This window comes from Bacillus sp. TE8-1 (assembly GCF_008368855.1).
GTDB lineage: Bacteria > Bacillota > Bacilli > Bacillales > Bacillaceae_G > Bacillus_A > Bacillus_A cereus.
This window is the reverse complement of sequence record NZ_QPET01000014.1, coordinates 566,579-624,249: the sequence shown is the minus strand read 5'-3', so window position 1 is coordinate 624,249 and position 57,671 is coordinate 566,579. Positions and strand designations below refer to the sequence as shown.

Genomic DNA, 57,671 nt, shown 5'->3' with positions numbered 1-57,671 from the left:
CGGAATCGCTTTCGTCGCTTCCATATCTTCCGGTATGTAAAATGGTTGCTCATTTATCCTCTCTGGATATAGCGCAGTTTCAATATCTCGCTTCATCGCATTGGCAGATTGATATCGGTGAAACGGATCTTTTGCAGTTGCCTTTAATATAATATTTTCAACACTTTGCGGAATATTTTCATTCCATCTTTTTGGTGATGGGATTTCACTTTGTAAATGTTTTAAAGCTATAGCAACAGCAGATTCGCCAGAAAACGGTTGTCTTCCTGTTAACAATTCAAACATAACTATTCCAAGAGAATAGATATCTGATTGTTTATTTGCTATCCCGCCACGTGCCTGTTCTGGTGATAAATAATGGACTGAACCGAGCACTGAATTTGTATGTGTAATTGTTGTTGCACTTGTAGCTGTCGCAATTCCAAAATCTGTTACTTTTATTATTCCATCAGCTCGAATTAAAATATTGTGCGGCTTTATATCACGATGCACAATTTCAAAATGATGGGCATGTGCCATAGCGGATGTTAACTGCTCCATAATATCAAGAGCTTCTCCTATAGGTAACATCCCTCGCTCAATTATGTATTGCTTCAATGTTTGCCCTGGTACATATTCCATGACAAGATAGTATATACCATATTCTTCTCCGACATCATACATATTCACAATATTTGGATGCGACAACGTTGTAACAGACTGCGCTTCTCGATGGAAACGTTTAATAAACTCTTCGTTATTTGAGTAGTCGAGTCTTAATATTTTTACCGCTACATCTCGGCCAAGTATATCATCATGAGCTAAATATACATTGGCCATTCCGCCACCACCAATCATTTTCAGCAGCTTATAACGGTCATTTAAGCGTTTTCCAATCAGCACGTTGCACTTCACCTACTTTCGTTTGTCGAACCCGCATAATCAATAAGAACAAGTGTGATATTATCTTCTCCACCGCGATCATTTGCCAATTGAATGAGACACTGCCCTTTACCTTCAAGCTGTTCATTTAACTGTAAAATTTGTCGCATATCATCAATAGAAACTTTGTTTGATAACCCATCAGAGCAAAGAAGTAATTGATCATCTTCCTCAATCACCAACGTTTTAACATCTAACCCAACTTTTTCTTCTGTTCCTAATGCTCTTAATAACACATTCTTTTTCGGATGATACTCTGCGTCTTCCTTTGAAATTTCACCATGTTTCACAAGCTCATTTACAAGTGAATGATCTTCCGTTACTAGCGTCATTTCTCCTTCTGATACCATATAGCAACGACTATCTCCTATATGCCCTATTGTCACAAAGCTTGGTGTACAAACAGCTATTATAAGCGTTGTTCCCATACCATTACATTCTACATTTTGCTGAGCGTATTCATATATACGCTCATTAATAATCCCAACACTAGTATGTAACCATTGTTCTACTTTTTTCGGCTCATTCATATTATGTGTTTGCTTCCAATAATCATGGAATAATTGAATGGCCATCGAGCTAGCTACATCACCAGCTCGATGACCTCCCATTCCATCTGCTACTACCGCTAATACATTTCCATCTAAATTGTGAAAAACTCCTGCACTATCTTCATTATGTTGACGAACTTTTCCTTTATCCGATAGAAATACGGCTTTCATCTCGTCACCTCGTCTCTTCTTTGCGCTCCTTCGCACGCAACTGACCGCAGGCTGCATCAATATCATGACCTTGTTCACGGCGAATCGTTACATTCACTCCACGATCTTTTAACGTTTTCTCGAACAAGAAAATTTGTTCACGTGGCGTACGTACATAATCACGTTCAGGTACGTAGTTTACCGGAATCAAGTTCACATGACATTTTACACCTTTTAAGAGCGCAGCAAGCTCTTCAGCATGCTCTACTTGGTCATTTTCTCCTCCAAATAATCCATATTCAAAAGTAATACGACGCCCTGTTCTATTTACATAGTATTTAATAGCTTCCATTAAATCTGGTAATTTATAAGCACGGTTAATCGGCATTAATTTTGAACGTAATTCTGAGTTTGGAGCATGCAATGAAATCGCAAAATTAATTTGTAGATCTTCTTCAGCAAACTTATAAATTTTCGGGATAATTCCACTCGTCGAAACAGTCATATGTCTCGCACCAATATGAAGTCCTTTTTCATGGTTAATGATGCGTAAGAATCCCATTAAATTATCATAGTTATCAAATGGCTCTCCAATCCCCATAACAACAAGAGAACTTACACGTTCTTCTGTTTCATCAAGCGCACGCTGAACTTCTACTACTTGCGCTACGATTTCTCCAGCTTCTAGGTTTCGCTTTAATCCACCAAGTGTCGAAGCACAGAACGTACACCCAATACGACAACCAACTTGCGTTGTTACACAAATGGAATTTCCATATTCGTGTCGCATTAATACCGTTTCAATAGAATATCCGTCATATAATTGGAATAAGAATTTAATTGTTCCATCCGAAGACGTTTGTTTTACTAACGTGTTTAAAGTAGTAATATCAAAGGAATTCGACAATTTATCACGCAATCCTTTAGAAAGGTTTGACATATCCTCATAATTTTTTACACGTTTTTTATATAACCAATCAAAAATTTGTCCAGCACGAAACTTCGGTTCTCCTTGTTCCTTTAACCAATCTTGCATTTCATGAAGTTGTAAAGAGTAAATTGATGGTTTCTTCGTTTCTAAATTTTTCTTTTGTTTTCTTACAGTCGTTTCCATGATGCTACACCTTCTTCCTTAAACAAGCAATATAAAAGCCATCCGTCGCAAAATAATGCGGTAAAATTTGCACTTGACCTTCATCAATATACGGAGTTAATTTTTCTGGCATACGCTCTTTAAGCGTAGTATCCCATTCAAATTCAGGATGTTCTTGTAAAAATTTCTCTATTACTTGTTCATTTTCTATTTTCTCAATTGTGCACGTACTATAAACAAGACGACCGCCTTGTTTTAATAATGGTGCTATTTTTTCTAGTATTGCAATTTGAATCGTCGATAATCTTTCACTATCGCCTTTATCTTTTCCTAACTTAATATCAGGTTTACGTCTAATTACACCAAATCCAGAACACGGTGCATCTACCAATATTTTATCAAACGTTTCATTTGCAAAGTGCTCTTGCACTTTTCTAGCATCTAGCGCTTTAGTTTCGACATTTTCTAGACCAAGTCGCTCTGCTTGCTGTTTAATTAAACGTACTTTGTGTGCATGTAAATCAAGGGACATGACCTTACCAGTTCCCTTTAATCGTTCCGCGATATGCGTTGTTTTTCCGCCTGGAGCAGCACAACTATCAAGAACTGCATCTCCCGCATTCGGTTCTAAAGCGCGTGCTACAAGCATAGAACTTTCATCTTGAATAGAAAGAAATCCTTTTTTAAACGCTTCTGTATGCGCTACATTTCCTCTTTCAATCTGAATAGCATCATCTGATAAGTCACCACGTTTTGCTTCTATACCTTCACTTGCCAACAACTCAATCGCTTCTTCTGCCGTTACCTTATCAACATTCACACGCGCTGTTGGTACAGGGGGTAACATGTTTACTTCGCACATTTTTTCTGCAGTTTCTAAACCGTATTCTGAAGTCCACTCTTGGACAAGCCAAACTGGATGACTTGTTGTAATTGCAAGACGTTCTACTGGATCCTTGATTTCATCTACAGAAGGTACACCTTCTCTCTGAATCGAACGTAATACACCGTTCACCATACCAGCAATTCCTTTATGCCCGCGACGCTTTGCAATCTCAACCGCTTCATGAATAGCCGCTCTTTCTGGCACTCGGTCTAAATAAATCATTTGATATAAAGATAAGCGAAGCAATACTCTTACCCACGCCTCAACCTTCTTTTTTAAAAAAGGCTGTAAATAATAATCTAATGTGTCACGACGTTGAATCGTTCCATATACAATTTCAGTTAATAAACCAATATCTTTTCTATCAATTGCACTTTTTTCAATTAGATTATTTAAAAGTAAGTTGCTATATGCACCACTTTTTTCCACTTGAATTAAACCATCAAGAGCTAATTCACGAACATTTTGTCTCATGCATTTTCTCCTAACTTCGTTCCAATTTCAGGTTTTGTTCCACGTAAAAATTGTGAACAACTCATACGCTTTTTACCAGATGGTTGCAATTCAGTAATTTTAACACCTGTTTCATTACTCGTTGCTACAACAAAACCATCTTCTTCGATTGCAACAATCGTACCTGCTTCAGCCGGTTCAGTTATAGGCACTTTTTCTCCCCACCATACTTTAACAACTTGTCCTGCTAAAGTTGTATAAGCAACTGGCCATGGATTCAATCCGCGAATGTGATTGTATACTTCTTCACCTGTTTTTGTCCAATCAATTTTCTCTTGCTCACGTTTTATATTGTACGCAAACGTTACTTCTTCTTCGTTTTGTTTAATCGGTTCTAACTTACCTTGGATTAATAAAGGTACTGTTTTAGATAGAAGGTGTGCTCCTGCTTCACTTAATTTATCAAATAATGAGCCTGTCGTTTCACGCTCTTCAATTTCAACTTCCACTTGCGTTAAGATATCACCAGCATCCAATTTTTCTACCATATACATAATTGTAATACCTGTTTTTTCTTTACCTTCCATAATTGCATAATGAATTGGTGCACCACCACGAAGTTCAGGAAGTAAAGAAGCGTGAACATTAATACATCCATACTTCGGTGCTTCTAAAATTTCATTTGGTACAATCTGCCCAAATGCAGCTGTTACAATTAAATCTGGCTCTAATGCCAATACTTTTTCATATTCATCTTTTTTACGAATTTTTAACGGCTGTAACACAGGGATACCATGTTTTTCCGCTTCAACTTTAACAGGTGTAGGTGTTAATACTTTTTTTCTACCTACTGGACGATCAGGTTGCGTCACAACACCTACTACCTCATAGCCATCTTCAATAAGACGACGAAGCACCGGCACTGAAAAGTCCGGTGTTCCCATAAACACTACTTTTATCATTTAAAAACCGCTCCTTTTAACACCTATTCTAGTTCGTTTTCTTCATAATATCTTGTCACTTTCGATGTAAATAAAACACCGTGTAAATGATCAATTTCATGTTGAATTGCACGCGCTAAAAATCCTTCCGCTTCTAATAAGAATACTTTCCCACGGCGATTTTGCGCTCTTACTTTAATATAATCGGCACGTTCTACTTCACCATAAAGTCCCGGGAAGCTTAAACAGCCTTCGGGACCTACTTGTTCACCACGTTTTTCTAATATTGATGGATTGATTAACTCGATTTTCCCAGTATCATCATCGACATCAACAACCGCTACTTGCAAGCTTACACCTACTTGAGGCGCAGCTAAACCGACTCCGTCCGCAATTAACATTGTTTCATGCATATCTTTCAACAATTTCACTAACTTTTTATCAAAGTTAATTACTCTTTCGCATGGTGTTTCTAACACTTCATTTGGATGCTTTATTATTTCTAAAACTGCCATATTTCCCTCCGCTACATTAACATTGTTGGATTAAAATCAATTGAGATTTGTAGCTCTTTTTGCATTTCTGCTTGATAATGTTCATTTACCATTTTGAGCACGTTCTTTAAGTTTGGTTCCCGTTTGTATTTTATCATGCATTGATAACGATATCTATCTTTTATCCTTGGAATCGCTGAAGCAACTGGTCCTAGCACCATTGTTTGCTGTGAGCAATGCGTTCGTAAATACGAGGCAATTTTTTCCGTCACTTGTACCGCTTTTAATAATTCTGGATGAGATACAGTTACGAGTACAACATAGTAATATGGGGGATATTGTCTTGTTCGTCTCATTTGCATTTCTTGGTCAAAAAACACATCATATTGTTGGTTCTTCGCTAACTCTATGCTGTAATGTTCTGGCGTATACGTTTGAATCACAACTTCCCCTGGCAATTCATGTCTACCCGCTCGTCCACTTACTTGCGTCAATAACTGATATGTCTTTTCACTTGCCCGAAAATCAGGTAAGTGAAGCATCGTATCTGCAGTTAAAACCCCAACGAGCGTTACTTTCGGAAAATCTAATCCTTTAGCAATCATTTGTGTTCCAAGTAATATATCTGCTTTTTCTTCCCCAAACGCCTTTAATAATTTTTCATGCATTCCTTTTCGACTTGTCGTATCTACATCCATTCGAATGACTCGCGCCTCTGGAAATAGTTTTGTAATTTCTTCTTCTACCTTTTGTGTACCTGTACCAAAGAAACGAATGTATGTACTTTGACAAGCTGGACACTCAGTTGGCATATTCTCTTCGTAACTACAATAATGACATTTTAAACGATGATTCATTTTATGATATGTCAATGAAATATCACAATGCGGACATTGTACAACATACCCACAATCACGGCACATAATAAATGTAGAATGACCTCTTCTATTTAAAAAGAGTACCATTTGTTCTTTCTTTTCTAATCGATCTGCTATTTTTTCATGCAGCGCCTTAGAAAACATTGATCGATTCCCGTCACGAAGTTCTTCTCGCATGTCAACAATCTCTACCGTTGGTAAAGCTTGTTCATTCATACGTTTTTCCATTGTTAGTAGTTTATAAACACCTTTTTTCGCCCTTGCAAACGATTCAAGTGTTGGCGTCGCACTACCAAGAACGATAGGACATTTATGATATTGTCCTCTCCAGACAGCTACATCTCTTGCATGATACCTCGGATTATCTTCTTGTTTGTAACTTGATTCATGCTCTTCATCAATAATAATAATCCCTAAATTCTCAAAAGGCGCAAAAACAGCTGAACGCGCACCAACTACAACTTTCACTTCTTTTCTTAAAATCTTACGCCACTCGTCATACTTTTCTCCAACAGACAACGCACTATGAAGAACTGCAACTTGCGAGCCAAACCTACCTTTAAAACGATCCACCATTTGGGGCGTTAGTGCAATTTCAGGGACAAGAACGATAGCTTCTTTTCCTTTCTTGAGCACTGCTGCTATAGATTGTAAATATACTTCTGTCTTTCCACTTCCTGTAACACCATATAGTAAAAATGGATTATAAGTTTCATTTGTAATTGATGATAAAATCGGTGTAATAACTTGTTTTTGTTCCTCCGTAAGTGGAAATGGTTTTGTTTGTTCAAAATCATCATCGTCATACGGATTTCGGTATACTTCCACATACTTTTCTGAAATGAATCCCTTTTTAACAAGTGCTTTTATTGGAGCATCTGTTATTTGTAACTCTTCTGTAATTACTTTCAACGGTGCACTTTTATAATTTTCCACAAAATAATAAAGTACATCTTGTTGTTTTTTACTTTTCAGTTCAAATGCCGCTAATTCCAATTTATCTTCTGGCAACTCCGGCTGAACCACTCTTTGCTTCTTCTTTTGTACTTTATCTTTCACTTGATAAACGACTTCAACCGTACCATTTTTAATTTCTTGTTGAATAGTTCGGTATAAATGTGGCTGTTGCTCGATTACTTCAAAATCAATTGCTTCTTTATCCTGAAATAAATATAGTATTTCTGGTGCTATTTCTTCCTGTTTACAAAGTTGTAGACGTTTTTTATACGTTGCTTTTATCGCAGTTGGAAGCATCACTTGAAAAGCTGAAATCATGTAGCATAACGTTTCACTTGTAAGCCAATATCCAAGCTTTAATAATTCATCATTTAAAACTGGTGTTACATCTAATATTTCATGGATTGTCTTTAACTTCTTACTTTCTACATCCACCGAATCTTTAATCCCAATAATAAAACCTTGCAATTTTCTTGGCCCAAACGGAACTACTACACGCATTCCTGTCTGTACAATATCTTCCCATTTTTTAGGGATAATGTAATCAAATGGTCGATCTGTCTGACGGGCAGGTACATCAACAATTACACTTGCAAATTTCATAAACGATCATCTTCTAACATCATTTCAATTTGCTTCAATATTTCACGAGCTACCTCTTTTTTCATTAAAAGTGGCAACTCAATAACTTTTCCATCTTTTCTATACATTGTTACAATATTCGTATCCGTGCCAAATCCAGCTCCTTGTGCTTTTACATCATTCGCGACAATCATATCTGCATTTTTCTCACGTAGTTTTTTCGTTGCATATTCCTCTACATTTGTCGTTTCAGCAGCAAAACCGATAAGTAACTGTTTATCCTTTTTCTGACCTAACGTTTTTAAAATATCCACCGTTCTTTCAAGTTCAATGACAGCATCACCATTTTGCTTTTTCATTTTATTCTCATGCACATATTTCGGACGATAATCTGCAACTGCTGCTGTTTTAATGACAACGTCTACGTTTTGATAATGTTGAAGAACTGCTTCTAACATATCTTGTGCAGATTCCACTTGTACTGTCGTTACATGTAACGGTGGATTTAATGCTGTCGGTCCTGAAACGAGTATAACATCAGCGCCTAAATTTGCTGCCACTTCCGCAATCGCATACCCCATTTTTCCAGAAGAAAAATTCGTCATAAAACGAACTGGATCAACCTTTTCACGTGTTGGGCCAGCAGTTATTAATATTCTTTTTCCCTGCAATGGTTTGTGTTCTGAGAAAGCTTCCTCTAACCGTGCAATAATTGCTTCTGGTTCTTCTAGTCGTCCCTTCGCTACATATCCACATGCTAAAAAGCCTTCCCCAGGCTCAATAAATGTATATCCTAGCGTTTTCAATGTCATCATATTTTTTTGAACTATTTTATTTTCATACATATGCACATTCATAGCAGGCGCAATCCATACCGGAGCTGTAGTAGCTAACAAAGTAGTTGTAATCATATCATCTGCAATACCACCAGCTAACTTTCCAATACAATTGGCAGTAGCAGGTGCGACAAGTACAACATCCGCCCAATCTGCTAAATCAATATGAGCAATAACAGCTGAGTCTTTCTCATCAAATGTATCCGTATATACATCATGGCGAGAAAGCGCTTGGAATGTAAGAGGCGTAACAAACTTCATTGCCGACTCACTCATCATTACTTTTACAATCGCGCCAGATTGTGTCAATTTACTCGTTAACGCAGCTGCTTTAAAAACCGCAATGCCTCCTGTTACACATAGAAGTATCTTTTTCCCTTTTAGCATATGACTCGTCCTCTTTCTTTTTCAAACTTATAATACTGAAATAGAATTCTCAGCTCGTCAGTACCGATATTTCATTCCTTTCGTAAAAAAATAACAACCTACTTGTAAATAGGTTGTTACCGTTACATAGAAAATTATAAAGTCTATGTTTTATTTTGTCGAAGGCAAAGGCTTATTCAGCTACTTTATCTTCACTTGGTACGTAGCTTAATGCTTCTGCATCGATTTCTTCTAATGCTTTACCTACACATTTATGAGAAACAGGTTTTTCTACAACACAGTTATTAGCAAGTTGCATTTCACGTGCGCGTTTTGCAGCCACTGTTACTAAAGTGTACTTAGAATCGATTTTTTGTAGTAATGAGTCAATTGATGGATTTAACATAATTATAGACCCTCCGTCATTTCTTTATAATATTTTGCTACCCTTTCGCGGCGGCAATGTTCGCCAACCACAATTGCTTTAATTCTATCACAAGCTAATTCAACTTGATCGTTTTCTACTACATAGTCGTAAGCGTCCATCATCTCGATTTCTTCTTTCGCTACAGTTAAACGATTTTCAATAACATCTTCAGTCTCTGTACCACGTCCGACAATACGGCTCTTTAGTTCAGATAAACTTGGAGGTGCTAAGAAAATAAATACACCTTCTGGGAAAGCTTTCTTAACTTGAATTGCTCCTTGCACTTCAATTTCTAAGAATACATCTTTTCCTTCTTGTAATGTTTTTTCAACATAGTCAATCGGTGTTCCGTAATAATTACCTACGAACTCAGCCCACTCAAGTAATTTTTCATTACGAATCATTTCCTCGAATTCTTCTCTTTCTTTAAAGAAATAATCCACACCATCTACTTCACCTTCACGCGGCTTACGTGTCGTTACTGAAATAGAGTATTGAAAACGTGTATCCTCATGGCTAAACAGCTCTTTACGAACCGTCCCTTTTCCAACCCCAGAAGGCCCTGAAAGAACGATGAGCAATCCTCTTCTACTTCTCATAAATATGTAAAACCTACCCTTCCTCACTTAAATCTTCTTTATTATTCAAACGATGTGCAATCGTCTCTGGTTGAATTGGACTTAATACAACATGCCCATCATCCATAACAATAACCGCCCTTGTTTTTCTCCCATAAGTAGCATCAAGCAAAGCATTATGTTCGCGTGCTTCCTGTACTGTTCGTTTAATAGGAGCTGACTCCGGACTTACAATAGCAATAATTCGATGAGCAGATACAATATTTCCGTATCCAATATTTAAAAACCGCATGGCCATAGTTTGCGCCTCCTAGTAAGTCTATCCGATTTCTCCACCACGTATAACTTTATATATTTTTTGAAAGCTACTCAATATTTTGTACTTGTTCACGAATTTTTTCAAGGTTATTTTTCATTTCTACAACATATTTTGAAATTGTTAAGTCATTTGCCTTAGAACCAATCGTATTAATTTCTCTATGCATCTCTTGCACAATGAAATCCATTTTCCTTCCAACAGGCTCTTCAATCTGCAATGTTTCACGAAATTGCTCTAAATGACTTTGCAAACGAACTAACTCTTCATGAATATCACAACGCTCTGCAAAGATTGCGACTTCTGTTAGCAATCTTTGTTCATCTAGATCTTGATTATGTAATTCTTTTAAGCGATTTTCTAATCGTTCACGATATTTTTGTGTAACAATCGGTGCATGTGGAATAATTGCATTTACACAATTGCTAATTTCTTGTAAACGATACGCTATATCTTTATGTAATCGTTCTCCTTCGCCATCTCTCATCGTTTTCAACATATGAGCAGCTTGACGAACAGCCTCATATAAACTGTTCTCAAAATGTTCATTTACATTTTCTATTTCTTCAATTGCTGTTACTTCTGGCATTGCCATTAATTGTTCGAGTGTAATAGAATCTTGTAATTGAAATTTCCCTTTTATATCTTCCATCATCGATTGGTACTGCTCAAGAAGTGACCAATTCACACTTAATTTTCTTTCAACAAGTCCTTCACCTGCTATACTAATAGACACTTCGATGCGTCCACGTCGAACTTGCTGTGCAATTATTTTACGAATTTTGTCCTCAAATACCATCATTTGCTTAGGAAGTCGAATACTCATCTCTAAAAAACGGTGGTTCACCGATTTCATTTCTACTGTAATTTGAAAAGTATCACTTTCTACTTTCGATCTTCCAAACCCTGTCATACTAGAAATCATTTTTATCACATCCAAGCCATAAAATAACTCAATGAAAAAGGTAATAGAGACAAGGCTCTACTACCTTCTGTAAATTATATCACATTTTCATAACATTGACTATTTCAAGTTTAATCCCTTCTTATATAACATCGGCTTTTTCTTCTTAGCCTTTTTCCCTGTTAATAAAGAACCTACTAGTAAGAAAGTCGGAATTGATGACAAACCTCCAATTAATAACCAATCTCTTGCTTGTATCGGCATTGTGCTAAAGATCGGTTGTAACGGTGGATAATATATAACCACTAGCATAAGTAGTAACGAAATAATAACCGCCCCTACTAAATACACGTTCCCAAATGGATTACGGTGAAAGACAGAATGCTCACTACGACAATCAAATACATGAATAAGCTGTGCAAGTACCAACGTCGCGAACGCTACAGTTTGTGCATATTTCAGTTCATTTGGATGTTGGTTATACGCAATAATAAACGCCACTAACGTCACTGCTCCAATTAAAAACCCTCGACTTATTATTTTCCACGCAAGCCCTCTAGCGAATACCCCTTCTTTCGGGTGACGCGGTGTTCTCTTCATCACATCTCCTTCAGCCTTATCCAAACCTAATGCCATCGCTGGTAAACCATCAGTAACTAAGTTCACCCATAAAATTTGAATAGGAACCATCGGCAGTGGTAATGCAAGTAACATCGCAAATAACATAACTAAAATTTCTCCAACATTTGACGCCAATAAGTAGCGAATGAACTTACGTATGTTCTCGTATATATTTCTTCCTTCTTTAATCGCTGACTTAATTGTAGCAAAATTATCATCTAGTAAAACAAGTGAAGAGGCTTCTTTTGCAACATCTGTCCCTGTAATCCCCATCGCTATCCCAATATCCGCTGTTTTTATAGCTGGAGCATCGTTCACTCCATCACCTGTCATCGCTACTATATGTCCTTGATTTTGCAATGCTTTAACAATTTTCAATTTATGCTCAGGTGATACACGAGCGAATACATACGTATCTTCTACAACATTTTCTAATTCCTCCACATCCATATTCGCGAGTTCTACTCCTTCAACAACGCGTCCATCTGGTGGTAAAACTCCTAATTGTTCAGCAATCGCCATTGCTGTCACTTTATGATCACCTGTAATCATTACTGTTCGAATACCAGCTTCTTTACACTCTTTTACCGCCTGCGCGACTTCTGGCCTTGGCGGGTCAATCATACCTTGTATCCCAACCAACATAAAATCTTTTTCAACGTCTCTTTCATGTTCAATAGAATCCGTGACTTTTAAAGGTTTAAACGCAACTGCAATTGTTCGAAGCGCTTGACTACCTAAGCTATGAATAGCCGCCTGTACTTCTTTTCTATATAGCTCACTTAACGGCTGCTGCTTATCCCCCCATAAGATTGTTTGGCTCATTTGCAAAAGAACATCCGGTGCTCCTTTCGTAACAATAAACTTTTTCCCCTCTCGATCTCGTACAATAACACTCATCATTTTTCGAGTTGAATCAAATGGAAATTCACGAATAATTTCAAATTTCCCTTTCAATGCCTCACGTGTTATCCCAGCTTTCATTGCTGCAGCTACAAGCGCTCCCTCTGTTGGATCTCCATCTAATACGTACGCCTTTTTCTTTTGCATAATATTTGCATTGTTACATAGTGAACCAAATGTAAGTAGCTGATAAAGTGATTTTGTCTTAGCTGGATTCACTTCTTTTTCACCTTTCATAAAAGAGCCATTAGGTTCATATCCTTGCCCTGTCACTTTCCACAATTCTCCGCCTGACCACATATGTGTTACCATCATTTTGTTTTGCGTCATTGTTCCCGTTTTATCAGAGCATATAACAGAAGCGCAGCCTAACGTTTCTACGGCCGGTAACTTCCTTACAATTGCTCTCTTTTTTATCATACGCTGTACACCAAGTGATAAAGCTACTGTAACAATTGCTGGCAATCCTTCTGGAATAGCCGCAACAGCTAGCGATACCCCAGCTAAAAACATATGATATACTTCATTCCCTTGATACACACCAGCCAATACAACGAGCGCTGTCAAAATAAGAGCTACAATAATTAATATTTTTCCGAGCTGTTCTAACCTTCTTTGCAGTGGCGTTTCCATTTGCTCTGCATTTTGCAACATATTTGCAATTTGCCCCATCGCTGTATTCATACCAGTTGCTACAACGACTCCTGTACCAGATCCTCGCGTAATCATTGTCCCCATAAAAGCCATATTTTTTTGATCACCAATTGCAACATCTTGCCCTTGCAATGCTTCTACCTTCTTTTGTACAGGTACGGACTCCCCTGTCAAAGCAGACTCTTCAATATATAAACTTGATGCCTCAACAAGACGCACATCAGCCCCAATACGATCACCACTGGAAAACTTAATAATATCACCTAAAACAAGTGCTTTAGATGGTGCTTTTACCCACTTTCCATTCCGCATTACAGTAACTTGCGGGGCGGCTAGTTCCTTTAAAGCTTCCAATGATTTTTCAGCTTTTCTTTCTTGAAAAAAGCCGAGAATACCATTGATAATAACAATGGCAACAATAGCAATAGAATCAATGTATTCACCTAAAAACGCAGAAACAATTGTTGCTCCAAACAAAACGAGTACCATGAAATCTTTAAACTGTGCTAAAAATACCATTAGTGCAGAAGGCCTTTTTGCTTCTTCTAATTCATTAGTACCAAATTTCTTTACTCGCCCTTCTGCTTCTTTCTCTGTAAGTCCAACCTTTACATTCGTATTCGTTCTTTCTTCCACTTCATGTGCTCGCATTCCATACCAGTTCATCCTGCTATCGACCTCCTGATTCCAGACATACTCTATTGAAAGCTTATTCAGCCTCGTCCAAAAAAATGCTATAATTAACATTTAGTTAGAAAGGAGTGTTCATTTATGGCATTCGATGGATTATTTACAAGAGCGATTACACATGAAATTGAAAATTCTCTTTACACAGGAAGAATTTCCAAAATATATCAACCTTCAAAATACGAGATTTTATTACATATTCGAGCGAATGGAAAGAACCAAAAACTAATTCTTTCATCTCATCCTACATATGCGCGTATGCACTTAACGAATCAAAACTACGATTCGCCAGCAATACCGCCGATGTTCTGTATGCTTCTTCGCAAACATTTAGAAGGTGGATTTATTGAAAAAATTGAACAAATCGACTTAGAACGCATTATTCAAATTACAGTTCGCAGTCGTAATGAGATCGGAGACGAATCATTAAAAACATTAGTAATTGAAATAATGGGACGACATAGTAACATTATCTTATTAGATACGAAAACAAACGTGATTTTAGATAGCTTAAAACACGTTTCATTAGCCGTAAACCGTCACCGAACTGTATATGCTGGTGCTGAGTACGTCGCGCCACCAGCCCAACATAAAATCAATCCTCTGCAAATTGAAACCGCAGATGATTTTATTAGACCGCTAGACTTTCTATCTGGAAATATGGATAAACAACTCGTCGGTGCTTTCATGGGAATATCCCCATTATTTGCAAAAGAAGTAGTAAAGAAAGCCGGTATGGTAAACGAGAAAGCATTATCAGAAGCATTTTTCTCTGTACAAACACCATTACTATCTCATGCATATACACCTACAATGATTACTGCAAATGGAAAAGAATTCTTTTATCTTTTCCCTCTTACACACTTGCAAGGAGAAGAAAAAACATTCTCATCAGTGAGCGAATTGTTAGATCGTTTCTTCTTTGGCAAAGCAGAACGTGATCGTGTAAAACAACAAGCTCATGATTTAGAACGCTTTATGCAAAACGAAAAAAATAAAAACGAGAAAAAACTCATTAAACTCGAAAAAACACTGCAAGATGCTGGAAAAGCAGATAAATATCAACTATTTGGAGAGCTACTTACAGCCAATATGTACGCTTTAAAAAAGGGCGATAAAGATATTGAGGTCGTTAATTATTACGATGAGAATGGTGGAACTGTAAAAATCACATTAGATCCTTTAAAAACACCATCTGAAAATGCACAACGCTATTTCCAAAAGTATCAAAAAGCAAAAAATTCAGTTGTTGTTGTAGAAGAACAAATTGAAAAAACAAATGACGAAATTCTTTATTTTGATAGCTTACTTCAACAAATGGAAGCTGCTTCTTCAAAAGACATTGAAGAAATTCGTGAGGAATTAGCTGAAGAAGGTTATGTGCGCAATCGCAAAACGAAAAACGCAAAGAAAAAGCCTACTAAACCAGTATTAGATAAATATGTAGCAAGTGATGGCACAGAGATTTTCGTTGGTAAAAACAATAAACAAAATGATTATTTAACAACGAAGTTTGCCCGCCGTGATGAAATTTGGTTACATACGAAAGATATACCTGGCTCTCACGTTGTCATTCGTTCTTTAGAGCCTGCTGAAGAAACTTTACTAGAAGCTGCCAAAATTGCTGCCTATTACAGTAAAGCGAAAGAGTCTAGCTCTGTACCTGTTGATTTCACCAAAATACGCCATGTCAAAAAACCGAGTGGTGCAAAACTTGGTTTTGTTACGTACGACAATCAGCAAACCGTATATGTAACACCAGATGCTGATATTGTAATGAAATTAAAAGCATAAATAAAAAAATGCGTTGCTTGTATGCAGCGCATTTTTTATATGTTTTCAATTTCGTTGCTATATCCATTCAATATTGTCAAAAAAATTGACAGTATCATTTCACATTTGTATAAATTTTTTTACAGCATGTAAATAAAGTACAAGTGTAACTCCAATCATTTTTCCCCATCCCCCTGCTATTCATTGAAGCAATCTAGATTTTATGAACAAACCGTCTCCCACAAATTACGGGCTATTTTTTTATCTCCCCTAAAATATATGTTGTCCCTACTATCCTTTCTTCAAATATACATTTTGGCACGCTATTTGCTTTATTCAATACTATGAATAGGAGGAATTAACATGACTTTAAAAATTAATAAAATCCAAAATCAACTACAAAACTATGAAATTGACGGGTTACTTATTACAAAAAAAGAAAATCGCCAATATGCAACAGGCTTTACAGGTAGCGCTGGCGTCGTCTTAATCTCTGCCGATCAAGCTGTTTTTATCACTGATTTCCGCTATGTAGATCAAGCAAAATCACAAATAAAAGATGCTGAAATTATTATGCATAAAGGAAATTTAGAAAAAGAAATTGCACATCAAGTATCGAAATTAAACATTCAAAAACTTGGAATTGAAGAAAACAACATGACATTGCAACAATATAAAAACTTGCAAAAATACGTACAGGCGGAAATGATTCAAGTGTGCGAAATTATCGAAAATATTCGTATCATTAAAGACACGCCTGAAATAGAAACAATGAAAATTGCAGCTAATATCGCGGACGAAGCATTTCACCACATTCTTACGTTTCTAAAACCAGGAATAAGTGAAAATGCTGTACGAGATGAATTAGAATTTTTCATGCGAAAAAAAGGTGCTGCATCTTCATCATTTCAAATTATTGTAGCTTCTGGTGTTCGTTCTTCTCTTCCACATGGAGTTGCATCAAATAAAATAATTGAACGAGGCGACATCGTTACATTAGATTTCGGTGCACTTTATGACGGATATTGTTCTGATATAACACGTACTGTAGCAATAGGGGAACCATCGGAAGAATTCAAAAAAATATACAATGTTGTACGAGAAGCGTTAAAACGTGGGACTGAAGCGATTAAGCCTGGAGAAACCGCGAAAAGTATCGATGATGTAACAAGAAACTACATTACAGATTGTGGATATGGTCAATATTTTGGTCATTCTACTGGTCATGGTCTTGGCTTAGAAATACATGAACCTCTTCGCTTATCCCAAGAAAGTAAAGCTACATTAAAAGAAGGTATGGTTGTTACAGTTGAACCAGGTATTTACATACCAAACTGGGGCGGTTGTAGAATTGAAGACGATATCGTCATTATAAAAGACGGATATGAAGTTATTACAAAATCAAATAGAGAACTAATTGTAATCCCTTGTTAAAATCATGGCCTTTTTAAAAGGAGTTTTTCTCTACACATAGAATTCCTTCTCTGGAGTATTCGTTTAAAGAGGGGGAATTTAAATTGAATTTTGTAATTGATAAAATAGAGGGTTTACAAGTAGAATTTTCAAATCTTGTTTCCATGATGAATTACGCTCGCTATACAACAATGCAAGCAGTGGAAGGTTTAACAATTGAAGAACTTGATCATTTATATGATAAGGACGCAAATTCAATTGGTATGTTATTGTACCATATGGCTGCTATTGAATTTTACTACCAAATTCATACCTTTGAAGACCGTGAACCGACGGAAGCTGAATTAGAACATTGGTTACCTGCTATTGAGTTAGGGAACCTTGGACGCGAGAAAATAAAAGGAAAATCTATAAAATTTTACATCAATACATTACAAGAAGTACGTTCCAAAACGATTGCAACATTTCAATCATTACCTGATGAATGGCTGTTTAAAACAACAGACTTTTGGTATGACAAACCAGCTAACAACTACTTTAAATGGTTTCACGTTTTTGAAGATGAAATCAATCATCGCGGACAAATTCGTTTAATTAAAAAAATGCAAAAAGCCCATTCAGTAAAATGAGAAAATGCCACCGAATAAGGTGGCATTTTCTTTTATTCATTAACGAATAACTTTTCGTTTAATTTTTTAGTGACTATCGCTACCAACATTAAAATGCAAATTAAATATAGTAATTTCGCAATAAACAACCATCCTTGAAACATTACAATTCCATCTATTATTTCATTTCCTTTTAATAACAAAAATGGGATCATACTAATTATAATGATAAACTCGATACTGAAAAGCATTTTCTTTTTTCGACTATATGCTTTCCATTCATTCCAGCGATACATAGGAGCAAAAATCAATACGCCAATACATAATATAACTGGTACCCATCCACTGTTAAGAAATTGCCCTGAAATAACTGATAATAGTAAACAAACGAGCACACCATAATATCCTATTCTCTCTCTTATTCGTACTCCCCCATTCTACTTCTCCTCAAATTCCATTTTTAGGATCAATTGTATTGTAACATCCATTTATCGTCCTTACCATTACAGTACATGAAATTTTACTTTTTTCTTTTTCCTATACTCACATACTTTCACTGCTTTCATACAATAAACTACACGAATGCCTAAAGGATGTGAATGTTATGGGAGTTGAATTAACGCTATTACACGCTCTCTACATTATTTGTTTACTCACTATTATTACCTTTTTTATTCTCCGGAAAGATACGACGATTATTTGTATCGTTTTTATCTTTTTATTAGCATTAACTGCAACAAGTTCTATCCCTCTTGCCATTAGCGGGATTTTTCAAAGTTTCATTTACGCCATTACTGAGCTATTACCAACTATATTAATCATCTCCATTATCGTATCAATGAGCAATTTACTCGTTCATACTGGCATAAATGATACGATGATTTCACCATTTACAAAAATGATTCGTACACCTACACTCGCCTACTGGATTATCGGCCTTTTAATGATGACCATTTCTTTCTTCTTTTGGCCTTCTCCAGCTGTCGCCTTAATGGGAGCTATTTTATTGCCGGTTGCTGTACGTGTCGGTCTTCCTCCAATTGGGGTTGCAATTGCTATGAACTTATTCGGACACGGCATCGCCTTATCTGGCGACTTCGTTATTCAAGGTGCACCGAAATTAACTGCAGACGCGGCTGGTCTCCCTGTTTCCAGCGTCGTATCTGCAAGTGTTCCACTTGTTATCGTTATGGGCATTGTGACAACTTCCGTCGCTTTTTTCTTCTTACGAAAAGAGTTTCATACAGGCTTATCTATACAAGAATCTATTCCATTAACTGCGTCTTCTAAAACGCTCACTTCATTATCTCCTCGCACAAAGAAATGGCTCGCTATATGTATCCCTACCGTATATATCATTGATATCCTTTGCATGATTCAATTTAAACTACAAGGAAGCGACGCAACTGCACTTATCGGCGGAACGACTGTTATTATGATTATCATCATTTCACTCATCGCCTACAAAGGTAATGGACTAAATAAAACAACCGATTATTTTATAGAAGGGCTCCAATTTGGATTTAAAATCTTTGGTCCAGTTATTCCAATTGCTGCACTCTTTTATTTAGGAGATAGCGGCTTTGTGAAAATTATCGGAGACTATTTACCGAAAGGTTCACATGGAATCATTAACGACTTAGGTATTGCCTTATCTCAAACGGTCCCTTTAAACCAATACGTATCGGCGGGAACATTAACTATCGTTGGTGTCATAACAGGCTTAGATGGATCTGGTTTTTCCGGTATATCGCTTGCTGGTTCCATTGCAAACCTTTTCGGAACAGCTTTAGGTCATGGAACAGCTACATTAACAGCACTCGGACAAATTGCGGCTATATGGACCGGGGGCGGGACGTTAATTCCTTGGGCGCTTATTCCTGCTGCTGCAATTTGCAAGGTAGATCCATTTGAACTGGCACGCCGAAACTTTTTACCGGTTGTTATCGGTTTAATTGTCACCACTATCTTTGCGATGTTTATTTTATAACGTAAGCAAGTGTTCTCTTGCTTACGTTTTTTCTTGTAAAATTCATCATGAATTACTGGTTTTCAACAGGGATTCGTTATCCCTTAGCGAAATTATATTAGGAGAGTAATTTTTTCAAAACGTTTACGAGAAACAGATTACTGCAATTAGAAAAGGGGACATAACTATGAATGAATTGATTTTCGTCTTATTAATTTGTCCGTTACTTATCTTTATCGTTTCTGTTATTGGAACGCGCAAGTCGAAAACGTATTACGTAATGCCGATTGTAACGTTTGCTAGTTTTTTAATAATAGGTGTTATCGCCTTTACTCCAAAATTTTTCTTTTGGGTCGGCATGTATAGCATTTTCTCATTTATTGTTTCTTATGTGACTCTATTGTTTGTAAGAGGATATAAGCTTGCAGAAAGCACTAAGTAGTTAAGGAGATTGTAATATGATTTTCTTTGATATTGATGGAACTTTACTTGAATTTTTAACAATGATATAAAAAAACGACCGCGTTCCCCCGCAGTCGTTTTTTTCGTGTTACGCTGTGATCCAAGCTTCGTTAGCTGGATTTTTACGCCACTCTTGTAATTTTTTCGTTTCAGCTTGTCCAATCATACCTTTTTCTGCTGCTACTTCAGTTAATGCACTGTAATCGCTTAAAGAGTATGATACTACGTTAGCTGCTTCTAGTTTTTCTTTTCCTGCTTCAAGCTCGTATGTGAAGATTGATACGATTCCTAATACTTCACATCCAGCTTCGCGAAGTGCTTCTACACATGTAATTGCACTACCGCCAGTTGAAATTAAGTCTTCTACTACTACGACTTTTTGACCTTTTTCAGCTTTTCCTTCGATTTGGTTCCCTTTACCGTGACCTTTTGCTTTACTACGTACGTAGCACATTGGTAAATCCATACGATCGCTTACCCATGCAGCGTGCGCAATACCAGCAGTTGCTGTTCCTGCAATAATTTCTACAGTTGGGAAGTGCTCTTTAATTAACTCTTCTAATCCAGCTGCAATCGCTTGACGTACTTTTGGATAAGATAAAGTTAAACGGTTATCACAATAAATTGGTGATTTCATACCTGAAGACCAAGTGAATGGATCATTCGGTTGTAAAAATACTGCTCCAATTTCTAATAAATGCGATGCGATTTCTTTTTTCATACTGTTACACCTTCCCACTGTTGTTTTACTGTTTTATACGCTTCAAGCGGATTTTCTGCTTTTGTAATACTACGTCCAACTACGATGTAGCTTGAGCCAAGTTCCCTCGCACGTTTCGGTGTTGCTACGCGCACTTGGTCATTTACATCATCGCTTGCAAGACGAATCCCCGGTGTTACTGTTACAAATTCATTTCCGCATACTTCACGTAATTTTGGAACTTCAAGTGTTGAACAAACAACGCCATCAAGTCCACTTTCTTTCGTTAATTTTGCATAATGAGCAACCGCTTCTTCTAACGTTTTCTCAATGCCGATCTCTTTTTTCATCATAGCTTCCGAAGTGCTTGTTAGTTGTGTAACTGCAATACAAATCGGTCTCTCTTTTCCTTCTTGCTTACCTTCCTCTAATCCCTCAATCGCAGCTTTCATCATGCTGCTTCCCCCAGCAGCATGAACATTTACCATATCAACATCTAGACTAGCTAGGCTACGCATAGCGCTTTTTACTGTATTCGGAATATCATGAAGTTTTAAATCTAAGAAGATCTTATGTCCCTTTTCTTTTAAGTACGTAATAATCGCAGGGCCTTCTTTGTAAAATAACTCCATACCTACTTTGACAAATAACTCTTCCCCTTCAAAGTGGCGTAAGAATTGTTCTACTTCTTGTTTCCCTGGAAAATCTAGTGCAACGATTAACGACTGTGACATGTTTGCTTCCAGCTCCTTCCTTGACATTCCGAAATGTGATCAAATCCTAATTCATCTAATAATGCTGGTAACTCTTCAATAATTGTCGGGCATACGAACGGATCGATAAAGTTCGCTGTACCTACTGCAACTGCGCTTGCGCCAGCATAGAAGAATTCAATTACATCTTCAGCTGTTTCAATACCACCCATTCCGATAATTGGAATGTTAACCGCTTGGCTTACTTCATGTACCATGCGAATTGCTACTGGCTTAATCGCAGGACCTGATAATCCGCCTGTACGGTTTGCTAAAATTGGTTTAGCTGTTTTTAAATCTAGACGCATACCAAGCAATGTATTAATCATCGTTAAACCATCTGCACCTGCATTTTCAATCGCTTTTGCAATTTCTACTATGTTTGCCACGTTCGGTGACAATTTCACGTATACAGGTACTTCAGAAACCTCTTTTACTCGCTTCGTTAAATCAGCAGCAATTTCAGGATTTGTACCAAAGGCGATACCACCTGTTTTTACGTTCGGACAAGAAATGTTTAATTCTAGTGCATGGACATTAGGCGCTTTAGAAATTTCCTTCGCAACCGCTACGTAATCCTCAGCTTGTGAGCCTGCAACGTTTGCAATAATTGGAAGGTCAAATTGTTCTAACCATGGTAATTCCGAATTCATTACTTTGTCTAATCCCGGGTTTTGAAGTCCGATTGCATTTAGCATGCCGCCTGGTGTTTCAGCAACACGAGGCGTTGGATTTCCATAACGTGGTTGTTCTGTCGTCGCTTTAATCATGATTGATCCTAGTACACTTAAATCGTAAAACTGTGCATATTCACGACCAAACCCAAAGCATCCAGATGCCGGTATAATTGGATTTTTTAATGATAATCCTGGTAATTCAACTTGCAATCTGTTCATAGTACAACCTCCCCGATTGGAAATACTGGTCCGTCGCTACACACCTTCTTGTAAGAATGTCCACTTGGATCTTCTTGTAAGTGGCATACACATGCGAAACAAGCTCCAATACCACAGCCCATACGTTCTTCTAATGAAATATAGGCTTTTTTCTCTTTGTAACGTCCTTCTAATGCACGAAGCATCGCTAGCGGACCACATGAATAAAGAATATCAAAGTCAATTCCGTAATTATCAATTACATCTGTGACAAATCCTTTTGTACCGTGTGTACCGTCTACTGTCGCAACGTACGTATCACCAAGTTCTGCAAATTTTTCTTCATAGAAAACTACATCTTTCGTTTGAAAGCCTAAGATGTGAATAACACGTACACCTTTTGCAACGAGGCGCTGTGATAATTCATAAAGTGGTGGTACACCAATTCCCCCACCTACTAGTAAAGCTGTTTGACCAGCTTCTGCTTCTTCTACAGGAAAACCGTGTCCTAATGGTCCTAGTACATCTACCATTTCACCTTGTTTTCTAGTTGCTAATGTTTTTGTCCCTTGTCCTTCGGCACGATATAGCATTGTAAATTCGTTCTTCTCTTGATCTACATTACAAATACTAATTGGGCGGCGCAGAAGGGGCGCAATGCCCTCTGCTACCTTAATGTGTACAAACTGCCCTGGTTCGTTCATTTGCTGTACTAACGTTCCTTGAAGCACTAATTCGTAAATATTTTTTGCGATTTCTTTTTGGTTAACGACGATCATATTTTGGTTTTGCATCATGCATGTACCACCTCGTGACGCTTTGTTTGCGTAATTTCTTTCATTGAATGAGCTGAGAATGTCATAGATTCTAATACTCGTAAGATTGCTCTTGTTGTATCAAGTGATGTTAAGCAAGCCACACCATTTTCTACTGATTCACGGCGAATGCGGAAACCATCACGCGCTGGTTGTTTACCTTTTGTTAATGTGTTAATTACAAACTGTGCTTTTCCTTGACGGATAATATCTAGTAAGTTGTAGTCTTCAGAATCAATTTTGTTTACAACTTGTACTGGGATATTTTGCTCTTCTAATGATTGTGCTGTTCCAGCTGTTGCTAATAAGTTATAGCCGATTTCGTGGAAACGTTTTGCAATTTCCATCGCCTCTTCTTTATCTTTATCCGCTACAGTAATGATTACTGAGCCGTGCGTTGGGATGTTAATTCCAGAAGCAACTAATCCTTTATACAATGCTTTTTCAAGCGTTAAGTCTTTACCCATTACTTCCCCTGTTGATTTCATTTCAGGTCCTAATGTTGTATCAACTGAGCGTAGTTTTGCGAATGAGAATACCGGAGCTTTTACATATACTTCTTTCTCTTCTGGGTGATAGCCAGTTCCGTATCCTTGCTCTACTAGGTCTTGCCCTAAAATAACTTTCGTTGCAACATTCGCCATCGGTACGCCTGTAATTTTACTTAAGAACGGTACTGTACGGCTTGCACGTGGATTTACTTCAATTACGTACACTTGATCTTTGAATACTACAAACTGGATATTTAGTAATCCAACAATGTTTAATCCTTTTCCAAGTGCAATTGTATGTTCAATGATTTGTTCTTTTAGTTTTTCAGATAAACTTTGTGGTGGATATACTCCAATTGAGTCACCAGAGTGAACTCCAGCGCGTTCAATATGTTCCATAATACCTGGAATGAATACATTCTCACCATCGGAAATTGCATCTACTTCAATTTCTTTACCAACCATGTAACGGTCGATTAATACTGGGTGATCTGCATGAACTTTAACTGCATTTTTCATGTAGTGCAGTAGTTCTTCTTGACGATATACGATTTCCATCGCACGTCCACCTAGTACGTAAGATGGTCTTACTAATACTGGGTAACCAATTTCTTCTGCGATTGCTACCGCTTGTTCTACAGTCGTTGCTGTTTTACCAACTGGTTGTGGGATGCCAAGTTTTGTTAAAGCAGCTTCGAATTTATCACGATCTTCTGCACGATCTAAGTCTTCAAGTGATGTTCCTAAAATTTTCACACCGTGTTCTTCTAGTTTCGCTGCTAAGTTAATTGCCGTTTGTCCACCGAACTGAACGATAACACCTTCTGGTTTTTCTAAATCGATAATATGCATTACATCTTCAATCGTTAATGGTTCAAAGTATAATTTGTCAGAAATACTGAAGTCTGTTGAAACTGTTTCTGGGTTGTTGTTAATGATAATTGCTTCATATCCAGCTTCTTTAATTGCCCATACTGAGTGAACTGTTGCGTAATCAAACTCAACACCTTGACCAATACGGATCGGACCAGATCCTAGAACTACTACACTCTTACGATCTGTTACAATCGATTCATTTTCGTCCGCATATGTGCTGTAGTAATATGGCGTTGCAGATTCAAACTCTGCCGCACAAGTATCTACCATTTTGAATACTGGCATCATATTATTTTCTTTACGCATATCGTAAATTTCGCGCTCCGTTTTGTTCCAAGCTGCTGCAATGTAGTGATCGCTGAAGCCCATTTCTTTTGCAGTTTGTAGTACTTCCATATTTCCTACATTCGCTTTTACTTCACGTTCCATATTTACGATGTTTTCAACTTTTTGTAAGAAGAAGAAGTCCATTTCACACCATTCATTGATTTCTTCTTTCGTTACACCTTGGCGAATTGCTTCTGCTACAATAAACAGTCGTTCATCATCCGCTTTAATGATACGTTTTTTCATCGTTTCTTTATCAAGTTCTTTTAAGTGGTCTAATTCTAAGTGATAAATGCCAAGCTCTAAAGAACGAACTGCTTTTAGTAATGATTCTTCTAAGTTACGTCCGATTGACATAACTTCACCAGTTGCTTTCATTTGTGTTCCAAGCGTTCTGTTCGCTGATTCAAACTTATCAAACGGCCAACGTGGAATTTTTGAAACAACATAGTCTAACGCTGGCTCGAAGCAAGCGTAAGTTTTTTGTGTTACTGGGTTTACGATTTCATCTAACGTTAAGCCGACTGCAATTTTTGCTGCTAATTTCGCAATTGGATATCCAGTTGCTTTAGATGCTAGTGCAGATGAACGACTTACACGTGGATTTACTTCGATTACATAGTATTGGAAGCTATATGGATCTAGTGCAAGCTGAACGTTACATCCACCTTCAATTCCTAGTGCACGAATAATTCGTAATGACGTGTTACGTAACATTTGGTATTCACGGTCGCTTAGCGTTTGGCTCGGTGCTACAACGATTGAATCACCTGTATGAACACCAACTGGATCGATGTTTTCCATGTTACACACTACAATCGCGTTATCATTTGAATCACGCATTACTTCGTATTCAATTTCTTTACAGCCAGCAATACTTTTCTCTAATAAACATTGTGTTACTGGGCTATGTTTTAAACCACTTGTTACGATTTCAATTAGCTCTTCTTCGTTATGACAAATTCCGCCGCCCGTTCCTCCTAATGTGAACGCTGGTCGAACGATTACTGGGTAACCAATTTCGTTTACAAATCCATATGCTTCATCAAGGTTATGAATAATTTCACTTGGTGGTGTTGGTTCATTTAAATCTTGCATTAATGTACGGAATAAATCACGATCTTCCGCTTGCTCGATTGCTGATAATTTTGTTCCTAAAATTTCAACTCCGCACTCGTCAAGTACGCCTGATTTTGCAAGTTCAACAGCCATGTTTAAACCTGTTTGACCACCTAATGTTGGTAGGATTGCATCAGGACGTTCTTTACGAATAATACGGCTTACGAATTCTAATGTTAATGGCTCGATGTATACTTTATCTGCTGTTGCAGTATCCGTCATAATTGTTGCTGGGTTAGAGTTAACAAGGATTACTTTGTAACCTTCCTCTTTAAGAGATTGACAAGCTTGTGTACCAGAGTAGTCAAACTCCGCTGCTTGCCCAATTACAATTGGTCCTGATCCGATTACTAAAATTGTGTTAATGTCTAGGCGTTTTGGCATAACTCTTCCCCTTCTTTCTTGAAGTTTTCAATCATTGTTAAGAAATCTTCGAATAAATCATTTGCATCTTCTGGTCCCGCTGAAGCTTCTGGATGGTATTGTACTGTAAATGCCGGGAACTTCTTATGACGAAGACCTTCTACCGTTCCATCGTTTAAAGCAACATGTGTAATTTCAAGATCTGTATTTTCAACTGATTCTTCTTCTACTGCGTATCCGTGGTTTTGAGATGTAATTGCTACTTTTCCAGTTGCAAGATTTTTTACTGGATGGTTTAAACCACGGTGACCAAATTTCAACTTACTTGTATTTGCACCTGATGCTAGAGCGAACAATTGATGTCCTAGGCAAATTCCGAATAAAGGAACTTTACCGATAATGTCTTTTAACATTTCAATTGCTTCTGGTACATCTTTCGGATCTCCAGGTCCATTACTTAACATAATTCCATCTGGGCTAAGGCGTAAAATTTCTTCCGCTGTTGTGTTGTAAGGAACTACAATTACATCACAGTCACGCTTATTTAATTCTCGTAAAATACCATGTTTCATACCGAAGTCTACTAGTACAACTCGGTGACCACGACCTGGGCTTGGGTATGGATCTTTCGTTGATACGCGTTTTACATGATCTGTAAATACTGTCGCTTTTAATTGGCTTACAATGTACTCTACATCTGCATCCATGTTACAAAGGCGTCCACGTAATGTACCGTATTGACGAATTTTTCTCGTTAATTTTCTCGTATCAATCCCTGCTAATCCTGGGATATTTCTTTCTTTCAAGTAATCATTTAACGAAATTTCATTACGGAAGTTTGATGGGTGATCACAAATTTCGTTTACGATTAAACCATTTACAGATGGGTGAATGGATTCAAAATCGTCACGGTTAATGCCGTAGTTTCCGATTAATGGGTACGTGAATGTTACGATTTGACCGCAATATGATGGATCAGATAATGTTTCTTGATATCCAGTCATTCCTGTTGTAAATACAACCTCACCTGACTTTTCGATTTCGCCTCCGAAACCTGTTCCAATTAATACTGTTCCATCTTCTAAGATAAGTTGTCTTTTCATACTAATGCACTCTCCTTTTGCCATGCGATCTTACCACCAACGATTGTCATTACCGGCCATCCTTGGCATTTCCAACCTGCGAATGGTGTATTTTTTCCTTTTGATAAGAATGTTGTTGGGTCAATCTCTTCTTCTTGTTCTAAATCAATGATTGTAATATCAGCTGCTCTACCTTCTTTTAGGCGACCTGCTTCTAAGCCGAATGTATCAGCTGGCTTTTCTGTTAAGAATTGAATTAACTGTTCTAGCGTAATAACTCCCTTTTTCACAAGGTTTGTGTATAGAAGCGGGAATGCTGTTTCAAAACCAGTAATTCCAAACGGTGCTCTTTCAATTCCTTGTGCTTTCTCTTCCGCTGTATGCGGTGCATGGTCAGTTGCGATCATATCGATCGTTCCATCTAATAAACCTTCAATTAATGCTGCATGGTCTTCTTTTCCACGAAGCGGTGGGTTCATTTTAAAGTTAGGATCAGCTGATGGGATATCATCTTCACATAACACTAGGTGATGCGGTGTTACTTCTGCTGTTACTTTAATTCCAGCGCGTTTCGCATCACGGATTACACGTACAGAACCTTTCGTACTTACATGACATACGTGATAGTGGCAATCTGCTGCTTCAGCAAGCAGTATATCCCTTGCAATATGTACAGATTCACATACTGATGGGATACCGTTTAATCCGTGTTTCTCAGAAAACTTCCCTTCATGTACACAACCTTTATTAATAAGCGTATTCTCTTCACAGTGCGCAACTACTGCCATATCTAATTTTGCTGCACGTTTCATAGCCGCTAACATCATGCTCGCATCTTGTACGCCTACGCCGTCATCTGTGAAAGCAAATGCTCCAAGTTCTTTTAATGTTTCGAAATCTGTCATTTCAGAACCAGCTTGACGTACTGTAATTGCTCCGTATGGTAGTACGTTAACATGAGCTTTTTCTTCAATACGTTTTTGCAAGTCTTCCATATGTTCTCTGCAATCTGGTACAGGGCGTGTATTTGGCATTGCGCAAATTGTAGTGAATCCACCTTTTGCCGCTGCTAGTGTACCTGTTTCAATTGTTTCTTTATGTTCACCACCTGGTTCACGAAGATGTACGTGTACATCTACTAATCCAGGTGCGATTAACTTTCCGTTCACATCGATTACTTCAGCATTATCTGCCGTAATATTTTCTGCTACCTTAGCGATTTTACCGTCTTGTACGAGAAGATCCGTTGCTACGATTTTTCCTTCTTCATTCATATAACGACCATTTTTAAACAAATAATTCATGTTTCATTCCTCCTAATACATTTGGTAAGGCGCGTTTTAGTACAGCCATTCTTACGTAAACTCCATTTTCCATTTGTTTAAATATACGTGAACGCTCACACTCAACAAGTTCACTTGCAATTTCAACATCACGGTTTACAGGAGCTGGATGCATAATAATGCTTCCTTCTTTCATACGCTTTTCTCTTTCTACTGTTAATCCGTGTTTCTCATGATATTCTTTCATAATGTCTGTTTCATAATGATCATGACGCTCATGTTGTACACGGAGTAACATCATTACATCAACTTCTGGAACAAGTTCATCTAATGGTTTGTATGTTCCAAATGTGTTGTCTTCATCTTTCCACTCTTCTGGACTTGCAAAGTAAATTGTTGCACCAAGCTTCGTTAATGCTTCTGCATTAGAACGTGCTACTCGGCTATGACGAACATCTCCTACTATTGCAATCTTCAAACCTTCAAATCTTCCAAACTCTTGTTTAATTGTAAGAAGGTCCAGTAGGCACTGTGTTGGGTGGTTTCCGCATCCATCTCCAGCATTTAAGATTGGAATATTCACCTGATCTTTTAGTTCATCGAAGTAGCGATCTTGCTCGTGGCGGATGACCACTGCTTTTGTTCCGATTGATTCTAGTGTTCTTATCGTATCGTATAGAGTTTCTCCTTTTTGTACGCTAGATGCATCAGCTGAAAAGTTTAAAACATCAAGTCCTAATCTCTTCTCAGCAACTTCAAAGCTAAATCTCGTTCTCGTACTATTCTCAAAGAACAAGTTCGCAACAAAAGTTTGCTCTGTCGTTTTGCTCTCTTTTCCATTCGCAAAATCTTCTGCATCTTTTAGGATTTCTGAAATTTCTACTTCCGATAATTCACTCATCGTTAACAAATGGCTCATCGTCATCCCTCATCTTTCTGATTTTTATGTTACCACTTCTGAATTTTTATAACAACCTTTGCATAAAAATACCCTAATCGTGTGAGACTAGGGTGCAAGAAAGAAGCCACCCTTTCCGGTCTCACAGGACTGAATTAAAAGGTTATCATTATGAAGCAATCTGCTTAGATTGTTTTATTTGTTTCGTTTCCGGTAGTAGTAGATTTAACAGTACACCTACAATTGCTGCTAGTGCCATTCCTTCTACTTGGAATGATTCTCCTACATGAAGTACCGCTCCACCAATACCGATTACTAATATTACTGATGCAATCATTAAGTTTCGTTTGTCACTTAAATCTGTTTTATCATCTACCATCATGCGTAATCCGCTTGATGCGATTACACCGAACAGTAAGATTGATACACCACCCATAACTGGTGTTGGGATCGAATGAATCAGTGCAGAAATCTTACCGATAAATCCGAACATGATTGCAAATACTGCTGAACCGATGAATAAGTATACACTGTATGCTCTCGTAATTGCTAGCACACCGATGTTTTCACCATACGTTGTATTCGGTGGCCCACCGATTAGTGACGCGATTAATGTTGCTACTCCGTCACCGAAGATTGAACGGTGTAAACCTGGTTTTTCAATTAAATCTCTTTTAATAACATTTCCAAGAACAATTTGATGTCCGATATGTTCTGATATTGTTACTAGTGCAACTGGTACCATCAAGAGTACAATCTTCCATGAAAACTCTGGTGTGTATGTTACAAATGGTACTGTGAAATCTGGTACAACAAACCATTTTGCCTCAGCTACCGGCTTTAAGTCTACTAGCCCTTGGAAGTAAGCGAAGATATATCCGCCGATAATGCCAAGTAACACTGGTATGATACTGAAAAATCCTCTTCCAAATATCGAGCATATAATTGTAATTGCTAATGTTACTAACGCTACTGAAAAGTGTGTAAAGCTATATTTGCCATCCGCACCGTTCATCGCCATGTTAACTGCTGTATGTGCTAAAGCTAGACCGATTACCATTACTACTGGACCAACTACGATTGGTGGTAGTAATTTCATAATCCACTCTGATCCTGATTTCTTAATTCCGAGTGAGATTAAGATGTACACAAGTCCTGCTAGCAAACCACCAAGCATTGCCGCTCCCGGTCCACCTGCCGTTTTCGCTGTTATAATCGGTGCGATAAAGGCGAATGATGATCCTAGATAAGCAGGTACTTGACCTTTCGTTATAAGAAGAAACGCTAACGTTCCTAATCCACTTGATATTAATGCTACTGATGGATTCAATCCTGTTAAAAACGGAACAAGCACTGTTGATCCAAACATCGCGAACAAATGTTGTATACTTAAAAATAACCATTTTCCCGGTTTCGGTACTTCATTAACGTCTAACACTGGCTTTTGTTCCATTGTTACATCCTCCTTCAGTTTAAATCTTTGCAATAAAAAAACTCTTTGTGCCTGTGCACAAAGAGTCCTACACTTTCGTATGCCAAATTTGACATATGAAAGCCAAGACCCTTTGGCAGCCTCACAGGACTACATTTAAAAGGGCTTTACTTATCGTATATGCTTACTCGATCTTGTTGATCTGTCTCTTGCAAATCAACTTCGATACGCTCTTCACTTGATGTTGGAATATTCTTCCCTACATAATCAGCGCGAATTGGTAATTCGCGATGACCTCTATCAACAAGAACCGCCAATTGGATTTGAGATGGTCTACCTAAATCCATAAGAGCATCCATTGCTGCTCGAACTGTTCTTCCTGTATATAATACGTCATCCACAAGGATAACTTTTTTCTTCGTAATATCTACAGGGATATCAGAACCTTTTACAAGTGGTTCTTTATTTTTCGATTGTAGTGTTAAATCATCACGATATAACGTAATGTCTAACTCTCCAACTTCCATTTCTTTTCCTTCAATTTGACCAATTCGTTCTGCCAAACGTTGTGCAATAAAAATTCCACGAGTTTTAATTCCGACAAGAACACAATTATCGACACCTTTATTTCGTTCCACGATTTCATGACTAATTCGTGTTAAAGCGCGGCGAATCATTTGGTCATCTAAAACGACAGCTTTCTCTTGCATGCTCTACACCTCCAAGCTTTTTTCTTGCGTGAGAGTAATGGTATAAAAAAAGTCCTCTCAGCGTGTGCGAGAGGACTTTTGAAAAAAGGGTACAACATACCCTAAGTATTTCAAACCGTTACCTTCTCAACCTCACGGGGCTGTGTTAAAGGATCATTATTTAACTGTTGTCAGTATCTCAGTTTTCTTATGATTTGTCAATACTATTTTCGTAAAATATTTAATGCGTCTTCAAACACTTCTGGAATCGGTGCCTCAAACTGAATATATTCACCAGTACGAGGATGATCAAAGCCTAAAATACCCGCATGAAGTGCTTGTCCATTCATATCTAACGTTTTCTTCGGACCATACTTCGGATCTCCTGCAAGTGGATAGCCAATATATTTCATATGAACACGAATTTGGTGCGTACGTCCCGTTTCTAAGCGACATTCTACAAGTGTAAAGTCTTTAAAGCGTTCTAACACTTGGAAATGCGTAACAGCGTTCTTACCATTTTCATCAACTGTCATACTTTGACGCTCTTTCTTATCACGAGCAATCGGAGCATCAATCGTTCCCTTATCATGCGGAATCACACCGTGTACAATCGCTTTGTAACGTCTCGTTACTGTTTTTGCTACAAGCTGATTTACAAGCGATTCATGTGCCATATCATTTTTAGCAACCATTAATAGTCCAGATGTATCTTTATCGATACGATGCACGATACCTGGACGCATTACACCGTTAATGCCTGATAAGTCTGTACAATGGTGCATAAGGCCATTTACAAGTGTACCACTTGTATGCCCTGGTGCTGGATGTACAACCATCCCACGTGGCTTATTTACAACAAGCACATCTGCATCTTCATAATAAATTTCTAAATTTAAATCCTCTGGTTGAATATCTAACTCTTCTGGTTCAGGAATTGTTACTGTAATTTCATCTTCTTCTTTTACTTTATAATTCCCTTTTACCGCTTTCCCGTTTACTGTCACAACTTCATCTTTAATCCATTGCTGCACTTGCGTACGTGACCATTCGTTATTTATCCCTGTAACGAATTTATCAATTCGCTCGTTTTTTTGCTCTGCTGCAACTGTTACTTGTACTACTTCACTCATTCAATTACTCCTTCGCTTTCTTGCCTTCTAATAATGTTTGAATAATAATTAATACAACACCAATACATAATGCTGAATCAGCTATATTGAATACTGGATAGTTGTACGAGAAAATATACACGTGAATGAAATCCACTACTTCTTGTCTAAATACACGATCAATAAAGTTACCAATTGCCCCGCCCAAAATTAGGCCTAACGAAATACCTAGAAGCTTGTCTGTTTTCGCATACTTTTTCATATAAAATACAATAAACACTACAAAAACAACTGTAATAATGTAGAAGAACCACATTTTATTTTCTAAAATACCCCAAGCAGCGCCTCTATTTCGATGTGATGTTATGTATAATACATTGTCGATAATCGGAATACTCGTACCCAATTCCATGTTCTTTACAATTAACCACTTCGATATTTGATCGATAGCAATGACGAATAACGCTATTACATAATATATCATTTTCATTTCCCCCACAAAGACAGTGTACCTCAAAATTTTAGCATAGCTGCTACCTTTTCACAATGAACCTTTATAGAAGAATAAAATAAATTAAAAAAAGGTAATATAATATCGTTGTGCGTATTCATACATTTACCTTTTCATAAAAGAATTCATGAATCGTACGGGCAGTCGGCATTGTCTTCATTTGCTTTGTCGAAATTAATCTCCCCGTATCTTCACAAATACCATACATGTCTATTTCCATTTTAAATAATGCGCGTTCTACATCCTTTAAATCCTCTTTTATATCATGTAATAGCAATTTTTTCTTTATCTCTTCCTTAATTTCATATCCAAGCTCTTGGCTGAACTCGACATCATATTTGTGCATTACTTCTTTAGCTAGTCTCTCTTGCAACTCTTTTCTCATCAATTGCAATTCTTCTTTTATTTCCATGTAAATTTCATTCACGTGTACATTCCTCCTAGCTGTAATGTACAGTTAGTGTGTCCGAAATTTATTTGCTTACCTCACACACATTTTTCCTTCACAGGAAAGAGTCTGAAAGTGATTTTGATATGCCATCAACAAAAAAACTGACTGCATCAATAGCAGTCAGCTTTTTTTATTATTTTACATAGTTTTCTTTAACAACTGTTGCACAACGCTCACATAATGTTTCATGTTCAGCATCTTTACCAATTGTTTCTGAAACTACCCAACAACGTTCACATGTTTCACCAGTTGCTTGAGCAACAACAACCGCTGTATGTTCATACTTCGGTGCATCTGCTGGCGCTTCATCCATCATACCACCAAGTTTATACTCAGAAACGATGAATAATTGCTTTAAGTCTTCGCTAATAGACTCTAACATAGCTTTCATTTCTGCAGTTGGATATAGCGTAATGCTTGCATTTAATGACTTACCGATTACTTTTTCATTACGAGCTACTTCTAGTGCTTTTAACACGTCATCACGTAATGTCATAAATGCATCCCATTTTGTTTTTAACGCTTCCGCGTCATCTAATTGTACAGCTTCTGGCATATCAGTTAATTGTACACTTTCTTCTGTTACGCCTGGAATGTATGGCCATACTTCATCAGCTGTATGCGGTAAGATTGGTGTTACAAGTTTCGTTAACGCAACAAGAACATCATATAATACAGTTTGAATCGCACGACGATCTTCGTGGTTTGCACCTTCAATATATAAAATGTCTTTTGCAAAGTCTAAATAGAATGAACTTAAATCAATTGTACAGAAGTTATGAATTGCATGATACACAGCAGCGAAGTCGTATGTCTCATATGCTTCTTTAACTTTTGTAATTAAGTCATTTAATTTCACTAACATGTAACGATCTACTTCACGAAGTTCAGCTACAGCTACTGCATTTTCACTTGGCTTAAAGTCGTCTAAGTTTCCTAATAAGAAACGGAATGTGTTACGGATTTTACGATACACTTCTGCTACTTGTTTTAAAATATCATCTGAAATACGTACGTCAGATTGATAGTCAACAGAAGATACCCATAAGCGTAAAATGTCTCCGCCTAATTGATCCATAATTTTCTTCGGTACGACGATGTTTCCAATCGACTTACTCATCTTACGTCCTTCACCATCTAGTACGAAACCGTGACTTAGTACGCCTTTATATGGAGCTTTACCTGTTACAGCAACTGCTGTTGATAATGAAGAGTTAAACCAACCACGATACTGGTCAGATCCTTCTAAATATAAATCAGCTGGACGCTGTAAATCTTCGCGCTCTTCTAATACCGCTTGGTGAGAAGAACCTGAATCGAACCATACATCCATGATGTCTGTTTCTTTACGGAATTCGCCATTTGGGCTACCTGGATGTGTAAATCCTTCTGGTAATAGATCTTTCGCTTCACGCTCGAACCATACGTTAGAACCGTGTTCACGGAATAAATCTGCTACATGGTTAATTGTTTCATCCGTAATAATTGGATCACCATTCTCAGCATAGAATACCGGAATTGGCACACCCCATGCACGCTGACGAGAAATACACCAGTCACCACGGTCACGAACCATATTATGAAGACGAGTTTCTCCCCATGCTGGTACCCATTTTGTTTCTGCTACAGCTTCTATTAATTCTTTACGGAATGCTTCAATAGATGCAAACCACTGTGCTGTCGCACGGAAAATAATTGGTTTTTTCGTTCTCCAATCATGTGGGTATGAATGTGTAATGAATGTTAGTTTCAGTAACGCGCCTACTTCTTCTAATTTTTCTGTAATTGGTTTGTTAGCTTTATCATAGAATAAGCCTTCAAATCCAGGTGCCTCATTTGTTAATACACCTTTATCATCGACTGGGCAAAGTACTTCTAATCCATACTTTTTACCAACAACGAAGTCATCTTCCCCGTGTCCTGGTGCTGTATGAACACAACCTGTACCTGCATCTGTTGTTACGTGGTCTCCTAGCATAACTAATGAATCACGATCGTAGAATGGATGTTTTGCAACTGTGTACTCAAGTTCGCTACCTTTTACTGTTTTCACAACTTCAGCATTTTCCCACTCTAACGTTTTTGCAACTGTCTCAAACAGCTCAGAAGCAATGATATATTTCTCATCGTTTACTTTTACAATGCTATATTCAAGCTCTGGGTGAACAGAAATACCTAAGTTTGCAGGTAATGTCCAAGGTGTCGTTGTCCAAATGATGTACTTTTCATCACCTTCTAATACGTTCTTTCCATCTTTTACAGGGAATGCTACGTAAATAGATGCTGATTTTTTATCTTGATATTCAATTTCAGCTTCCGCTAAAGCAGATTCACTCGTTGGAGACCAGTAAACTGGTTTTTGACCTTTATAGATATAACCTTTTTTCGCCATGTCACCAAACACTTTAATTTGTTGTGCTTCATAAGCTGGCTCTAAAGTAATATATGGATTATCCCAATCTGCACGTACACCTAGACGCTTAAATTGTTCACGTTGACGTTCTACTTGTTCATATGCATACTCTGCACATAACTTACGGAACTCAGCAACTGTCATTTCTTTACGTTTTACACCTTTATTTGTTAAAGCTTGTTCAATTGGTAAACCGTGCGTATCCCATCCTGGAACATATGGCGCACTAAAACCAGTCATTGATTTATAACGAACAATAAAGTCTTTTAATACTTTATTTAATGCATGTCCCATATGAATGTCACCATTCGCATATGGAGGTCCATCATGCAATACAAATAAAGGACGTCCTTTTGTATGTTCTTGTACTTTTTCGTAAATATTCATTTCAGCCCATTTTTCTTGCATTGCAGGCTCACGTTTTGGTAAATTCCCACGCATTGGGAACTCTGTTTTTGGCATCAGTAATGTATTTTTGTACTCCATGCTCAATTCCTCCTTACATGTATAAAAGAAACACTTAAAAAACGGAATAAAAAAGAGACCTTCTCATCCCAAAAAGGGACGAGAAAGTCTCCCGCGGTACCACCCTAGTAGATCATATACATATGTATAGAATCCTCTTTATATTCTTAACGCGAATACACGCCTACGCTTACTCTATTTGTTCAGCGCGGAACTCCAGGGTGATATTCCCACTATCTCCTTATCCTGAGCTTACACCATCCTCAGTTCGCTATATAAGGTTTGAAAAGGTACTTATCCCTATCTTCGTTTTTCTTAATAAATATGTTGTTTAAAATTATATGTAATAATGAGAAAAACGTCAAGCTTACACTGTTTCTTCTTTTTTCAACAGTTCATCTACTTCGTCTTCTAATTCAATTAGTTTATCCCAATCATCGTTGTTTAACATCTCAAGCTGTGTTTCTAATAACATACGGAAACGAGTTCGGAATACTTTCGCTTGTTTCTTTAGCTCTTCAATATCAAAAGCAACTTTTCTTGATTTTACTAATGCTTCGTTAATAATACGATCAGCATTCTTTTCAGCTTCACGCACAATTAATTTCGCTTCTTTTTGCGCATTACGTTTTACTTCTTCCGCTGCTTCTTGTGCAACGACGATAGATTTGTTTAACGTATCTTCAATATTAGAGAAATGATCTAACTTCCCTTCTAACTGCGCAACTTTTTCTTCTAAAGCTTTTTTCTCACGAATGACCAATTCATAATCTTTGATAATTTGATCAAGAAACTCATTTACTTGATCTTCATCATAGCCACGGAATCCGCGACCAAATTCTTTGTTATGAATATCTAATGGTGTTAACGGCACAACGCCACCTCCAAGTAGTTATCTAAATTTCCTCTTTCAATTATATCTTTTCTTCGACAAAATAGGAGGATTTCCTTCTAAAAAACCAATCATTTTAGTATACCATACAAAATTCTCCATTTGTCGCGTTTTGTTCTACCTTCTACAGAAAATAATTTACTTCGGCCATATCCTCTAACAGAAAAAACATCTCCTGGATAGCATTCATAAGAAGTTTGCTCCACTGTTTTCCAATTGACTTTTACTAAACCATTTTTTATGAAAGGTTGTACTTTCTGTCTAGATAAATGTAACATTTCAGCTAACATAACATCTAAACGAAGTGAAGAAACCGTTCCAGATTTCTCTCCCCACGTTTCATCTATCTGTAGAATTTGTTCTCCTTGCACTGACGCTAAAGAGACTTTTACTTTCCCTATTGATTGTAAGTTCATCTCAATATACGATACAATTTCTTTCGCAACTACAATTTGGGCACGATTTTCTTGCAGCAAAATATCACCACATTTTTCTCTTGTTAAACCAAGAGACATAAATGTACCTAATATTTGCCTATGTTCTAGCGTATAAAACTTGGAAGGATAGTCAATTTCTAATACTTCTACTTGAAATTCTTCTTCATTTAATTCTAGATAGTCTGGATAAATAAGTGCTCTTTTACGCTCTGCATTAGGCGTTGCACCACCAAATTGCACAGCAACATCACCTTGTCCTATTACTATAGAAACAATTTGTTGTTGCCTAGGATCAAGAAAATCCGTTAACTTCACTTGATGGTACTCCGCCGCTCGCTTCCACTCTAGCACTTTATCCACAAAGACCTCCTCATCAGGCCTAAAATGTTCGTAGATGCTCATGTATTTACCTTCTTACTATAAGAAATAGCTTAATAAACTGAACAAACCAGTTTTAGCAAGTTTCAACGCAAAGATCGCAACGATTGGAGAAATATCAATCATTCCAAGCGGCGGAATAAAGCGGCGGAATGGTTCTAAATACGGTTCACAAATACGTGCCAGGAACTCTCCAAAAGATGATTCCTTTGCACCAGGAAACCATGATAGGAGAATGTAAATAATAAGTGCCCACGAGTAAATCTCGATAGCATAACTTAACACTATAAAAACTGTTGTCATGGCGTATTACCACCTCTTTATATTTGTTTCTTCTTCTTCACCGAATAACTCTGAAATCGCACCAACAATATCTACATTTTCAGGTGTACACATAAATGTTTTCGGCCCTATTTTTTGAATGTCCCCGCCTATAGCGTATACAGTACCACTTAAAAAGTCAACGATACGTACCGCTTGATCAGTAGACATTCTCTGCAAATTAATTACAACAGCTCGTCTACCTTTTAAGTGGTCCGCAATCCCTTGTGCTTCCGAATATGTGCGTGGTTCTAATAAAACAACTTTTGAAGATTGTTTTGCTGTTTCAATACTCACAACATTTTGCTTCGGTTGCGCTTTCGGAAACGTAACGTCTTGTTGTTCTGGTGGATCTTGCTGTTTTTTCATGTCTGTTTGCTCCTTTTCATAACCATATTGAGCTGCTTCTTTTTCTTCCGGTGTATCAAAAAAGAAGTATTTTACTTTTGACCAACTCATAATAAGATTCTCCTTCCTTTTACGCTTTTCCTACTAAAATCGTTCCCAAACGAATATATGTAGCCCCTTCTTCAATTGCAATTGTGTAATCGTTGGACATTCCCATTGATAATTCTTTACATGGCGCATGTAATAACTCTAGCTCCTGCACCTTTGTTTGCAGCATACGTAATTCCTTAAAACAGCGTCTGATTTCTTCCTCTTCTTCTGTAAACGGAGCCATCGTCATTAGTCCAACCACTTCAATTTTATCGAATTCTTGCAAACTTTGAATAAAAGAAACAACCTCTTCTATTGCCAATCCTTGCTTCGATTCTTCAGATGAGGTTTTCACTTGAATAAAGCATTTCACTTTCTTATCAGCACGTTTCTGAATTTCTTTCGCCAGCGAAAGACGATCTAACGAATGTAAATAATCAATTTCATTAATGATTTCTTTTACTTTTCTCGTTTGTAATGAGCCAATAAAGTGCCAATTAACTTTTGAACCGAAATGCTCGTATTTCTGTAAGAAACCTTCATTTCTATTTTCACCTAAATCGATAATTCCAGCTTCAATTACTTCGTTTGTTTTTTCAATCCCTACAGTTTTTGTAACTGCAACAAGTTTAATATCTTGCAACGAACGTCCAGCTCGAGCGCAAGATTCTTTAATAGCTTCGTTTACAATTACTAAATTTTCTTGTACTGTCACTTGCTTCCTTCCTCCTTAAAACCTATGAAACTCAACATTCTTCCTGTCTTACCTTGATCACGACGATGAGAGAAAAATAGTTGCTCTTCACAGCTTGTACAAAGAGATGACATTACAATATGCTCTTCTTTTATGCCTGCTTGTACACATAATATACGATTAATTTCTTTTAAATTAATTGCGTACTGCCCGTCAGAAATTTTTTGATGAGGAACAGCACCGCTAACTACTTCCTGTGCTGCTGTTAATACACGATCATCCACAACATAACAACAAGATCCGATCGACGGCCCAATTGCAACATGAATTTCATCACTTGAAATACCTTCTGCATTCCACTTTTGAATCATTTCCTTTGCAATCTCTTGTACAGTGCCTTTCCATCCAGCATGCGCAAGTCCTATCATACCATGTGATGGTGCATAAAAATAGAGCGGAACACAATCCGCGTAACAAGACGTTAACAGAACATCTTCATTACTCGTATAAATGCCATCTGTTTTTGAAATGCCGTCCTCATATGAATAGACACCACTTCCCTTTTCCTGTTGCCCTACTTTTTCAACATGATGAGCATGAACTTGTTCAGAGCAAATCCAGTTTTCTAATGGTTTTTGTAACTTATTTGCTAAAATGCGTCTGTTTTCATGAACGTTCTCCACGATATCATTCACATGTAATCCTAAATTCATCGCATGAAAGGAGCCCGTACTTATCCCACCATCTTTTGTCGTAAATCCAGCAGTAATGTTTCCAAGTTCTTTCCACGCTTGTAAATACAGTATACCGTCCACATATTTAAATGGTTCTCTCATAATAAAGCGGCTCCTTTTAATTAAAATAACAGAAAAAAGCATGGTACTTCCTGTCTATTTTACCATACTTTTATTTTTTCATAATCCTAACAGAAAAAAAAGAGGAATTTGTAATATTCTTTATGAAATTGTCGGTGTTTGTATTGATTCTGTTACAGAATTAACAGGATTTACTCTTACAAGTATGACATCCTCCCCAATTTTCACAATTTCCTTCCAAGGAATTACAATCTCAACATCTTTTCCAAAAATACCTAGCATACGTGTCTGTTTGGAAATAATAACAGAACAAACTTGCCCTGTGTTCATATCAATTTCAATATCTCCAATATTCCCAATCCTTTTTCCATCTGAAATATTTATAACATCCTTCATCTGTAACTCTGAAATTCGTATCACCATTTTTATCCTCTCCCTTATATGACAAATTGGAAACTGTTTCTCATATTTACAGGAAGCCATCTATACGAAACACCATGCTAGTTTCATTATATGAACACTAATCCCCTACTATGAGCACAAACCATATTACATATAAAAAGGTCTCACCATAATTGGTGAGACCTTATCCTTGAATCGTTTTATTCATTTGTTTAATAGCTGACTTCTCTAAACGTGATACTTGCGCTTGGGAAATCCCAATTTCTTCTGCAACTTCCATCTGTGTCTTTCCTTGGAAGAAACGTTTTCTAATAATCATTTTCTCTCTATCATTTAAACGCTTCATTCCTTCTTTCAATGCTAATTCTTCAACCCACTGCTCGTCCTTTTGTTTTTCATCACTTAACTGATCCATAACAAAGATAGGATCTCCCCCATCATTATAAATCGGTTCAAATAATGAAACTGGATCTTGAATCGCATCTAAAGCAAATACTATCTCTTCATGAGTTACTTCTAGCACTTTTGCAATATCCATTGCTGTTGGTTCTTTTGAATTTTCTGCAATCAATTTTTCTCTTACTTGCAAAGCTTTATACGCAATATCTCGCAATGAGCGCGATACGCGAATCGGATTATTATCACGCAAATATCTGCGTATTTCCCCAATAATCATCGGCACAGCATACGTTGAAAATTTTACATTTTGGCCTAAATCAAAATTATCAATTGATTTCATAAGTCCGATGCAACCAACTTGAAATAAATCGTCAACATATTCTCCTCTGTTATTAAATCTTTGGATGACGCTCAGTACAAGACGTAAGTTTCCATTCACTAATTTTTCTCTTGCGCTTATCTCTCCACTTTGCATTTCACGAAATAATTTACGCATTTCATCATTTTTTAATACTGGAAGTTTAGCTGTATCAACACCGCAAATTTCTACTTTGTTTCTCGTCAAAGTGTTCCCTCCTATCGGGAGTTGCTGTACAGTGTAAAGTATTTCCTTTGAAGGGGATTTTATGCATGTGGTTTTTTCACGATTTTTTATTTAAATTATCTTTCCTAATACAACTAAATAGAATAAGACCAGCCTACATAACGGCTGGTCTTATTCTTCACACCATTTTATTAAATTCTTTTCGTAATCTTTTTATAATTCTTTTTTCTAAACGCGAAATGTATGACTGTGAAATCCCAAGCATATCCGCCACATCTTTTTGCGTCTTTTCCTCTCCTCCAGCAAGCCCAAACCGAAGTTCCATAATTTGTTTTTCACGATCATTTAATTGGTGTAATGCTTTCATTAAAAGGTGACGATCTACAGTAGCTTCTAAATCTTTTGTAATAATATCATCATCTGTACCTAACACGTCAGACAATAACAGTTCATTCCCATCCCAATCAATGTTTAGCGGTTCATCAAAAGAAACTTCCGAACGATTTTTGTTATTTCGACGTAAATGCATTAAAATTTCATTTTCTATACAACGCGATGCATATGTTGCTAATTTTATTTTCTTTTCTGGATTAAATGTATTTACCGCTTTAATAAGGCCGATTGTTCCTATACTAATCAAATCTTCAATATTTATCCCTGTATTTTCAAACTTTCTTGCTATATATACAACGAGCCTTAAGTTACGTTCAATAAGTAATGACCTTGCTGCCTGATCTCCTTTTGGCAATTTATTCAAAAGAACTTCCTCTTCTTCTTTTGTTAACGGTGGTGGCAACGCTTCACTTCCACCAATATAATAAATTTCATCGGTCTTAATTCCTAATTTCAGCAATACTTTATACCAAAGGTATACTAAATAAAATTTTAATTTCATCATATTATCCCGCCTCTCATTTATTAAGCGATCACCATTTTTTGCGAAATCAACATTTTTGGATGCACAATACATTGATACTCCCCATTAGTAGACAGCTGTTGTGTATTTAATCCAATTAATACTTTGTTTACAACAATAGAACTACCTTCATGGTCAACTTGCACACTGTCAGGCTTAATTGCCCACAAAAATTGACTCTCTACTCCTACTGCACGGAAAGGAATTAAGCGTAATTTGGTCGCCCAACCAGAATCATTTTCTGGTATTTGAGGAATTTCTGTTTTGGAATAAATTTGTTCTGTTAACCAAGATGGTAAGCAATGTTCTAATGATGAAACATGCATAATCATAACAGGTGTTTTTGTTAATGGGTCATAAAGTTGGTTCCCACTGTCAATAAGACCTGCGAGTTCTAGTTCTTCTTCGGCTAATTGAATTTTTACTTTCACAATTTGATCATAGTGTATTTTCGTGACCTCTACGCTTTCAATACGCTTTTTAGAAAAATAATAAATTACTGGAAAACCAAAAATAACAAATAACCAACTAATTGGGTCACCGTAAGAAATTGACTGAGATTGAACCAATCCATTTACCATTTCATTCGTTTGCAAAAAGAAATGAGTTCCAATTAATCCTCCGCCAACCATAAAGGTTACAAAGTAAAAAGTAAAAACAGTTTGTGCATAATTTCTAAATGTTGTAAACCCAAATGCTGTATACACAATAAGTAACGAGTACAGTAGTTTCATAATTGGATGTGTCATCATAGAAGCAAAAGGAGTAAAGGCAAAAATAACAATAGTTGAACCTATAAATGCCCCTAACACAAGCCTCCATCTTTTGATTTTCTTTTTTAACACGGTAGCTGTTAATAAAAGCAAAAGAAAATCAATGCAGGCGTTTAACAACCAAACAACGTCGGCGTAAACAACCAAACAATTCACCTCTTTTTTCAAGTTGAGACTAGTATAATGCATATCCAATAGGAAAGTGTGTCAATTTGCGGAGGTGTTTTTTTGTTATTTTGTGATTTCTAGACATAATCTGTCGGTAAAAAATAAAAGTACAAATTCATAGAATGATATACTCTTATTTTCACAAACAAAATATATTGAAATATACGAAATAAAAAAAGACCTGCTTAGCAGGTCTTTTCCATAAAAAACAAAAAGGAGCATGAAAGCTCCTTTTTTTATCGTCTACGACGGTTACGTAAAAATGCTGGAATATCGATATCATCTGAATCTGAATGACGCTCATGTACAACTGGCTCTTCACGCTTCATTTCACGTTTTACTTCACGCTGTTTTGAAGGTTGAGCTACTGGTTGTTGCTGTTGTTGCGTGTGGTTCGCATTCGGACGAATAATTGGTTTTGGTGGTTGAGTTGCAATGCTATCATCAAAACCAGTTGCAATTACAGTTACAACGATATCATCTTTTAATCCTTCGTTAATAACAGAACCGAAGATCATATTTACTTCTGGATCTGAAGCTGAAGCTACGATGTCTGCCGCTTCTTGTACTTCATATAAGCTTAAGTTAGCGCCACCCGTAATGTTCATGATAACACCTTGAGCTCCATCAATAGATGTTTCTAGTAATGGGCTAGAAATCGCTTTTTTCGCAGCTTCTGCAGCACGATTTTCCCCATTACCAGAACCAATACCCATTAAAGCAGAACCTCTATTAGACATAATTGTCTTTACGTCTGCAAAGTCTAAGTTAATTAAACCTGGCGTTGCAATTAAATCCGAAATACCTTGAACACCTTGACGTAATACGTTATCAGCTTCACGGAATGCTTCTAACATTGGCGTATTTTTATCAACAATCTCTAATAAGCGATCGTTTGGAATTACAATAAGAGTATCTACATTTTCTTTAAATGCTGCAATACCAGATGCTGCTTGCGTCGCACGCTTACGTCCTTCAAAAGTAAATGGACGTGTTACAACACCTACTGTTAAAGCACCTAATTCTTTTGCAACTTGAGCAACAACTGGAGCTGCACCAGTTCCAGTTCCACCGCCCATACCGGCAGTTACGAAGACCATATCCGCACCACGAAGTGCTTCTTGAATCTGTTCTTTACTTTCTTCTGCAGCTTTTTTCCCTACTTCAGGGTTTGCGCCTGCACCAAGTCCACGCGTTAATTTTCCACCAATTTGCATTTTTGTTTCAGCTTTTGATAGATTTAATGCTTGTGCATCAGTGTTCACAGCGATAAAGTCTACACCTTGTACACCGTGTTCAATCATACGGTTTACAGCATTGTTTCCGCCACCGCCGACACCGATAACTTTTATATTCGCTAATTGATCTTGAGTAGTATCAAACTCTAACATGTCGAAATCCCCCTAGAACCTCATTTTTCGTGTCCAATTTTAATCCCATAAATAACGGAATACACGTTTTACTTTTGACATCATGCGGTCATCATTTTGATTATTATTGTTTTGATTACGAGTTTTTTGTTTCGTGGGTTGCTGTTGTACCGGCGTTGGTGCTGGTGCTGGTACTGGTTCAAAATGCTCTTGCTTTTCCTGCACATTTTTCCCACGTAATTTAGCTTTTTGATAAGAATGTTTAATTAATCCAACTCCACTTGTATATTGGGGCTCACGCACACCAATATAATCAGGAGTTGCTACACGAACATTTTCATGTAAAATATCATATGCAAGATCAAGAACACCTGGCATAGAAGCAATTCCGCCAGTTAGTACATAACCAGAAGCCACTTGCTTTACTCCTAACTTACGCACTTCGTCTTGAACAAACATTAAAATTTCCTCTACACGAGCCTCTATTATATCCGATAATTCCAACTGAGAATATTGTTCTGTTTGATCACTTCCCATAATAGGAACCGTAAACATCTCTTCTTCAGATGCTGTATCATAAAAAGCATGTCCATATTTCAACTTAATTTGATCTGCATTTTCTGTTGAAGTTTTCAACCCAATCGCAATATCTTTCGTTATATGGTCTCCACCTAATGGTAATACGCTCGTCGCTTGTAACTCTCCATCTTTAAAAATAGATAAAGTTGTAGATCCTCCCCCCATATCAACAAGGGCTACTCCTCTATTTTTTTCATCTGAAGATATTGCAACTGTTGCAGCCGCTAAAGGTTGAAGACAAATATCAACAATTTCAAGACCTGCTTTTTCTACACAACGAAGTAGGTTATGTAGTAAAGTTCTCGAGCCTGTAATAAGTGTACCTTCCATTTCTAATCTTACACCGATCATCCCGCGTGGATCGTTAATCTCGTCAAGACCGTCTACGATGAACTGTCGAGGTACCACATCAATAAACTCACGTTCTGGAGCAATTGACACAACTTGTGCTGCATCTAGAACGCGTAAGACATCTTCATTCCCGATTTCACGATCTTCATTTGAAACAGCGACTACTCCGTGACAAGGAAGTAGCTGTACCTGGTTTGCATTGACACCTACTACAACTTGCTCAATGTGGATTCCCACCATGCGCTCAGCTTGTTCAATTGCTTTTTTAATTGATCGAACAGTCTCGTCTATATCAACTATCGATCCCTTCTTTAAACCATTTGATTTTACATTTCCAACACCAATAATGTTTAAGCTGTCATTAACCATTTCACCAATGATGACTTTAACATTGGATGTACCGATGTCAAGACTAACATATATTTCATTGCTGTTCATTCTTTGGCACCTCCTTCTTTATTTATACCATACAACTCAATATATGGAACAACAATCGCAACTTTACTATTTATAAGAAAAATATTCAACGTCTTTATACGTTTCCCTTTTTTAACCCTATATTTTTCTTATTTTTATTTAGCATTCAATTAAGAATATCGCAGTAAACTATGAATAACTGCTTATCTTGAAATAATTCTATTTCGAGTGTAAAGTTTACCGCCAAGTATAAGTCTACACTAAGATGTACTCATAGAAAAGTGAAACTTGTACCAATACTAGTATGAATCTAAGAATTTTTACATATTTTTCATCAAATGAACCATTCTTCTAAATTCGTATACACATAATAGAACATTCGTTTCGTTTTTTCTGCTATAAGTAACGAAAACTACCATTCTACTCTTTTTTTTCTTCCGCACCTAATTCTTTCGTATATGCACCTACTTCTAAGTCAATTAATACCTTCTTACCTGGCTCAATTGTTTTTAAAATAAGCGGATAGGCTTCCATACGTTTTGCGAAATTTTGAATTGTAGTGCTCACTTCATAACCTTCATTCATATATAAAGTAAGATGATCTTCATTCGCATTCGTTGGTGAATAGCGAATCTCTGAAATAGATTTTAAAATAGCTGGTGCTAATTTTTCTAGTTCAGCGATTAACTCCTTCATTTTCTCTTCTTTAAAAGGTTCGAAAATCGGTGCTGCAACAGGAAGTTTTCCATTAGGTAGTACATCAAGCGTTTTTCCATTCTCTAATAACGGTTGTAATTTTCCCTCTTTATTTATATAACCAATCGTTACATATTCTTCGATATGAATATCAATATTGTTTGGAAAACGTTTTTTTACATTTACTGCTTTAATTTCTTTTCGCTTCGTTAAGTTTTCTTCAGCTTTATGTGCTGTCACTCGGAAATAACTTGTATCATATGTCACGCCTGAATCCTTCATTACTTGTTCATCCGTCATATAGTGATTTCCAAACACACTAATCTTTTTTATATTACTAAGCGGAGACCGAAAATAAATTAAAAAGAGCACTAATAAAAATAAAATTGATATGTATAAAATCAATCGATGATTAACATTTTTTTTGTTTTTTTTCTTTTGATTTTTCAATTTTGGTACACGATCTTGTAGTTTAATCACTTTACTATTATTCATGTACGATCCCCCTATGTAACATAAAGAACGGCATGTTCCTCATGCCGTTCTTATCTTCTTATTATAACATAAATGATAATGAGCGGAACGAATAACCGTTATCTTCCAATGATTTCTACTTCTGTGTGCATATCTACATCAAATTTATCCTTAATTGTATGTTTTATTAATTCAATTAAAGACAATACATCTTGCGCTGAAGCTCCCCCGGTATTAACAATAAAATTGCCATGCATTTCAGAAATTTGAGCTCCACCAATCCTATAACCACGAAGCCCTGCTTTTTCTACTAAATCTCCTGCAAAATGTGGGATTGGATTCCGAAATACACTTCCTGCACACGGGTAATTCCATGGTTGCGTTTCACGGCGGTAATCTTTATTATTTTGCATGCTACGTACAATTTCTTCACGTTTTCCCGCCTGTAATTGAAACACCGCCTCTAAAACAATACCAGGACGTTTCGTTTGCAATACAGATGCCCGATAAGAAAACTCCAGTTCTTTATTCGTTAACCAGTCAATTGTACCGTCTTCAAACAGAATGAGAGCCTTCGATAATACACTCGATATATCCGATTTATGTGCACCTGCATTCATATATACTGCACCACCGACACTTCCTGGAATACCGCTTGCAAACTCCAATCCAGCTAACCCTTGACGACTAAGTAAAGTTGACAATTTAATAAGAGGATATCCACTACCAACTCTTACCTTATGTTTTTCGACCTCTAAGTGATCTAATCCTTCTCCTAAACGAATAACAACACCTTCTATGCCTTGATCAGATACAAGAAGGTTTGAACCGCGACCAATTACAGTCCACTTCGTTTTGTATTGTTTTACTAACTGTAATGTTTTTTCAATACCGGCTACATGCTTTGGCACAATTAAAATATCCGCTGGTCCACCTATTTTCATAGTTGTATAACGTGCTAACGGCTCGTTAACTAAAACACGACCAACGTCTGCTTCTATAAGCTCATTTACTAATTGTTCCATAGACAATCTCCCCCATATTAAGTCTCCTTATGACAATAATATGCAGGGCGTTCACCTAACGTTATCCCTCTATTTACGGGCAGTACAGCTCCTAAATCAAAATTAGGCGATAATAAAGAAATTAGGCGGAATGAGGATACCAGTAAACATCCGATTAGTGAAAGGTAATAATCAACGAGAGAGAATCACTCCCCGCTGATTAAAGCCTCACTTTATTTTTTTACAAGCTTATTCATTACTTCATACAGCTTATTTGCTGCATCTGGAATACCTAGTTGCTTAGCAGCTAGCTTCATATTTTGTAATGTTTGTGCATCTAATAAAATCTCATCAATATCACGAATAAGCGTTTCAGCTGTTAAATCTTTTTCTAGTAACATTTTTGCCGCTCCTTTATCAACAACTGAACGTGCATTCTTTTCCTGATGATTATTTGTTACATACGGACTCGGTATTAACACACTTGGTTTTCCTAACGCTGTTAATTCTGCAAGTGTTGTTGCCCCAGCCCTTGAAACAACAAGGTCTACACCAGTTAGTACCTCTGGCATATTATGAATGAACGGCTTAATAATAACATTGCTTGGGTTCCCTTTTTGCTTCACGGCTTCCATCACTTTGTCATAATGTACTTCACCTGTTACATATAGTATTTCGTAGCTTTTGTTCCCAAACTGTTCAATTGCTTCAACGAAGGCATCGTTAATCGGTCTAGCCCCACGACTTCCACCAAATATAAGTACAGACTTTTTAGGAAGAGAAAGCCCAACTGAACGTTTCCCCTTCATTCCATTTTGATCCATTACCTCTGATGCTCGTGGATTACCTGTCATTACCACTTTTGACTCTGGAAAATGCTCTATAGCTGCTTCAAAACAAACAGCAACTTTATCAACATAACGGCTTAAAAACTTGTTCGTTACACCTGGTACACTATTTTGTTCATGTACAATAGTTGGAATACCTAATTTGGCTGCAGCGTATACAACTGGTCCACATACATATCCACCCGTTCCAATTACGATATCCGGATTAAAACGACGAATATATCGTTTACTATCCTGTACACCTTTTAGAAAACGCATTACTGTTTTCACATTATCTAATGATATTTTTCGTTTAAATCCACTTATAACAATAGATTGAAATGGTATACCTGCTTTTGGAACGATTGTACTCTCTAGTCCATTTTCCGTACCAATATATAAAAATCTTGCTTCTGGATTTAACTTTTTTATTTCTCTAATTAAAGCAAGAGCTGGATAAATATGACCACCAGTACCCCCACCACTCACTAATACACGCACTACTAACTCCTCCGCTTCTCTTTTCTTATTTCCATTATATTTATTTCTATATACATATTGCATTTTTACACACATACGAAAAACCCTGTCTTATAAACAGGGTTTAGTAGCGAGAATGGCGACTTATATTTAATAATACACCTACTGCCATTAACATTAATGTCAAACTTGATCCACCATAACTTAAAAACGGCAAGGTAATACCCGTAACAGGCATCAGTCCTGTTACAACACCAACATTAATCATTACTTGAATCGCAATCATCGCCACAATACCTACTGCTAAAAACGTACCATATAAATCTGGCGCTCCTAATGCGATACGAATCCCGCGCCATAATAATAGACTAAATAATAATAACACAAATGAACCACCAATAAAACCTAATTCCTCGGATAAGATCGCAAATATAAAGTCAGTTTGTGGTTCAGGTAAATAAAGAAATTTTTGTCTACTTTGTCCAAGTCCAAGCCCAAATAATCCACCAGGTCCAATTGCAAGTAATGATTGGATAATTTGAAATCCACTCCCGAGCGGATCTGACCACGGATCTAAATATGATGTAATGCGTTTCATTCGATACGGTGCTGATGCAATTAACCCTACAAATCCTGCTACACCAATCAAACCAAACATTGCAAAGTGAAAGACCCTCGCTCCCGAAATGAATATCATAATGATACATGTCCCAACCATTACCGTTCCTGTCCCAAGGTCTGGCTGTAACATAATCATCCCAAAAGCAAGAAACACAAAACTAAGAGCCGGTAATAAACCACGTTTAAAAGATGTAATCAATTTTTGCCGTTCTGCTAAAAACTTTGCCAAGAAAATAATCATCGCAAACTTCATAAATTCTGACGGTTGAATCGAAAATGCTCCGATTCCAATCCAACTTCGTGCTCCTCCTCGAACAAGACCTACTCCAGGAATAAGAACGAGAATAAGAAGAATGAAGCAAACTAGCAAAATCACTTTTGAATACGTACGCCACACCCAATAATCAATTTTCATAATAAAAAACATAGCTACTACACCAAGACCCGCAAACAGTAATTGTCTTTTTGCAAAAAAGAATGAGTCCCCCATTTTATAAGAGGCCCAAACTGCACTCGCACTATAAACCATAATCATTCCGATTGTCAACAATGAAAGTGTTACGATGATGAGCATAAAATCAGGCGTTTTCTTCATTACCCACAAACACCACCTCTTTAGGCAGAACCTTTTGCCCTATGTAACAAAACATCAGTAGGTGTTAGCCTACTGATGTTTTGATTTACTTTATATAAGTTTATGCACAGCTTGTATAAAAATGTCTCCTCTTTCTTCAAATGTTTTAAATTGATCCCAGCTTGCACACGCTGGAGAAAGAAGAACGACATCACCATCTTTAGAATGAGCATAAGCTTTCACCACTGCTTCATCTAAAGTATCGACACTTTCAATTATATCTAATCCTGCTTTTTCTGCCGCTCTTACTAGTTTGGGAGCTGTTTGTCCAAATGTTACAATCGCTTTTACATTTTTGAAATACGGAATTAAATCATCGAATTCATTTCCGCGATCAAGCCCACCTGCTAGTAACACAATCGGTTGTGTAAACGCAGATAGTGCTTTCTCAGTCGCTAACATATTCGTTGCTTTTGAATCATTATAAAACTTACGGTTGTTAATCGTTGTTACATATTCTAAACGATGTTTTACACCCGTAAAACGTTTTAACACGACCGTAATTGCTTCATTAGAAGTACCTAATAATTTCGCAATACTCATCGCAGCTAAAATATTTTCTAGATTATGTTGACCAGGTAAAACGATATCGCTTACTTCAACAACTTTTTCACCTTTGAAATAAAGAGCGTTATCTTTTATACACGCACCATCTTCAATTTCTTTCGTTGTCGAAAACAGGATTTTTTGACCTTTAGAATACGCAGACAAAGCCATCACATCCGCATCATCCGCATTTATTACACTATAATCATTTTCTGTTTGGTTTTTAAAAATATTTGCTTTTGCTAAACCATATTCTTTCTTCGTCCCATGATAATCTAAGTGGGCCTCAAATAAATTTAAAAACGCAGCAATTTTAGGTTGGAACAATTCTACTCCCATCAATTGAAACGATGAAAGTTCTGTAACTACAACTTCATTTTCTTTTGCATCCTGTGCTACTTCACACGCTACAGTTCCAATGTTCCCTGCAATTACAGGATGCTTTTGTCCTTCTTTTAGCATTTCAAATGTCAGCATTGTCGTCGTCGTTTTACCGTTAGACCCCGTAATCCCAACAAATGGTGCTTCTGAAATACGATATGCTAATTCAACTTCCGTAACAATCGGAATTTGTTTTTCTTTCGCAGCAACTAATATTGGATTAGAATACGGGATTCCTGGATTTTTTACTACAAGAGAAATATTTCTCTCTAATAATTCTAAAGGATGACCACCGCATACAACGTCCATTCCTTTTGCTTGTAATTCTGCAGCAAGTACATTCTCTGCTAAAGGCTTTCCGTCATTTACAATAACATTTGCCCCTAGCTTTTGTAACAATGTAGCTGCTGCATAACCACTTTTTGCAATACCCAATACAAGAATATTCTTATTTTGAAATTCAGTTACAGTTTTCAATTACATCCACACCCCGATATAAATTCCTAACACAGCTAATAAAAATCCTGCAGACCAAAACGTCACAACAACACGCCACTCTGACCAACCACATAATTCATAATGATGGTGTAATGGACTCATTTTAAAGACACGTTTTCCTGTTGTTTTAAATGAAATGACCTGAATGATAACCGATAAAGTTTCCATTACGAATACTCCGCCAATAATTACAAGTAGCAATTCTTGTTTTAATAAAATCGCTACAGCTGCAATGGCTCCACCTAAAGCTAATGAACCTGTATCTCCCATAAACACTTTTGCTGGATTCGCATTGAATACTAAAAATCCAAGTACAGCTCCTACAACTGCCATACAGAATATCGCTACTCCAAATTGCTCTTGTGCCACAGCAATAATACTAAATGCTCCAAATGCAATAGCAGCTGTTCCTGATAATAAACCATCTAAACCGTCAGTTAAGTTAACTGCATTTGATCCACCAATAAGCATAAATAGTACAAGTACGAAATACGCCCAACCTAATTCAAACTTAACATCCGTTCCCGGAATCATGATGTATGTGTGGAACGCTTGCCCTTTTCCAATTAAAAAGAATGCAATAGCAATAACAAGCTGACCTACTAATTTTTGCTTTGATGTTAAACCAAGATTTCTCTTCTTAACTACCTTTATGTAGTCATCTAAAAATCCAATCAATCCGTAACCAAACGTCACTAATAGTAATAACGAAACCTCTGCACCTAAATAATTAAACTTAATCGCCATAATAAGTGAAGTTACCATCATAGATACGTATATGACGATACCACCCATTGTCGGTGTCCCTGATTTTTTTTGATGTGACTTCGGTCCCTCATCACGAATACTCTGTCCGAACTTTAATTTTCTTAAAAATGGAATAAACAATGGCGAAAGGGCAACAGAAATTAAGAATGCTACCCCAGCCGTTACTAATAAACCTTGCTCAAGCACATGTAGTCCTCCTCTCACGTTGTTACTCTTCGTTGTTTAAACGCCCTGTAATTGCTTCTTTAGCAACTTCACGATCATCGAAATGATGAACTTCTTTACCAATAATTTGATACGTTTCATGCCCCTTACCAGCAATAATAATGATATCATCTGCTTTCGCTTTAGCGATTGCATGGTGTATTGCTTCTTTTCTATCAATGATCATTTCATAATTTTTCCCGCTTGCACCATGTACCATATCATCTAAAATAGCCGCTGGATCTTCACTTCTTGGATTATCTGATGTATAAATTGCATGAGTTGCATATTTTGTTGCAACACTTGCCATTATCGGTCTCTTCGTTCGGTCCCTATCGCCACCGCAACCAACGATACAATACACATCACCTTTTGCAAATTGTTTTGCAGTTTTTAATACATTTTCTAAACTATCTGGCGTATGTGCGTAATCAACAATAACTGTATAATTTTGCCCTCCATCAACAACTTCAAAACGTCCTGGAACCCCAGCTAAATCCTTTATAACAGCAATGATTGTTTCTAATTTCACACCCGAAACAAGTCCTGCTGCTGTTGCTGCAAGTACGTTATATACATTAAATTTACCTATTAATTTCATCGTAACATTTACACTTTCATATGGTGTGACAAGCGTAAATGTAGTCCCGCCACTCGTCATAACGATATTTTTTGCCATAATGTCACTTGTTGTATCAATACCATATGTTACAACTGTTGCTGCAGTACTTCTCATATACTCTTCTGTTACATTATCATCGCTATTCAGCACAGCGTACTTTTCACGATTATGATTATAACTATTGCCAAGCTGTGCAAATAGTAACCCTTTTGCATGTTTATATTCTTCCATCGTTTTATGATAGTCTAAATGATCTTGTGTTAAATTCGTAAACACCGCTACATCGTAATCACATCCGTGTACACGACCAAGATTTAACGCATGTGACGAAACTTCCATTACCGTGCTGTCCACACCTTGTTCAACCATTTTTGAAAACGTCTGTTGAAGTGTTAGTGCATCTGGTGTTGTATTTTTCACCTCAAATGTTTCATCACCGATTTTCATATTAATCGTTCCAATTAGCCCTGTTTTATGACCATGTGCTCGCATAATCTCATCCATAATATGCGATGTTGTTGTCTTTCCATTTGTACCTGTAATTCCGATTAAATGTAACTTGTGTGTCGGTTGACCATAAAAATAATCAGCTAAAACCGCTAACGAACGAAAAGTATTTTTCACAAGTACAACTGGAACGTCAACATCAATTGGTCTTTCCGCAACAATAGCAGCCGCTCCTTGTGCCGCTGCTTGCTTAGCAAAATCATGGCTATCAACCGTATATCCTTTCATACATACAAATAAGCTTCCCTCTTTCACTTTACGTGAATCAGCTTCTATAGATGTGATTTCTGGATTTTCTTTTGGAACAACTGGAAAATCATGCAAACATGATACAAGTGTATGCAACTTCATTTCACTAAACCCTCTCTACATTGTTTATTTATCTTTTTTTCAGTAAGCAACACATTACCTCCTATATAAGGAGGTAAGTGCTACTGACCTATTTATGAATGAGACACTTACTGTCTCAAATTAAGTAACTGTTCTATAAAGAACTCACTTCCACCAATTGTACCATAAAACGTACTATGTTACCTTTAATTCCCGAAGTAAATTCTAATTTTTGAGCCTTCTTTTACTTTAGCTCCCGCTTCTGGTGATTGTTTAATTACTTTCTCTCCATCTCCACTTATATCAAGCTTCAAATCGACGAGTTGTGTTTGTAAGTCTTTCTTTTTCATTCCAATTAAATTCGGAACTTCCACAGTTGGTGTATCGCCCCATTTATATTCTTTCTCAACTTGTTCTTTTCTCGGTTTCACTCCCATAACAGGAAGCGCATCTCGAAGGATATTCCCGACAATCGGAGCTGCTACCACTCCACCAAACTGTGTAACCCCTTTTGGATTATCAACAGCAACATACACAACAATCTCTGGATCATCCGCTGGAGCAAATCCGATAAAAGATACTATATAATTATTCTCTAAATATTTACCATCTTTCACCTTTTGAGCAGTACCCGTTTTTCCACCTACACGATATCCATCAATATAAGCACCTTTACCAGAACCTTTCGCTACAACATTCTCTAATGCATAACGAACTTTTTCTGAAGTTTCCTTGGAAATAACTTTTCTTTTCTCAACAGGTGTCTTTTTACTAACAACTTGATTATTTTTCGGATCAATAAACTCCTTAGCTATATACGGCTGATACAATGTTCCACCATTTACAGCCGCCGCTACAGCTGCTACTTGTTGAATCGGTGTAACAGAAACCCCTTGGCCGAATGAAGTTGTTGCTTGCTCTACTGGACCAACTTTATCTAAATTAAATAAAATCCCACTGCCTTCACCTTGCAAGTCAATTCCAGTCTTCTGCCCAAAACCAAAATTACGAATGTATTTAAATAATCGGTCTTTACCAAGGCGATCACCAAGTTCAATAAATCCCGGGTTACATGAGTTTTGAACGACTTCTAAAAACGTTTGACTGCCATGACCTCCTGCTTTCCAGCATTTCAATCTAGCTCCACCTACTTCAGCTGCTCCATCATCATAAAACGTATCCTTCTCTAAGTCTACTAAATTTTCATTCAATGCTGCAGCTAATGTAATGATCTTAAATGTTGAACCAGGCTCATACGTACTCCATACAGGTAGATTTCTGTTATACACTTCTGGAGAGACACTTTGAAAATCCGCTGGGTCAAAACTCGGTCGACTAGACATACCTAAAATTTCACCATTTTTAGGATTCATTGCAATCGCAATCATACCGTCAGGATTATAAGTTGACTCCGCAATATTCATTTCTCTTTCCATAATCCTCGTAATACGCGCATCGATTGTTAATCCTAAATTTAAACCAGCTTCTGGCTTTTTGAAATCATCACCAACATTAGGCATCCTTTGTCCTTTCGCATCTGCAAAAAAACGCACATGACCTTTGTCCCCATTTAGCTCTTTATCATAATATTTTTCTAGTCCCATAAGACCTTGGTTATCGCTACCTGCAAAACCTAATACATGTGATAAAAAGTTTCCAAATGGATAGTACCGGATAGAATCCTCTGCGATATACACGCCCTTCAAACTTAATCCTCGTACTTCTTTCGCTTTGTCATGTGATATTTTCCTTCCGCCTTTATCTAACCTTACAATCGATTCTTTTTTTGTAATCCTTTTATAAATCTCATCTTTTTCCACACCTAATACTGCAGCTAACTTCTCTGCAGTCTCTGCTGGTTTTTCAATTTGCCTCGGTACAACAAAGACAGTTGGAGCACTTTTATTCGTGGCAAGTTCCACACCATTTCGGTCTAAAATTTTCCCACGTTCGGGTTCAAAAGTAATATTACGACTCCATGAATCTTTCGCACGATCCGTTAACATATTCCCAAGAAAAAATTGCACATATCCAAGACGAATATCGATAATAGTGAAAATAAGTATACCTGATATAAGTATAAAAATAAGTCGTTTTCTAACTGTTAC

At 37.1% G+C, this 57,671-nt stretch carries 53 protein-coding genes and 1 other annotated feature (2 of these 54 running past the window's edge); of the genes, 5 read left to right on the top strand and 48 right to left on the bottom strand.

Annotated elements, in window-relative coordinates:
• From pknB to DN404_RS15095, 13 genes are all read right to left on the bottom strand, one after another.
• Nucleotides 1–882, bottom strand: the beginning of a protein-coding gene (gene pknB / locus DN404_RS15155) for a Stk1 family PASTA domain-containing Ser/Thr kinase (protein WP_149215163.1). Its footprint begins 1,092 nt before the window's first position; the window shows 882 of its 1,974 coding nt (coding positions 1–882); the start codon lies at nucleotides 880–882; its stop codon lies beyond the left edge, outside the window.
• An 8-nt stretch (nucleotides 883–890) separates the two neighbouring features.
• The gene (locus DN404_RS15150; RefSeq protein WP_000648707.1) at nucleotides 891–1,643 is read right to left on the bottom strand and encodes a Stp1/IreP family PP2C-type Ser/Thr phosphatase; all 753 of its coding nucleotides are present in this window, start codon (nucleotides 1,641–1,643) and stop codon (nucleotides 891–893) included.
• 4 nt (nucleotides 1,644–1,647) lie between these two features.
• Nucleotides 1,648–2,736, bottom strand: a complete 1,089-nt coding sequence (rlmN, locus tag DN404_RS15145; protein ID WP_000450541.1) for a dual-specificity RNA methyltransferase RlmN — start codon at nucleotides 2,734–2,736, stop codon at nucleotides 1,648–1,650.
• A gap of 4 nt (nucleotides 2,737–2,740) precedes the next feature.
• Nucleotides 2,741–4,075, bottom strand: a complete 1,335-nt coding sequence (gene rsmB / locus DN404_RS15140; RefSeq protein ID WP_149215162.1) for a 16S rRNA (cytosine(967)-C(5))-methyltransferase RsmB — start codon at nucleotides 4,073–4,075, stop codon at nucleotides 2,741–2,743.
• Entirely contained in the window at nucleotides 4,072–5,016 is a 945-nt protein-coding gene (gene fmt, locus DN404_RS15135) for a methionyl-tRNA formyltransferase (protein WP_149215161.1), read from the bottom strand. The genes rsmB and fmt overlap by 4 nt, the downstream gene beginning before the upstream one ends.
• A 23-nt stretch (nucleotides 5,017–5,039) precedes the next feature.
• Nucleotides 5,040–5,510: a peptide deformylase gene (gene def, locus DN404_RS15130; RefSeq protein WP_000279455.1), complete on the bottom strand. Its 471-nt coding sequence runs from the start codon at nucleotides 5,508–5,510 to the stop codon at nucleotides 5,040–5,042.
• 11 nt (nucleotides 5,511–5,521) lie between these two features.
• Nucleotides 5,522–7,927, bottom strand: coding sequence for a primosomal protein N' (priA, locus tag DN404_RS15125; protein ID WP_149215160.1), 2,406 nt, complete (start codon nucleotides 7,925–7,927; stop codon nucleotides 5,522–5,524).
• Nucleotides 7,924–9,129, bottom strand: a complete 1,206-nt coding sequence (gene coaBC / locus DN404_RS15120; RefSeq protein WP_000911750.1) for a bifunctional phosphopantothenoylcysteine decarboxylase/phosphopantothenate--cysteine ligase CoaBC — start codon at nucleotides 9,127–9,129, stop codon at nucleotides 7,924–7,926. Before coaBC ends, priA begins: the two co-directional genes overlap by 4 nt.
• Nucleotides 9,130–9,301: 172 nt before the next feature.
• Nucleotides 9,302–9,514: a DNA-directed RNA polymerase subunit omega gene (gene rpoZ / locus DN404_RS15115; protein ID WP_000933960.1), complete on the bottom strand. Its 213-nt coding sequence runs from the start codon at nucleotides 9,512–9,514 to the stop codon at nucleotides 9,302–9,304.
• 2 nt (nucleotides 9,515–9,516) lie between these two features.
• Nucleotides 9,517–10,134: a guanylate kinase gene (gene gmk, locus DN404_RS15110; RefSeq protein WP_001257741.1), complete on the bottom strand. Its 618-nt coding sequence runs from the start codon at nucleotides 10,132–10,134 to the stop codon at nucleotides 9,517–9,519.
• Between the two features lie 13 nt (nucleotides 10,135–10,147).
• Nucleotides 10,148–10,411 (bottom strand): extracellular matrix/biofilm regulator RemA, encoded by a 264-nt coding sequence (remA, locus tag DN404_RS15105; RefSeq protein WP_001251456.1) that lies wholly within the window; start codon nucleotides 10,409–10,411, stop codon nucleotides 10,148–10,150.
• Nucleotides 10,412–10,478: 67 nt separating this feature from the next.
• Nucleotides 10,479–11,354: a YicC/YloC family endoribonuclease gene (locus DN404_RS15100; RefSeq protein WP_000625866.1), complete on the bottom strand. Its 876-nt coding sequence runs from the start codon at nucleotides 11,352–11,354 to the stop codon at nucleotides 10,479–10,481.
• A gap of 99 nt (nucleotides 11,355–11,453) precedes the next feature.
• A complete protein-coding gene (locus tag DN404_RS15095; protein WP_006928320.1) occupies nucleotides 11,454–14,177 on the bottom strand; it encodes a calcium-translocating P-type ATPase, SERCA-type in 2,724 nt (907 codons plus the stop codon).
• A gap of 105 nt (nucleotides 14,178–14,282) precedes the next feature.
• Here DN404_RS15095 and DN404_RS15090 point away from each other — a divergent pair, with 105 nt between their 5' ends.
• From DN404_RS15090 to DN404_RS15080, 3 genes are all read left to right on the top strand, one after another.
• The gene (locus DN404_RS15090; protein ID WP_149215159.1) at nucleotides 14,283–15,992 is read left to right on the top strand and encodes an Rqc2 family fibronectin-binding protein; all 1,710 of its coding nucleotides are present in this window, start codon (nucleotides 14,283–14,285) and stop codon (nucleotides 15,990–15,992) included.
• A gap of 342 nt (nucleotides 15,993–16,334) precedes the next feature.
• Nucleotides 16,335–17,405, top strand: a complete 1,071-nt coding sequence (locus DN404_RS15085; RefSeq protein WP_149215158.1) for a M24 family metallopeptidase — start codon at nucleotides 16,335–16,337, stop codon at nucleotides 17,403–17,405.
• A gap of 83 nt (nucleotides 17,406–17,488) precedes the next feature.
• On the top strand, nucleotides 17,489–18,013 hold the full coding sequence (locus DN404_RS15080; protein ID WP_149215157.1) for a DinB family protein: 525 nt from the start codon (nucleotides 17,489–17,491) through the stop codon (nucleotides 18,011–18,013).
• Between the two features lie 32 nt (nucleotides 18,014–18,045).
• On the opposite strand, the gene DN404_RS15075 is transcribed toward DN404_RS15080, so the two are convergent.
• Nucleotides 18,046–18,414, bottom strand: coding sequence for a YoqO family protein (locus tag DN404_RS15075; RefSeq protein WP_049107494.1), 369 nt, complete (start codon nucleotides 18,412–18,414; stop codon nucleotides 18,046–18,048).
• Between the two features lie 182 nt (nucleotides 18,415–18,596).
• On the opposite strand from DN404_RS15075, the gene DN404_RS15070 reads away from it, so the two are divergent.
• Both DN404_RS15070 and DN404_RS15065 read left to right on the top strand, forming a co-directional pair.
• Nucleotides 18,597–19,982 (top strand): hypothetical protein, encoded by a 1,386-nt coding sequence (locus tag DN404_RS15070; RefSeq protein WP_006928318.1) that lies wholly within the window; start codon nucleotides 18,597–18,599, stop codon nucleotides 19,980–19,982.
• Between the two features lie 166 nt (nucleotides 19,983–20,148).
• A complete protein-coding gene (locus DN404_RS15065) occupies nucleotides 20,149–20,403 on the top strand; it encodes a YbeF family protein (protein WP_006928316.1) in 255 nt (84 codons plus the stop codon).
• Between the two features lie 108 nt (nucleotides 20,404–20,511).
• On the opposite strand, the gene pyrE is transcribed toward DN404_RS15065, so the two are convergent.
• The 34 genes from pyrE to DN404_RS14895 form a co-directional block, all read right to left on the bottom strand.
• A complete protein-coding gene (pyrE, locus tag DN404_RS15060; protein WP_000711443.1) occupies nucleotides 20,512–21,144 on the bottom strand; it encodes an orotate phosphoribosyltransferase in 633 nt (210 codons plus the stop codon).
• Nucleotides 21,141–21,857, bottom strand: coding sequence for an orotidine-5'-phosphate decarboxylase (gene pyrF, locus DN404_RS15055; protein ID WP_006928308.1), 717 nt, complete (start codon nucleotides 21,855–21,857; stop codon nucleotides 21,141–21,143). Before pyrF ends, pyrE begins: the two co-directional genes overlap by 4 nt.
• Nucleotides 21,842–22,771: a dihydroorotate oxidase B catalytic subunit gene (gene pyrD, locus DN404_RS15050; RefSeq protein WP_001081049.1), complete on the bottom strand. Its 930-nt coding sequence runs from the start codon at nucleotides 22,769–22,771 to the stop codon at nucleotides 21,842–21,844. Before pyrD ends, pyrF begins: the two co-directional genes overlap by 16 nt.
• Nucleotides 22,768–23,547, bottom strand: coding sequence for a dihydroorotate oxidase B electron transfer subunit (pyrK, locus tag DN404_RS15045; RefSeq protein WP_149215156.1), 780 nt, complete (start codon nucleotides 23,545–23,547; stop codon nucleotides 22,768–22,770). Before pyrK ends, pyrD begins: the two co-directional genes overlap by 4 nt.
• On the bottom strand, nucleotides 23,544–26,762 hold the full coding sequence (carB, locus tag DN404_RS15040) for a carbamoyl-phosphate synthase large subunit (RefSeq protein ID WP_001126101.1): 3,219 nt from the start codon (nucleotides 26,760–26,762) through the stop codon (nucleotides 23,544–23,546). The genes pyrK and carB overlap by 4 nt, the downstream gene beginning before the upstream one ends.
• On the bottom strand, nucleotides 26,747–27,844 hold the full coding sequence (locus tag DN404_RS15035) for a carbamoyl phosphate synthase small subunit (RefSeq protein WP_000828680.1): 1,098 nt from the start codon (nucleotides 27,842–27,844) through the stop codon (nucleotides 26,747–26,749). Before DN404_RS15035 ends, carB begins: the two co-directional genes overlap by 16 nt.
• The gene (pyrC, locus tag DN404_RS15030) at nucleotides 27,841–29,127 is read right to left on the bottom strand and encodes a dihydroorotase (RefSeq protein WP_001108367.1); all 1,287 of its coding nucleotides are present in this window, start codon (nucleotides 29,125–29,127) and stop codon (nucleotides 27,841–27,843) included. Before pyrC ends, DN404_RS15035 begins: the two co-directional genes overlap by 4 nt.
• The gene (gene pyrB, locus DN404_RS15025) at nucleotides 29,111–30,025 is read right to left on the bottom strand and encodes an aspartate carbamoyltransferase (protein ID WP_000018849.1); all 915 of its coding nucleotides are present in this window, start codon (nucleotides 30,023–30,025) and stop codon (nucleotides 29,111–29,113) included. Before pyrB ends, pyrC begins: the two co-directional genes overlap by 17 nt.
• A 148-nt stretch (nucleotides 30,026–30,173) precedes the next feature.
• Entirely contained in the window at nucleotides 30,174–31,457 is a 1,284-nt protein-coding gene (gene uraA / locus DN404_RS15020; RefSeq protein ID WP_000435928.1) for a uracil permease, read from the bottom strand.
• Nucleotides 31,458–31,603: 146 nt separating this feature from the next.
• Complete coding sequence (gene pyrR, locus DN404_RS15015) at nucleotides 31,604–32,146, bottom strand: bifunctional pyrimidine operon transcriptional regulator/uracil phosphoribosyltransferase (protein WP_001156491.1); 543 nt, start codon at nucleotides 32,144–32,146, stop codon at nucleotides 31,604–31,606.
• A gap of 203 nt (nucleotides 32,147–32,349) precedes the next feature.
• On the bottom strand, nucleotides 32,350–33,258 hold the full coding sequence (locus DN404_RS15010; protein WP_000005833.1) for an RluA family pseudouridine synthase: 909 nt from the start codon (nucleotides 33,256–33,258) through the stop codon (nucleotides 32,350–32,352).
• A 4-nt stretch (nucleotides 33,259–33,262) separates the two neighbouring features.
• Nucleotides 33,263–33,721 (bottom strand): lipoprotein signal peptidase LspA, encoded by a 459-nt coding sequence (gene lspA, locus DN404_RS15005; protein WP_000642180.1) that lies wholly within the window; start codon nucleotides 33,719–33,721, stop codon nucleotides 33,263–33,265.
• Nucleotides 33,722–33,845: 124 nt separating this feature from the next.
• Nucleotides 33,846–34,175, bottom strand: a complete 330-nt coding sequence (locus DN404_RS15000) for a TraR/DksA C4-type zinc finger protein (protein WP_001002955.1) — start codon at nucleotides 34,173–34,175, stop codon at nucleotides 33,846–33,848.
• A 157-nt stretch (nucleotides 34,176–34,332) separates the two neighbouring features.
• The gene (ileS2, locus tag DN404_RS14995; protein WP_000455951.1) at nucleotides 34,333–37,098 is read right to left on the bottom strand and encodes an isoleucine--tRNA ligase; all 2,766 of its coding nucleotides are present in this window, start codon (nucleotides 37,096–37,098) and stop codon (nucleotides 34,333–34,335) included.
• A 71-nt stretch (nucleotides 37,099–37,169) separates the two neighbouring features.
• Nucleotides 37,170–37,393, bottom strand: a binding site (T-box leader).
• A gap of 51 nt (nucleotides 37,394–37,444) precedes the next feature.
• Complete coding sequence (divIVA, locus tag DN404_RS14990) at nucleotides 37,445–37,951, bottom strand: septum site-determining protein DivIVA (protein WP_001131611.1); 507 nt, start codon at nucleotides 37,949–37,951, stop codon at nucleotides 37,445–37,447.
• Nucleotides 37,952–38,040: 89 nt separating this feature from the next.
• The gene (locus DN404_RS14985; RefSeq protein WP_149215155.1) at nucleotides 38,041–38,808 is read right to left on the bottom strand and encodes a YlmH family RNA-binding protein; all 768 of its coding nucleotides are present in this window, start codon (nucleotides 38,806–38,808) and stop codon (nucleotides 38,041–38,043) included.
• A 15-nt stretch (nucleotides 38,809–38,823) separates the two neighbouring features.
• Nucleotides 38,824–39,087, bottom strand: a complete 264-nt coding sequence (locus DN404_RS14980) for a YggT family protein (RefSeq protein ID WP_000214233.1) — start codon at nucleotides 39,085–39,087, stop codon at nucleotides 38,824–38,826.
• Nucleotides 39,088–39,093: 6 nt separating this feature from the next.
• Nucleotides 39,094–39,564, bottom strand: a complete 471-nt coding sequence (locus DN404_RS14975; protein WP_000119129.1) for a cell division protein SepF — start codon at nucleotides 39,562–39,564, stop codon at nucleotides 39,094–39,096.
• A gap of 19 nt (nucleotides 39,565–39,583) precedes the next feature.
• Nucleotides 39,584–40,258 (bottom strand): YggS family pyridoxal phosphate-dependent enzyme, encoded by a 675-nt coding sequence (locus DN404_RS14970; protein ID WP_149215154.1) that lies wholly within the window; start codon nucleotides 40,256–40,258, stop codon nucleotides 39,584–39,586.
• Nucleotides 40,255–41,073 (bottom strand): peptidoglycan editing factor PgeF, encoded by an 819-nt coding sequence (gene pgeF, locus DN404_RS14965; RefSeq protein WP_001209008.1) that lies wholly within the window; start codon nucleotides 41,071–41,073, stop codon nucleotides 40,255–40,257. Before pgeF ends, DN404_RS14970 begins: the two co-directional genes overlap by 4 nt.
• A 120-nt stretch (nucleotides 41,074–41,193) precedes the next feature.
• Entirely contained in the window at nucleotides 41,194–41,475 is a 282-nt protein-coding gene (locus DN404_RS14960) for a YlmC/YmxH family sporulation protein (RefSeq protein ID WP_000236750.1), read from the bottom strand.
• Nucleotides 41,476–41,638: 163 nt separating this feature from the next.
• Nucleotides 41,639–42,418 (bottom strand): RNA polymerase sporulation sigma factor SigG, encoded by a 780-nt coding sequence (gene sigG, locus DN404_RS14955; protein WP_000197753.1) that lies wholly within the window; start codon nucleotides 42,416–42,418, stop codon nucleotides 41,639–41,641.
• Between the two features lie 157 nt (nucleotides 42,419–42,575).
• Nucleotides 42,576–43,295: an RNA polymerase sporulation sigma factor SigE gene (gene sigE / locus DN404_RS14950; RefSeq protein ID WP_000976948.1), complete on the bottom strand. Its 720-nt coding sequence runs from the start codon at nucleotides 43,293–43,295 to the stop codon at nucleotides 42,576–42,578.
• A 20-nt stretch (nucleotides 43,296–43,315) separates the two neighbouring features.
• Complete coding sequence (gene spoIIGA, locus DN404_RS14945) at nucleotides 43,316–44,233, bottom strand: sigma-E processing peptidase SpoIIGA (protein WP_000261975.1); 918 nt, start codon at nucleotides 44,231–44,233, stop codon at nucleotides 43,316–43,318.
• A gap of 257 nt (nucleotides 44,234–44,490) precedes the next feature.
• On the bottom strand, nucleotides 44,491–45,645 hold the full coding sequence (gene ftsZ, locus DN404_RS14940; protein WP_000888984.1) for a cell division protein FtsZ: 1,155 nt from the start codon (nucleotides 45,643–45,645) through the stop codon (nucleotides 44,491–44,493).
• A gap of 39 nt (nucleotides 45,646–45,684) precedes the next feature.
• Nucleotides 45,685–46,992 carry a cell division protein FtsA gene (ftsA, locus tag DN404_RS14935; protein WP_001087558.1) on the bottom strand — a complete coding sequence of 436 codons (1,308 nt, stop codon included), beginning with the start codon at nucleotides 46,990–46,992 and terminating at the stop codon, nucleotides 45,685–45,687.
• A 399-nt stretch (nucleotides 46,993–47,391) separates the two neighbouring features.
• A complete protein-coding gene (gene divIB / locus DN404_RS14930) occupies nucleotides 47,392–48,162 on the bottom strand; it encodes a cell division protein DivIB (protein WP_149215153.1) in 771 nt (256 codons plus the stop codon).
• Between the two features lie 98 nt (nucleotides 48,163–48,260).
• Entirely contained in the window at nucleotides 48,261–49,166 is a 906-nt protein-coding gene (gene murB / locus DN404_RS14925) for a UDP-N-acetylmuramate dehydrogenase (protein WP_048536148.1), read from the bottom strand.
• A gap of 212 nt (nucleotides 49,167–49,378) precedes the next feature.
• Complete coding sequence (gene murG / locus DN404_RS14920; protein WP_025709060.1) at nucleotides 49,379–50,473, bottom strand: undecaprenyldiphospho-muramoylpentapeptide beta-N-acetylglucosaminyltransferase; 1,095 nt, start codon at nucleotides 50,471–50,473, stop codon at nucleotides 49,379–49,381.
• A 103-nt stretch (nucleotides 50,474–50,576) separates the two neighbouring features.
• Nucleotides 50,577–51,668, bottom strand: a complete 1,092-nt coding sequence (spoVE, locus tag DN404_RS14915; RefSeq protein WP_000753524.1) for a stage V sporulation protein E — start codon at nucleotides 51,666–51,668, stop codon at nucleotides 50,577–50,579.
• Nucleotides 51,669–51,758: 90 nt separating this feature from the next.
• The gene (gene murD, locus DN404_RS14910; RefSeq protein WP_000860116.1) at nucleotides 51,759–53,111 is read right to left on the bottom strand and encodes a UDP-N-acetylmuramoyl-L-alanine--D-glutamate ligase; all 1,353 of its coding nucleotides are present in this window, start codon (nucleotides 53,109–53,111) and stop codon (nucleotides 51,759–51,761) included.
• Nucleotides 53,112–54,086: a phospho-N-acetylmuramoyl-pentapeptide-transferase gene (gene mraY, locus DN404_RS14905; RefSeq protein ID WP_000893060.1), complete on the bottom strand. Its 975-nt coding sequence runs from the start codon at nucleotides 54,084–54,086 to the stop codon at nucleotides 53,112–53,114.
• A gap of 22 nt (nucleotides 54,087–54,108) precedes the next feature.
• Entirely contained in the window at nucleotides 54,109–55,584 is a 1,476-nt protein-coding gene (gene murE / locus DN404_RS14900; protein ID WP_000766320.1) for a UDP-N-acetylmuramoyl-L-alanyl-D-glutamate--2,6-diaminopimelate ligase, read from the bottom strand.
• Nucleotides 55,585–55,769: 185 nt separating this feature from the next.
• A protein-coding gene (locus tag DN404_RS14895; RefSeq protein WP_001266234.1) for a stage V sporulation protein D crosses the window boundary here: on the bottom strand, nucleotides 55,770–57,671 show its 3' portion. Its footprint extends 15 nt past the window's final position; the window shows 1,902 of its 1,917 coding nt (coding positions 16–1,917); its start codon lies off the right edge, out of view; it ends in the stop codon at nucleotides 55,770–55,772.

What these genes read in the sequence shown, in the direction of transcription:
- ftsA (WP_001087558.1), bottom strand. Translation starts at nt 46,992, where the DNA reads ATGAACAGCAATGAAATATATGTTAGTCTTGACATCGGTACATCCAAT.
- lspA (WP_000642180.1), bottom strand. Translation starts at nt 33,721, where the DNA reads ATGATATATTATGTAATAGCGTTATTCGTCATTGCTATCGATCAAATA.
- pyrK (WP_149215156.1), bottom strand. Translation starts at nt 23,547, where the DNA reads ATGATGCAAAACCAAAATATGATCGTCGTTAACCAAAAAGAAATCGCA.
- pyrR (WP_001156491.1), bottom strand. Translation starts at nt 32,146, where the DNA reads ATGCAAGAGAAAGCTGTCGTTTTAGATGACCAAATGATTCGCCGCGCT.
- carB (WP_001126101.1), bottom strand. Translation starts at nt 26,762, where the DNA reads ATGCCAAAACGCCTAGACATTAACACAATTTTAGTAATCGGATCAGGA.
- DN404_RS15010 (WP_000005833.1), bottom strand. Translation starts at nt 33,258, where the DNA reads ATGAGTGAAGTAGTACAAGTAACAGTTGCAGCAGAGCAAAAAAACGAG.
- pgeF (WP_001209008.1), bottom strand. Translation starts at nt 41,073, where the DNA reads ATGAGAGAACCATTTAAATATGTGGACGGTATACTGTATTTACAAGCG.
- def (WP_000279455.1), bottom strand. Translation starts at nt 5,510, where the DNA reads ATGGCAGTTTTAGAAATAATAAAGCATCCAAATGAAGTGTTAGAAACA.
- rlmN (WP_000450541.1), bottom strand. Translation starts at nt 2,736, where the DNA reads ATGGAAACGACTGTAAGAAAACAAAAGAAAAATTTAGAAACGAAGAAA.
- gmk (WP_001257741.1), bottom strand. Translation starts at nt 10,134, where the DNA reads ATGAGAAGTAGAAGAGGATTGCTCATCGTTCTTTCAGGGCCTTCTGGG.
- DN404_RS15150 (WP_000648707.1), bottom strand. Translation starts at nt 1,643, where the DNA reads ATGAAAGCCGTATTTCTATCGGATAAAGGAAAAGTTCGTCAACATAAT.
- ileS2 (WP_000455951.1), bottom strand. Translation starts at nt 37,098, where the DNA reads ATGGAGTACAAAAATACATTACTGATGCCAAAAACAGAGTTCCCAATG.
- pyrC (WP_001108367.1), bottom strand. Translation starts at nt 29,127, where the DNA reads ATGAATTATTTGTTTAAAAATGGTCGTTATATGAATGAAGAAGGAAAA.
- sigE (WP_000976948.1), bottom strand. Translation starts at nt 43,295, where the DNA reads ATGATGAAATTAAAATTTTATTTAGTATACCTTTGGTATAAAGTATTG.
- divIB (WP_149215153.1), bottom strand. Translation starts at nt 48,162, where the DNA reads ATGAATAATAGTAAAGTGATTAAACTACAAGATCGTGTACCAAAATTG.
- DN404_RS14985 (WP_149215155.1), bottom strand. Translation starts at nt 38,808, where the DNA reads ATGAGCATCTACGAACATTTTAGGCCTGATGAGGAGGTCTTTGTGGAT.
- DN404_RS14960 (WP_000236750.1), bottom strand. Translation starts at nt 41,475, where the DNA reads ATGGTGATACGAATTTCAGAGTTACAGATGAAGGATGTTATAAATATT.
- rpoZ (WP_000933960.1), bottom strand. Translation starts at nt 9,514, where the DNA reads ATGTTAAATCCATCAATTGACTCATTACTACAAAAAATCGATTCTAAG.
- remA (WP_001251456.1), bottom strand. Translation starts at nt 10,411, where the DNA reads ATGGCCATGCGGTTTTTAAATATTGGATACGGAAATATTGTATCTGCT.
- DN404_RS15095 (WP_006928320.1), bottom strand. Translation starts at nt 14,177, where the DNA reads ATGAACTGGTATGGAATGCGAGCACATGAAGTGGAAGAAAGAACGAAT.
- murB (WP_048536148.1), bottom strand. Translation starts at nt 49,166, where the DNA reads ATGGAACAATTAGTAAATGAGCTTATAGAAGCAGACGTTGGTCGTGTT.
- uraA (WP_000435928.1), bottom strand. Translation starts at nt 31,457, where the DNA reads ATGGAACAAAAGCCAGTGTTAGACGTTAATGAAGTACCGAAACCGGGA.
- DN404_RS15100 (WP_000625866.1), bottom strand. Translation starts at nt 11,354, where the DNA reads ATGATTTCTAGTATGACAGGGTTTGGAAGATCGAAAGTAGAAAGTGAT.
- DN404_RS15065 (WP_006928316.1), top strand. Translation starts at nt 20,149, where the DNA reads ATGAATGAATTGATTTTCGTCTTATTAATTTGTCCGTTACTTATCTTT.
- murE (WP_000766320.1), bottom strand. Translation starts at nt 55,584, where the DNA reads ATGAAGTTGCATACACTTGTATCATGTTTGCATGATTTTCCAGTTGTT.
- pyrB (WP_000018849.1), bottom strand. Translation starts at nt 30,025, where the DNA reads ATGAGCCATTTGTTAACGATGAGTGAATTATCGGAAGTAGAAATTTCA.
- DN404_RS14975 (WP_000119129.1), bottom strand. Translation starts at nt 39,564, where the DNA reads ATGAGTTGGTCAAAAGTAAAATACTTCTTTTTTGATACACCGGAAGAA.
- DN404_RS14980 (WP_000214233.1), bottom strand. Translation starts at nt 39,087, where the DNA reads ATGACAACAGTTTTTATAGTGTTAAGTTATGCTATCGAGATTTACTCG.
- pyrD (WP_001081049.1), bottom strand. Translation starts at nt 22,771, where the DNA reads ATGAACAGATTGCAAGTTGAATTACCAGGATTATCATTAAAAAATCCA.
- DN404_RS15085 (WP_149215158.1), top strand. Translation starts at nt 16,335, where the DNA reads ATGACTTTAAAAATTAATAAAATCCAAAATCAACTACAAAACTATGAA.
- priA (WP_149215160.1), bottom strand. Translation starts at nt 7,927, where the DNA reads ATGAAATTTGCAAGTGTAATTGTTGATGTACCTGCCCGTCAGACAGAT.
- pyrF (WP_006928308.1), bottom strand. Translation starts at nt 21,857, where the DNA reads ATGTCACAGTCGTTAATCGTTGCACTAGATTTTCCAGGGAAACAAGAA.
- rsmB (WP_149215162.1), bottom strand. Translation starts at nt 4,075, where the DNA reads ATGAGACAAAATGTTCGTGAATTAGCTCTTGATGGTTTAATTCAAGTG.
- spoVE (WP_000753524.1), bottom strand. Translation starts at nt 51,668, where the DNA reads ATGAAGAAAACGCCTGATTTTATGCTCATCATCGTAACACTTTCATTG.
- ftsZ (WP_000888984.1), bottom strand. Translation starts at nt 45,645, where the DNA reads ATGTTAGAGTTTGATACTACTCAAGATCAATTAGCGAATATAAAAGTT.
- fmt (WP_149215161.1), bottom strand. Translation starts at nt 5,016, where the DNA reads ATGATAAAAGTAGTGTTTATGGGAACACCGGACTTTTCAGTGCCGGTG.
- coaBC (WP_000911750.1), bottom strand. Translation starts at nt 9,129, where the DNA reads ATGCTAAAAGGGAAAAAGATACTTCTATGTGTAACAGGAGGCATTGCG.
- DN404_RS15070 (WP_006928318.1), top strand. Translation starts at nt 18,597, where the DNA reads ATGGGAGTTGAATTAACGCTATTACACGCTCTCTACATTATTTGTTTA.
- DN404_RS15090 (WP_149215159.1), top strand. Translation starts at nt 14,283, where the DNA reads ATGGCATTCGATGGATTATTTACAAGAGCGATTACACATGAAATTGAA.
- pyrE (WP_000711443.1), bottom strand. Translation starts at nt 21,144, where the DNA reads ATGAAAAAAGAAATCGCATCGCATTTATTAGAAATTGGAGCAGTATTT.
- DN404_RS15035 (WP_000828680.1), bottom strand. Translation starts at nt 27,844, where the DNA reads ATGAAAAGACAACTTATCTTAGAAGATGGAACAGTATTAATTGGAACA.